Source organism: Candidatus Binataceae bacterium (assembly GCA_035508495.1).
In the GTDB taxonomy this organism is placed as follows: Bacteria; Desulfobacterota; Binatia; order Binatales; family Binataceae; genus JASHPB01.
In genome coordinates this window covers 57,672-113,145 of record DATJMX010000021.1, presented here as the reverse complement: position 1 = coordinate 113,145, position 55,474 = coordinate 57,672, and the positions used below count along the sequence as shown (strand labels likewise).

The following is a 55,474-nucleotide window of genomic DNA, read 5'->3' as shown; positions in this document are numbered from 1 at the left end:
AGGACCGAACGGCAACCCCGACCCGGTCGCGGCGGCGCGCGACATTCGCGAGACGTTTCGCCGCATGGCGATGAATGACGAAGAGACGGTCGCGCTGATCGCCGGCGGCCATACCTTTGGCAAAACGCACGGCGCGGGCGATGCGGCCCTCGTCGGCCCCGACCCGGAAGCGGCCCCGATCGAGGAGCAGGGCCTCGGATGGAAGAGCAAGTTCGGCTCGGGCAAGGGAGCAGACACGATTGGCAGCGGCCTCGAGGTCATCTGGTCCGGAACGCCAACCAAGTGGAGCAACAACTTCTTTACAAACCTGTTCGAATACGAATGGGAGCTGACGAAGAGCCCGGCAGGGGCGCATCAATGGACGCCCAAGAATGGCGCCGGCGCCGGAACGGTGCCTGACCCGCAGGATCCGTCGAAGCGGCGCTCGCCTTCGATGCTGACCACGGACCTTTCGCTGCGATTCGATCCCGCGTACGAAAAAATCTCGCGCCGCTTCTTGGAGCATCCGGATCAGTTCGCGGATGCGTTCGCGCGCGCATGGTTCAAGCTGACCCATCGCGACATGGGTCCGATCGCGCGCTACCTCGGCCCCCTCGTGCCGAAGGAGCATCTGCCGTGGCAGGATCCAATCCCCGCGATCGATCATCCGCTGGTCGCCGAGCAGGACATTGCCGCTCTGAAGACCAAGATCCTCGCTTCAGGCTTGTCGATCTCCGAGCTCGTCTCGACGGCGTGGGCGTCGGCATCGACGTTCCGCGGCTCCGATAAGCGCGGCGGCGCGAACGGCGCGCGGATCCGCCTCGCCCCACAGAGGTTCTGGGAAGTCAATCAGCCAGCCCAGCTGGAGAAGGTTCTGCAGAAGCTTGAAGCGATCCAGAAGGAGTTTAACGCTTCGCAATCCGGCGGAAAAAAAGTCTCGCTCGCCGATCTGATCGTTCTCGGCGGTGGTGCCGCGATCGAGAAGGCGGCCAAGGCCGCCGGGCACGACACCAAAGTGCCGTTCACGCCCGGGCGCATGGACGCGTCGCAGGAGCAGACCGACATCGAATCCTTCGAGCCACTCGAGCCGAAGGCCGACGGGTTCCGCAATTATCTGCGTGATAAGCAGCGCCTCTCGCCCGAGGAGTTGCTAGTGGATCGCGCGCAATTGCTGACGCTGACCGCGCCCGAGATGACCGTCCTCGTCGGCGGACTGCGCGTCCTCGGCGCGAACCTCGGCAAGTCCGTGCACGGCGTTTTCACCAACAAGCCCGAGACGCTGACCAACGATTTCTTCGTCAACCTGCTCGACATGGGTACGCAGTGGCAACCGTCGGCTCGCGATGAGGGTGCTTATGAGGGATGCGACCGGAAGAGCAACGAGCTCAAGTGGACCGCCACCCGCGTCGATCTGATTTTCGGCTCACATTCGCAGCTTCGCGCGCTCGCAGAAGTCTATGCATGCGCGGACTCGAAAGAGAAATTCGTGAACGACTTCGCTGCGGCATGGACGAAAGTGATGAACGCGGATCGCTTCGACCTCGCCTAATCTCACTGAAACTTTCAGGGGCAAGGATCGCATCGACGATCCTGCCCCTGAATCGAATTCCCGTAGCTTAGCCCGCCTGGTGAGTTTATTGGCGTTGCCAGGATTGGCCGCCGTCTATCGTGGCGTAGGATGTCCCGGTCACGGTCCTTATCACGGCATCCTTGGAATCTGCCGCTCGCACGTGCTCAAGGTCTTCGCTGGTTGGCGATGTCACGCTCTCCCAATAGTGGCCGCCGTCGCGCGTTCGCAGGATCGTTCCATGGCGCCCGACGATCCACGCGACCTTGGCCGAAATTGCGGCGCCTCGCGTGAGATCAACCGTCACGTTGCTCTGCTGAGTGATCACCTTGCCGCTGGCAGTGTGCTTGACGATGCTGCCGTGGGGACCAATGACCCAGCTTGCGTTGTTGTCGGGAGATTGAATCGTGTAGGTGGCGCCGGCGGAGTTTGCGGTTCCCGATACGTCGGCCTGCGCGAGCAGCTCGGCGGATTGTGCGCGCGCCATGCGGGACTTTGCAGTCTCAGAGTGTTGCTCTTGCGGCAGCGCGAAGGCAGCGGCAGACCTGGCCATTGGAGCCGCGGTGGATCCGAAATTATTGGCGCCGCCAGACGGAGGCGCTGGAGGCGGTGCTGGAGCTTCTGGCGCGGGCGGCGCAGCGGGAGCGGCACCGCCTGCAGCGAGGTTCGACGGCGCTTCAGCCTGGGCTGGTGGCTGCATCGGCGCCGCTGCGGGCGCACTCATCGCGAGTTGAGTCCGCTGATTCTGAATGCTGGCCGTCGGGTTGCGGATTACATAGACAACGACCAACGCCGCGACCGCGGCCAGCGCGGGCGCTCCAAACCTGAACAGGCGCACCCAGTTGAAGCCGCGATCCTCCCGCGCTGCGATGACGAGGCCGTCGTCGCTGCGCGCCATCGCCGCGAGCATCATCTGGCATCGCGCGCATTCGGCAAAATGCGCCTCCAGATGGTCGCGCTCGCGCGCGTCGATCGTGCGATCGTAAAACGCCGCGAGGGTCGATGGCTCAGGGCATCGCATCGTCGCTTCGAGTTCGGCCAGGCTCAACCTGGACCTCAGGATCGCATCGAAGGCCTCAGAAGTTCTATCAGGTTCGTGCACGTGCGCCCTCTTTCATGGAACGAACAGCGTCGCGTCTCTTGCTCGCTCCATATCATTTAGCCTCCGGGAGCAGCCGCGCGAGGTCGAGCGGCAGGTCGCCCATCGCATAATCATAACACAGGGCGATTTGCTCATGGCTGAGACCGCCCAACTCGCCTAGCGAGCGCTCGACCGCGCGTTTCAGGTCGTCGCGGATGCGCGTGAGTTTACGCGAAACGCTCGATTCATGCTCGCCGGTGAGCCGTCCGATCTCCTTGAGCGACAGGTTGTGGCGATAGTAGTAGGCCAGCCGCATCCGATCGCGCGGATCAATCGCCGCGATGGCCGCGTCGAGCGCCTCGCCAAGCATCTTCACGTACCGCGCGCGATCGGGATCATGGGGATCGCCAGCGGGCGCGGATTGCTCAGGCGCCGCGTCGAGCGGATCGTTACGTGCCGATTCGCGCAGCATGTCGACGTAGCGCTGCGCCAGTACCGCGCGCATCCAGGTCAGGATCGAGCTGCGCCCGTGAAAGTAGTCGAGCAGCGAGCGGCGCCGGCCCTCGCGCACATCGAGGCCGTAGAGCTCAGCCCAGGCCGAATCTGCAAGCTCGCGCCCGCGCGAATCGTCGCCGGCGATCGCCCGTGCGGCGGCGTACAGGCGCGGACGATGGTTTTCGATCAGATATGCCCACGCGGCATCGTTACCCGCGCGGCAGGCGATCGCGAGCATCAACTCATCGGCGCGCAGCGAATCGATAAACGATGAAACGGCGTCGGGCGCGACCGCCGCAGAGCGGATGCCGCGCTCGACGGCGCCGGCGATCGCATCCTGATCGACGTTCCATCGCGATGCGCCGCCGCGCCGGGCGAGCCTCGCTAGTGCGCGAGCGTGCGCGATGCGAAACGCTTTTGCTTCGTCGCTCACGGACGCGCGAACTGAACTAGACGCGTGTGATCGCCCACGTCGAGCTGGCCATGACAGCGGCCTGCTCTCCCGGTGGATGGACGACGGCCTCGAGGAAAGCGAGCTGGCGCGCGCGCCGCAGCACTCGCGCCGAGCCTTCGAGGGGTCCGGCGCGGAGCACGCGCAGGAAGGTAATCTTCATCTCGGCGGTGACGGCGTACTCCTCCGCCTCGAGGATCGAGCCGATCGCGGTCGAGAGCAGTTCGTCGATAAAGATCGCGAGATGACCGCCGTGAATCGTGCCGAAGGGATTCAGCGCGCTCGGCGCCTGCTGCGGCCATTCCCATCGCGAGGCGCCGGCCTCGAAGCTGAGCGGGCGCATCCCCAGCGTCAGGTTCGGCGACTGATAATCTGCAATCCGTCCTTCGCGGATGATGCGGTTCAGTTCGGTCAGGGGCGAGAGCTTACCCGAATCCGCCACGGTCAATACTCCTCGACTGCGGCGGCGCTGATACGCCGCCGCGTAAGCGATGAGAATAGACCGTCAGGCGCGCAGAATCATCCCCGCGGCCATCGAGGCCGAAATTTTCAGTCGAGCTATCCCACCCGCGTCGCTACGAGGGCGGAGGAAGTCGAGGTCTATCCTGCTGTTCCGGAGAGGTAGCTCGCAAGCATCAGCGCTCCGACGGTGATAGCGGAGCCAAGGACCACGAACACAGCCATCTTCGCCATGCTGCCCATATCTGTTCTCCTTGAAGGCCAAGGCCTTCGGGGCATTCAGGCATTATTCAGGCTTATCTGCGGAATCAGTTACGCCAATACTGAGAAGAGGTCAAGAGCGCCCGCAAGCTGATCTTTGCCGATCCGTTTTCAGCGCGGAAACCGAGGCGCCCATGCCTCCAACGGTACTCGCAGTGAATTGGCGAGATAACTTATCGAATGATACTGGCCCGCCAACGCGAGCATCTCGAGCAGTTGTTCTTCGCTCCAGCATTCAGCGAGTTGCGTCCACAAATCGTCGCCGATTGTTGCGGTTTCGTGGAGTTCATCTACCATTCTTATCAACAGGCGATCCGATTCCGACCAGCATTCCGCGTCAGGGCCGCCAAGGACTATGGCCTTCAACTGTGCGTCGTCGAAGCCTGCCGCGCGGCCGAAGACGCGGGCGTGTACGCCCCATTCATATTCGCAGCGGCATCGCGCGCATACGCGATCGATCACGATCTCGCGCTCGCGAATCGCAAGAGAGGACTCGGTGCCGAGAAAATAGTGGCCGAGCGGGTACATCGCGCCTGCGAGCGGCAGATGGCGCGTCAGCGTGCGGAAGAGCGCGATCGGATCCTTGCCCGGCGGCTGCCAGCGCGCGAGTTCGGCGGCCACAGCGGGAGCAAAAGGCGCTTCGAGCGGTGCGATCCTGGGTCGAGTGCGATTTTCTTGAGACATGGCTGAATCTCCATACTACGATTTCAGTAGTACATTGCTATCACTACGAAATTCGTAGTACAAGATGCGTCATGATTCCGAAGCCGGGACATCCAGTGCGCGGCTCGCGAACGGGTCGGCCGATCATGGCGCTGCTCGACCTGCTGGGACGGCGCTGGGCGCTCAGGATTCTGTGGGAATTGCGCCGTGGGCCGCTGACCTTTGCCGAGCTGAAGGAGCGATGCGACGCGATGTCGCCGAGCGTGCTCAATCAGCGCATCAACGAGCTGCGCGAGACGCGCATCGTGGAGCACGAACGCGGCGGCTATCGGCTAACTCCGGAAGGCAAGCGCCTGCTCGCCGCGCTCGCGCCACTGGACGAATGGGCGAAGCGCTGGTCGCGGCGGTGAACAGAATCGAGGCGCGCATCGCAGTGCGCGCGTCTTAACGGCGGGCAGGGACGCCCGCCCCACTGGATGTTTTTTTTCTGAAATAGAGGCAGCAATCGAAGTACGAAAGTCTGCTGGAGAATTCCAAGCCAGCAAATAAAGTTTTCTGAGTTCCGTAAGAAGATACAGTGCGGTGGGCGTCCCTGACCGCTGTTGAGATTCGCGAGTCGCAGGTTCGTGCCACCGATTTCTTTTTTCTCATACTCACACCGCGGCGCGATCTAGGGACCTGTACTGAATCGCTTCGCTTACGTGATGCGCCTGGATTGGGGCGCCGCCGTCGAGATCTGCGATGGTGCGCGCTACTTTCAGGATCCTGGTGTAGGCGCGGGCGCTTAGACCGAGGCGGTTGATTGCCAGCTCGAGCAGGCGCTCGCCTGCGCTTTCTACCTGGCAATGAATGCGGAGGTCGCGCGCGGTCATCTGCGCGTTGCAGAAATACGCGCTGCCGCGGAAGCGCTCGAGCTGGATGCGGCGGGCTTCATCGACGCGCGCGCGGATTGTCTGCGAGGTCTCGCCGGCGGCGCGCTCCGTCAGCTCCTTGTATCTCACCGCCGGCACTTCGATGTGAATGTCGATGCGGTCCAGGAGCGGGCCCGAGATTCGCGAGCGATAGCGCTGGATGTTGAGCGGCGAGCAGGTGCATTCGTGCTGCGGATCGGAGTAGAAGCCGCACGGGCACGGGTTCATCGCTGCGATCAGCATCACGGATGCGGGAAAGGTCAGCGTGCCCATCACGCGCGAGATCGTGATGCGTGCGTCTTCGAGCGGCTGGCGCAGAACTTCGAGCACGTTCTTGCGGAACTCCGGCAGCTCGTCGAGGAACAGCACGCCATGATGCGCGAGGCTGACTTCGCCGGGCCGCGGCACCGGTCCGCCGCCGATCAATCCCGCGTCGGAGATCGTATGATGCGGCGCGCGAAACGGCCGCGTCGCGATAATCGCGCGTCCGTCGAGCAATCCCATCACGCTGTGGACCTTGGTCGATTCGATCGCCTCATCGAAGGTCATCGCGGGCAGGATGGTCGGAATGCGCTTCGCAAGCATCGTCTTGCCCGAGCCCGGCGGACCGATCATGAGGACGTTGTGACCGCCGGCCGCGGCGACTTCGAGCGCGCGCTTGGCCTGCTCCTGGCCGCGCACCTCGCTGAAATCGACATCATAGGCAGCGCCGTTGCCGATGAGATTTGACAGATCAGATCGCGTGGGCGCGACTTCGCGCAGGCCTTCAAAGAATTCAAATGCCTCGCGCAGACTGTCGATCCCGAGGACAGCGATGCCGTTGCCGACGACCGCGGCCTCAGTCGAGTTCTCGCGTGGCAGCACGACGCCCGAGTAATGCCGCGAGCGCGCGAGCAGTGCAGTTGGCAACGCACCGCGGATTCCCTTGATACGACCGTCGAGCGCCAGCTCACCAAGCACGAGAAAAGTGCTCAGCCGTTCGCGATTGCGCAGCGTCGAATTTGCCGCGAGCATCGCAAGCGCGAGCGGCAGATCGAACGACGATCCTTCCTTGCGCAGATCGGCCGGCGCGAGATTGATCGTGACGCGGCGATTCGGCCACTCGAGGCCCGAGTTCTTGATCGCAGCCTTGACGCGATCTAGCGCCTCGCGCACCGCGCCTTCGGCGAGCCCGACCATTCTGATGCCCGGGACTCCGGCGGTAATATCGATTTCAACTTCGACCTGGAACGCGTCGACTCCGATTAACGCGCTCGATAGAACGCTCGCGTGCAAATCTGCCCCCTTTAGACTGCAAAACCGGGTTAAAAGTCTATCCCATTGGCATCGTCACCGCGAAGCGAAAATCACCCTCCAACCGTGAGGCGCTCGCCGCGCGAAACGTACTAGAATCCATTTCCGTAGTTCAAATACGGGACGGAGAGTTGCGTACTCCGCATCTTACAACCTCGGGAGTATAGGATCATGTTCTCAATCAGGCGCCTGTTTTTGATTCTTCCCCTGTTCTGCTTCCTCTATGCGCCGCCGGTTCATGCCTTTTGGGATTCGCCCAGCCTGCCCAAGTGGGGCGACTACGATGAGCATCACGCATGGCACGACGCGGGATGGTGGTGGGACAATCGCGCGGACTGGGCGCGCGCTCATCATCCGGAATGGTGGGGCGATTTCGACGAAACTCATCACTGGCAACCGGCCTGGTGGTGGTGGCAAAACCAGCATCAGGCTTGGATCGATGCGCATCATCCGGAATGGTGGGGCGATGTATATGAGGGCCAGTGGTATCCCGCGGTGTCGTGGTACGACTACTCGCCATCGTGGGTGCAACTGCATCACCCGGAATGGTGGGGCGATGTGTACCAGGGCTCGTGGTATCCCGCCGGATGGTGGTGGACGCTGCAGCATGACTGGGTTCTATCGCATCATCCAGAGTGGTGGGGCTCTGCTTATAACGGAATATGGTATCCGGCGCCGTGGTGGTGCCGATTCCATCCCGATCAATGCCAGGCGCATCCCGACTGGTGGGTAGCTGAGTACCAGGGCATGTGGTACCCGGCCGGATGGTGGTGGCAGTTCCATCCCGACCAGTGCCACCTCGATCATCCGGACTGGTGGGGCGACTTCGACAATAATCACTATTGGCGGCCGGCTGAGTGGTGGTGGGCGAACGATCCCAACTGGGCGCGCCAATATCATCCGGATTGGCAGGGCGCTTTCGACGATCATCACGTGTGGCATACCGACTCGTGGTGGATGGATAAGAATCCGACCTGGGCGCAGCAGCATTATCCACAATGGCAAGGCGCCTTCGATTCGAATCACAAATGGCGCGATGTTCACTACTGGGCGGTCAAGGATCCACAGTATGTCCAGCAGAAGCATCCGGAGTGGGTAAAGGGTCTGCGCACTACCCTGCCACAAACCTTCGGACGCCAGGATCAGACGCTGCAGCGTCAGCAGGCAGCGCGCATGAATTTGTTCGATCAGCAGCAGCACGAGTACGAACAGAATCAGCGCAAGTACGGTGCGTCCGCAGGCGCGGCCAACGCCCGCAACGAACAGGCGATGAACGAGCAGCGCAACCAGCAGATGCAGACGCAGCAGCGCGAGCAGTCACAGGAGATGCAGCGTCAGGCGCAACAGGCCGAGCGCAACCAGCAGATGCAGGCCGAACATCAACAGCAGGCGGCTCAGCAGCAGCGCGAACGTCAGCAGCAGGCGATGGTCGAGCAGCAGCGGCGGCAACCCAACTGGAATGCGCAGCGCGCCGAGCTACAACGCCAGAACCAGGCCCAGTCGGCAGCCCTCGAGCGGATGCATACCACGCAACTGCGCGCCTATAACTTCCCCACGGCGCATAGCGCGCCGCCGATGCGCGCCGCGGCCCCGCAGATGCATGGCGGCGGCGGAGCGCCACCCCACGGCGGCGGTGGCGGCAACGAGAAACATCGCTAATCAAAAAAGCGGAGCGGGATGATTCCGCTCCGCTTTTCTTTTCGAGCTGGAAATCCCTCGAGATCGGGACCGCATAGCGGCGCCGGCTGAGGGTATTTTGAGATTATCGCGATGACTAATCACAGCGCGGCGAAGCTGCGATTGGTCAGCGGCCACGGCGGTGCGGATTCGATTGCGGCGAAAACTTGCTCTGGCTCTTCAACGATCGAGTACATCCTGCCGTGACGCTCGTCCATGAAGCGGCGATCGATGCAGCTTCTCAGTAACTCTTCGCATTTGTCGTAGAAGCCGCCCGTGTTCACCATCACGATCGGGCCGCCGTAAAGTCCGAGCCGCTTCCACGCCATCGCCTCGAACAGCTCTTCGAGCGTGCCGCATCCGCCCGGCAGCGCGACCACCGCATCGACCTCGCTTATCATCAGGCGTTTGCGTTCGTGCATGTCCTCGACGAGGAGCAGTTCGCTGAGCCCGTGATGGCCCCACTCGACGTCGTACATGAAGCGCGGCAGCACGCCGATCACGCGCCCACCCTCCGCCAGCGCCGCGTCAGCCAGATGCCCCATCGAGCCATTGCTGCCACCGCCATAAACACAGGTAACCTGACGACGCGCCAGCTCGCGGCCTAAGCGCCGCGCGGCCTCATGATAAATCGGGTCACATTGCCGACTGGACGCGCAATATACGCAGACTCGCTTGATTGCCATGAGGCAGGATCGTAACCGGTCCGCCGCTCAGGTCAACTGAGCATGCGCGCAGAATGTCGATAAGGAAGAGGCAACCCGGCGCGATGCTGGAGACGGGAGGAATCGTCGCAGCGCGCGCCGGGTTGCAGAAGGCGCCGGGCTATCGCCGAGCGCGGTTGACGACCGTTACTTCATCGAATTCTGCTGAGCGCCGATCGTGATTACGTTCTTCACGCTGCGGACGCCCTTGGTCTGCTGGGCGAGTTCTTCGGCGCGCTGCGACATCTCTGCCGACGGCGCGCTGCCGCTCAGCGTGACAACCCCGGCAACGGTATCGACGTGGATATCAGCGCCGCTGATGTCCTTGTCCTCGTGAAGGGCCGTCTTCACCTTCGCGGTGATGGCGGTATCCTTCACGGCCCGCTTCGTGCCGTGATAGGCCTCCGATACGGCATTCTCCGAAGAATGACCCGCTGCGTTCATGTCGGCGCTCGCCGACGGCGGGTTGGGATTATCACTCTGCGCGAAGGCCAGCGGCGCCGCCGCGAGCGCAAAGGCAAACATCGGGACTACTAAACCAGCTTTGCGAAAGTTCATTTTGTGTACCTCCTTAGGGATAGCTAGTACACTGAGTATTTAAATACCTCGACCGAAAAACCGAAACTGGACTAAACCAGGCAAAGGAAGTCAGTCCAAACCCTGTGACTTGAACCAATGCTGGATCGCTTCGCGGCGTTCTCCCGAGCGCTCCTGGATCTTGCCGACCAGAATGTCGAGATTGCCCGAGGCCTGGGTGAGATCGTCGTCGGTAATCTGGCCCCACTTCTTCTTGATCTCGCCGCCGAGCTGCTTCAGTTTTCCCTTAAGCTGATCACTGTTCATTTGTGTCTCCTCTAAAAGGCGAGCGGCTCTCGCGCCCTCGCTCTGGGGAGAGAGTGAGCAATGGCGGGGCCATCGCATTAACCGCGTGTTTCTAAAGGATTTTCCGTCAGCTTGCGGGAATTTTTTACAAGCTTCAGGAGATCGGCGCGCCGATGAAGACGCGAATCGGCGTTATTTTCGCCGTGAACCCGACGAGGCTGCGCGCGCGGGCCGCGCCCGGCGTTTTGACGCATGAGCCGTTTCGCGCTCCTCGCCCGCTTCGTCCTGCTGACCAGCCATCGCGACGCCGCGCTTTTCGAGCGACGCCTTGAGCGCATCGTAAAGGTCGATAACCTTAGCTTTGCGCGGTTCGGGCGCCGCGGTCGCGACTTCGTGTCCCTCGGCCTTTTCCTGCGCCGCGGCGACTACTCGTTCGCGATAGTTATCGTGAAACTTGGTCGGATCAAATTGGTCCTGCTCGAGATCCTTGATCAATCGCTTGGCGAGATTCAGTTCCTGGGCCCCGATCTTGGTATCCTTGCCGCGATCGACGTCCGATGCCGATACCACTTCATCGCTGTAGTACATGGTATGCAGCATCAGGCCCTGCTCATAGGGACGGACAATTACCGAGTATTCCTTGTTGCGCATCGTATAGCGCGCGAGCGCGACGACTTGCATCTCGTCCATCGCGGCAGTGAGTAATCGATACGCACGCGCCGACTGGGGTTCGCATCCAAGATGGTAGGAATTTTCGAAATAGATAGGATCGACCTGCGCCAGCGGCACAAACTCGCTGATATCGATCATGTGATCGTCTTTCGCTTCGAGCGCCTTTAGCTCTTCGTCGGTAAAAGTGACGAATGTGTTCTTCTCTATTTCGTATCCTCGCACCAGCTCGCTGCGATCGACTATCGCGTCGTCCACCGGGCAGTAGATTTTCTGCTGGATCCGGCTTTGATCTTTGCCATGGAGCAGTTTGAAGCTGACTGACTTTGAACGGGTGGCGGTGAACAGCTTGACCGGGATGGAGACCAACCCGAATGAGATAGAGCCAGTAGCGATCGGTCGTGCTGCCATAGAGTTAACTCTCCTCGCTGCGCCTACCCGGATGCGGTCTCCTAGTTTATGGGGCACACGCAAATCGCCGCAAGTAGATGCGCCCGTTCTGCTATTTCAGGCGAAATACTACATATTGTGTAAGTGAGGGTTCGTCCCACTATTAAGGGGCCTGTGATTTTAAGTCTGCACGGGCTTTGGGAATCAGGAATCTGCCGCGTGCTGTTCGCGCAGCTCGCGTTGCGCCTGTTCCCAATCGGCTTGCTCGCTTCCATGATCGCCACCGCGTGCGATGAAAATCTCATAGGCCCGCTGGCGGATTTGTTCCTCGGTCGGTTCGAATGCCAAGATTGGCAACGCCACGTGGCCATTGCGTGACGCAGACCGGGGCGGCGGATCGAGCTGGAAAGTCCAGAACATAGGGTTTCCGTTTAGCCAGTTTAGTCGACTGCCGCGTCGCCATCCAGCCTTTACGAACGGCCGATCGATAGTGCTAGTTTGGAAACAGGGCGAAGAGAATGCCGTCGACATGCTTGAATCTCCAACTACCCCGGTAACATCGATCAGGAAAGATCTTGCGCGCTGACACCCGGATGAACGGCGACGACACACGGTTCGATCGCAGCCATGCGGCGCTGGTGATTGTCGATCTGCAGCCGGACTTCATGCCTGGCGGAAATCTGCCGGTGCGCGACGGCGATCAGATTGTCGAGCCGATTCGCAAGTTGATGGATTCCGGGATCTTCGAGGTAATCGTCGCGACGCAGGACTGGCATCCGCCGAATCACGTATCGTTTGCGGTCAATCATCCCGGGCGCAAACCAATGGATCGCATCGAGCTCTACGGACACGAACAAGTGCTGTGGCCGACACATTGCGTGCAGGGGACGCCGGGCGCCGCTCTTGATCCTCGCGTCGATTGGAATCGCGTGTCGGCAATCATCCGCAAGGCGACGGATTCGAGCACGGATTCATACAGCGGGCTACGCAACAACTGGAACCCCGCGGGCCAACGTCCTCCGACGGGATTGGCCGGCTATCTGAAGAATCGTGGTGTTGACTCGTTGTTTATCTGCGGCCTGGCGCGCGACTATTGCGTGAAATGGACGGCCGAAGATGCGCTCGATGACGGATTTCACGTCTGGGTGCTGTGGGATCTGTGCCGCGCGATCGATCCATCGTCGGACCGTGACGTCCACCACGATCTTGCGCACCGTGGCGCCCGGATCATCAACGTCGCTGAACTTCATGGCTCGAAAGCTGCCCAACTTCGATCGCCGTGATCCGGATGAACGAACCTAGAAGCCAGGCCGCCGTCGACAACCCAACATAACACCTCTATACAATCACGCCGTCATACTCGCGCAATATCCCCGACGTACGGTTCAGCGCTTGCCGCAGGTCGGGCGGCGCTCCTGCGCCAGACGGCCTGCTGACACGAAGAGGGAGAAGGCGCCAAGTGGCTGTCGCGATAGATACCTCCATTGACAGAAAGATTGGCAAGAGTCCGAGCCGCGCCGGCGTGGCGATATTCATCGTCCTGCTGCTACTGGGCATGGCCTACGCCGGCTCGCACCTGATCAGGGATCTTGAAGTCGAACCGACCACCTCGATACGTCCCTTTATCTATCTTGGTCTCGCTCTGCTCGTCGCCTTGGGGTTCGAGTTCGTAAACGGCTTTCACGATACGGCTAACGCGGTCGCGACGGTCATCTATACCAACTCGCTCGAACCGCAGGTGGCGGTAGCGTGGTCGGGATTCTGCAATTTCCTCGGAGTACTGGTTTCCTCAGGCGCCGTCGCTTACAGCATCGTCGCGCTGCTGCCGGTCGAATTGATCCTGCAAGTGGGAAGCGCCGCGGGTTTCGCGATGGTGTTTTCGTTGCTCGTGGCGGCGATACTCTGGAACCTCGGCACGTGGTACTTCGGCCTGCCCGCCTCGAGTTCACACACCCTGATCGGATCGATAATCGGCGTCGGTATCGCCAACCAGCTCACGGCCGCCAAATCGCAAACCAGCGGCGTCGATTGGGGCCAGGCGCTCAACATCGGCAAATCGCTTCTGCTTTCACCGCTGGTGGGATTCGCGGTGGCCGCGCTCATTCTTATTATCGCCAAGGCGATTATCACCGATAAGCGTCTGTACACGGCGCCGAGCGGCACCGATGCGCCACCGTTCTGGATTCGATGCCTGCTCATCCTGACTTGCACCGGCGTCAGCTTCGCGCACGGCTCCAACGACGGTCAGAAGGGCATGGGCCTCATCATGCTCATCCTGATCGGAATCGTGCCGACCGCATACGCGGTCAACCGCGCGGTGCCGGCGAGCGATACGCCGGATTTCATTGCCGTCTCGCACCAGGTTGACAACCTGCTCGACCGCTATGTCGAGAAGACGGCGACGACCGCCGATCCGCGTGACGATATCGCGGACTACCTGCGCACGCGGCAATACACGCCGAGCGTCACGCTGGCGCTTCGTCAGATCGTCAATGACATCGCCAACGAGTTGAACGAGTTCGAAGCATTGTCGAAGGTTCCGCCCGAGCGCGTGCGAAACTTCCGCAACGATATGTACCTCGTCAGCGAAGCGCTGCGCGCCATGCAGAAATCAAACCCGGTCAAGTTCAGCGACGCGGACTGGGTGATTCTCAACAATTACAAGAAGCACCTCGATGTGGCGACGAAGTTCATTCCGGGCTGGGTCAAGGTCGCCGTCGCCCTGGCGCTCGGCATGGGCACGATGGTCGGATGGCAACGAATCGTCATCACGGTCGGCGAGAAAATCGGCAAGGATCATCTCACGTACGCACAAGGTGCAGCCGCTGAGTTGACCGCCGCAGCGACCATCGCCGCCGCCGATCATTTCGGTTTGCCCGTGAGCACAACCCACGTGCTGTCATCGGGTATCGCCGGAACGATGACCGCGAATCGCTCCGGCCTGCAGATGGAGACGGTGCGCAACATCGCGCTGGCGTGGGTGCTCACGCTGCCAGCCTCGGTGATGCTCGCGGCATTGCTGTTCTGGATTTTCCGCTCGATTTTCTAATCGAGATCGCCTTCCAGTGGTTCGCACGCGCACGCTCTGACAAACTAATCAAGTTTGTCGGAGCGTGCGCGCGTGGCGAGCTGTTCGATCACGGCGCTTTGCAAATGACTGAAGGAGCGCGGCCGGTTTGTCTCACGCGATTCTCGACTTTATCTACGGCAGCCCGACCTGGTTGTGGGGCAGTATCCTGATGATGCTGCTGGTGGGTTCGGCGTGCTCGGGACTCTACATCTTTCACCGCTCGGTTCACCTCGAGTTGCGGAAGGCCCACAACGAGTTGGCGGGCTTCACTGTCGCGGTTATCAGCGTTGTGTATGCCGTCTTGCTCGCGTTCATCGCGATCGCGACCTGGCAGTCCTACATTGAGGCACAGGACCTGGTGCAGCGCGAAGCAGACTACGTCGACAGCATCTATCGCGATACCATTGGCCTGCCACCCGAGGTCGGCCGTGAGATTCGCGCCGACTTGCAGCAATACGTCGACGTGGTCGCCAATGTCGAGTGGCCGGTGCAGAAGGATGGCAAACCCTCGGAGGCCGGCGCCGAGTCGTTGCGCAAACTGCACGCCGCACTCGTTACGATGCAGCCCGCCAATCTCGGCCAATCCGTTATCCAGGCGGAGGTACTCAAGACGCTCAACGATCTGTATCGCGCCAGAGCGAGCCGCCTGTCGGCGGTCGAAGGCCATGTGCCTTACGTCATCTGGTGGATCATTTTCCTCGGTGGCGCACTGACGACGTCGTACACCTACCTGTTCGGCTTTCACAACTTCAGGATGCACCTCGTGATGACTTCGGCAGTAGTGATGGCGCTGGGACTGGTCGTGGTGCTGATCATCGCGCTGGACTGGCCGTTCCGCGGCGAAGTCAGCGTCCCGCCAAAAGCTTTCCTCGAGGTTCAGCGCTCCTGGGTGGATCTGCCGATACAGAAATGACTCGCCGTCAGGCGTGCATGTAGAGTCCGCCGCTGACGGTCAGCGCCTCGCCGGTGATGAACGACGCATCGTCGGAAGCAAGGAAGGCGATCGCCGCTGCGATGTCCGCGGGCTTGCCAAGCCGCCGCATCGGCGTGTGATCTGCCTGGCGGGCGACCGTCTCGCTCATGTTTTTCTCGACCCACTTCGTCAGTACGATTCCGGGCGCCACGGCGTTACAGCGGATTCCGTCGGGTCCGACTTCGGCCGCCACACTGCGAGTCAGCGCGAGCAATCCTGCCTTGGCCGCGGCGTATGGCGCGTCGGAACCGCCCAGCACCGCCCACGCCGCGACCGATGAGACGTTGACGATCGCGCCCGCATGCTGCCGCCGCATCGCCGGCAGCACAGCGCGAATAAGATAGAACGCTCCGGTCAGGTCGACATCGAGAATCCGGCTCCAGTCCTCGACATTGATCTTTTCGACATCGCCCAGCACGTTAATCCCGGCGTTGTTGACGAGGATATCGATGCGGCCGCGCCTGCTCACGATGTCGGCGACGGTTCGATCCACTTCCTCGCGTCGCGACACGTCGAGCGGATAGCCATCGACGCGTCCCGGAAAGCGCACCGCAAGCTCTTCGACGGTTTCGCGCGTGCGCCGCTCATGACTGTCAGTCACAACGACGATCGCGCCCTCTTCGGCGAGCCTCGTGGCAGTTGCCTTGCCGATTCCGCCGCCTGCGGCGGCAGTCACGATCGCGACACGGTCTTGCAGTCCATTCATGATTCGCACGCTCCTCGTCTTCGGCTGGTATAGGCCGGGTGCGACGAGAAGCCAAGCGCGGGAGAATGGCGGCTAAGCGGTCAGCTTATGGCGCGAGAGCGGCAGCTCGCGCACGCGCGTGCCGGTCGCGGCGAAGATCGCGTTGCAGAACGCAGGCACGAACGGAGGCACCCCCGGCTCGCCGACGCCCGCCGGTGGCGCATCGCTTTCGACGAAATACACGTTGGTGCGATAGGGCGCATCGGGCATCCGCGCCACCTTGTAGTTGTAGAAGTTGGCCTGGTCGATACGGCCGTTGGTCGCCGTGATCTCGCCGAACTTCGCGATACTGGTTCCAAAGACCGCGGCGCCCTCGAACTGCGCCTGCGCCGTGATCGGATTGGCCACCAGTCCCGCATCGACGACGGTGTCGACGCGCGGAATCCTGATCTTGCCGTCGCTCGAAACTTCGACTTCAACCACCGTGGCGACGTAGGTCAGGAAGCTGCGATGCACCGCGAAGCCGCGCGCGTGGCCCTTCTCTGGCCGATGCTTCGCCCATCCGGATTTCTCCGCGACCATCTCGATCACGCGGCGGAGCCTGCCCGTGTCGATGGGATACTGCTCGTAGCTGGCACCGTAGTTGGCGTAATCGGTGTCGCGCAGATCGAGGATTCGCGGCTTTCCGATCAGATCCAGTTGATACTCGACCGGATCGCGGCGCGCTTCGTGCGCGAGTTCATCGGCAAAAGTTTGCACTGCGAATGCATGGTAGATATTGGCGACCGAGCGCAGCCATCCGATTCGCACGTGGGCCGCGGCGGGTCCGTTCTCGACACGCAGATTCGGAATGTGAAACGGGATGTCGGTCCATCCCTGCGCCAGGTCGAAAGCTTCGCCGTATTCGGCTCCCGTCTCGAAAGTCGATGCGATCGGCGGAAACACCGAGCGCTGCAGCCACGCCTCGGGCATCCCGTCGCGGCCGAGCGCGGCCTTCAAGTGCATCGCGGCGACGGTGTGGTAGTAGTCGAACTTCGTATCGTCCTCGCGCGACCACATCACCTTGACCGGCCGCCCGACTTTCTTCGACAGGATCGCCGCTTCGGCGACGTAGTCGGGTTTCGATTTGCGCCCGAAGCCGCCGCCGAGCAGCGTAACGTGGCAGGTTACGGCGCTGGCCGGGATTCCCAGCTCGCTCGCGATGATCTTCTGCACTGCCTGCGGATTCTGCGTCGGCGCGAATACTTCGACCTTGCGGTCGCGATAGCTGGCAACGGCGTTGAGCGGCTCCATCGCGGCGTGCGCGAGATGCGGCACGTAGTAGTCCGCCTCGAACACCCTGGCGCCGTTGGCGAACGCCGCATCGACGTCGCCATGAGCACGCGCGACCCTGCCCGGCTTGCGCGCCGTGGCCTGGATTTCTTCTTTGAAAGACGCCGAATTGTACGAGGCGTTCGCGCCGTCGTCCCATTCGATCTTGAGCTTCTTGCGCCCCTGGAACGCGGACCATGTATTGTCGGCGATCACGGCGACGCCGCCGAGCGGCTGAAATTCATACGGCATCTCGAACGGCGCGATCGGGATCGTGCGATGCACTCCCGTGACTGCCAGCGCCTCTTTGTCATCGTACGACTTGATGCGCCCGCCGAGCACAGGTGGATGCTCGATCGACGCGTAAACCATCCCATCCATGCGCGCGTCGATGCCAAACGCGGCCTTGCCCGTGCATAGCTCGACGAGGTCGTAGCTCGGCACCCCGGTGCCGATGTAGCGGCGCTTGGTCGGCGGCTTGAAGATGAGTTCCTGTTCACCGGGCACCGGCAGTTTCGCCGCTGCCGACGCGAGGTCGCCATATGCGAGCCGGCGCCCGCTCGGCTGATGCACCACGGCGTGAAGCTCGGTTCCGCATTCGGCGATCGGCACGTCCCATTGCAGGGCCGCCGCACGCATCATCATGAGCCGCGCAGTCGCGCCGCATCGCCGCATCGTGTCGAAGAAGCTGCGAATCGAATGCGAGCCGTCGGTGTTCTGATCGCCGTAGCGCTCGTCGGCATCGGCCTGCTTGATCCTGACGAGCTTCCATTCGGCGTCGAGCTCGTCGGCCAGCACGAGCGGCAACGACGTGCGGATTCCGGTGCCCATCTCGGAGCGATGCGCGACGATATAAACCGTGCCGTCGGTATCGATACTGACGAAGAGGTTGGGCTCGAAGGGCGGCGCGCTCGCGGCAGGGAGGACATTTGCCGCCAGCACTGATTCGGGAGCAATCCGCACGGCAAGCACGAGCGCGCCGGCCGATGCGATGCCCTTGAGAAAGCCGCGGCGGCTCAGATTCTGCACCGCGTTCATCGCCGATCCTTGGCCGCCGCTTTGATCGCGGCGCGGATCCGCTGGTAAGTGCCGCAACGGCAGATGTTGCCCTGCATCACGCGCTCGATTTCCTCATCCGCGAGCGCATTGTTGGCGTTGAACAGCACGGCGGCCTGCATAATCTGGCCCGATTGGCAGTAACCGCACTGCGGAACGTTTTGTTCGATCCAGGCCTGCTGAACGGGATGCAACCCGTCCGCGCCGAGGCCTTCGATCGTCGTGACCTCGCGCCCGGCCGCCATGCTGACTGGCGTGACGCAGGAGCGAATCGCTTCACCATTCAGATGCACGGTGCAGGCGCCGCACATCGCAACGCCGCAGCCGAATTTCGTGCCGGTAAGTCCAAGGATGTCGCGGATATACCAGAGCAGCGGCATTGCCGGATCGCCTTCGAATTTGCGATCCACGCCGTTCACCTTGAGCTGAATCATTTGAGCCTCGACAGGAGCGACGATCCAACCCTCGCCGGGTTTCACAAATCAGTTGCTGCCGCCCACCATCCAATGATTACACTCGCGAACCGCCATTGATCGGTCAAGTAAGTTTAGATATATATCTAATTAGATAAGACGCAGAGCGATGGTCCCTTCGGCACAAACACCTGGCAGCCTCACGCTCGAGTTCTTCAAGGCGCTGGCCGACGAGAGCCGCCTCAGGATCGTCGCGATGCTGGCGGAACGCGAGCACAGCGTGCAGGAGATCGCGCGGCGGCTGAACCTGCGCGAGCCGACGATCTCGCATCATCTTGCCATCCTGCGCGAGCTCGAACTCGTCGCGGTGCGCGCCGAAGGAACCGTCAGATGGTACAGGCTCAACGACGGCGTGTTGCGCAAATTCAAGAGCGAAGTGTTTTCGCCGGAGAATCTCGCACGAATCGCGAGCACTGATACGGCCGACAGTTGGGAAGCGAAAGTGCTCGCCAATTTCCTCGACGGTGAGCGTCTCATCAAGATTCCTGACACTCGCCGCAAAAGGTGGGCGGTACTGCGCTGGATGGGCGCGAAGTTCCAGGCAGATGTCTCGTACAGCGAGGCGCAGGTGAACGCGATTATCAAGCGTCATCACGAAGATGCAGCCTTTATCCGCCGCGAGATGATCGGCGAGAAAATTTTCGCGCGCGAAAACGGCATCTACCGCCTGCGTCCGCAATCGGAGTGGAGCGAGGCGCCGCGATGACCCTCGATCGCGCCGCTATCACCGAATACACGGATTTTGCCTGTCATCTGGTCGAGATCGCCGGACGCGCGATTCTGCCGCACTTTCGCCAGGCGATCGACGTCGAGAACAAAAAGCAGGACGGCTACGACCCCGTGACCATTGCCGATCGCGCCGCCGAGCAGGCGATGCGCGATGAGATCGCGCGGGTCTATCCGGGCCACGGCGTGCTCGGCGAGGAGCATGGCGCACTCGCGAGCCGCGACGGGATGACGTGGGTGATCGATCCGATCGATGGCACGCGCGCCTTCGTGATCGGGCTCCTGCACTGGGGCGTGCTGCTCGCGCTCAACGACGGCACGCGGCCGGTCATCGGCGTGATGCATCAGCCATACGTCGGCGAAACGTTCGTGGGTTCGCCACTCGGCGCGGAGCTCAGACGCGCGGGCATCGCGCGGCCGCTCCATACACGCAAATGCGTGGAGCTGAAGGACGCCATCGTCTGCGCCACCGATCCCGCGATGTTTACCGCGCCCGGTGAGCGGGAAGCGTTTAACGCCGTCACCTCGAAAGCGCGCGCCCGGCGCTTCGGCACCGATTGCTACGCCTTCAGCCTGCTCGCCGCGGGATTCGCCGACCTCGTAATCGAAGCGGGCCTCAAGCCCTACGACATCCAGCCGCTGATCCCGATCATCGAAGCCGCCGGCGGCATCGTCACGAACTGGTCCGGCGGTACGGCCTACGACGGCGGCCAGGTGATAGCGGCGGGCGACCGCGATGCGCACGCCGCAGCGCTGTCTTTGCTAAGGTCCGCGTCGCGCTGACAAGCCAGTTAACGCATCACCAACGTCCCAATCTGAATTCGTTGGCCGCCATCGATTCTGTCATCCTTAGCGGCTTCCGCGAAGGATCTCGGAGGCCCCGAAGGGGCCGGTACCGGTAAGCGCGCGAAGCGCTTTCCTTCGTTAGATCCGGAATAGAGGCGCGCCAGGCGTCGGTCTTGACGGCGGCAGGGACGCCCGCCCCACTACATTTTTCTCAGAAGATTGAATTTTGCAGGAAGCGAAAAACAACACGGACGGCGGGGTATGGCCGCCGTCCGTGTTCAGCTTCAATTTATCGTGCGGGATGCCCGCGCTATCCGTTACGGATTGACGTTCGATTCACCGCCGACCTTCGGCTTCTTGGACGAGTCGAACTTCAGCGCCAGCGCGGCGACACCGGCTGCGATGTTCAGTCCGTTCTGGCCTTCGATGCTGATCGGCTGAAGCGCGATCGAGTTCTTGAATCCGCCGATCAGGACGTTCGCGCCCGCACCGACTCCCAACGCGGCGCTGGCCGTCGCGCCAGCATAGTGGCCGGCGAGTGCGCCCTGGCCGAGATTATTCGTGGGAGCGAGGACCGCCCAGACGATAACGCCCGAGGAGAGATAGCCGATATCGGCGCCGAACTTGGTGATACTGCCGTCATAGTACTCGGTGTATCCCGGCTGAAGGGCATACGCGCACTTCACCTGACGCGACGAGCCGAAGATAAAGCCCCATCCCGAGGCAACATGGCAGGTCAGATAGCCGGCGCGCACGGTCATCTTGTTGCCGCTCCCGCCCGACGACGAGCCGCCGCTCGCCTGCGCAAAAGCGCCCGTGGCCGTTGCCATCGCAAGTCCGATCACCGCACCACATATCGCCATTTTGCTTCGCGTCAAGTTCATGCAGAAATACCCTCCTCAGCAAGTCTCCGTTGGTTAGCGCCGTTGGTATCACATCGCCCATGTACGGGCAAATAGCGATATTAGGCTCGTTTCGCGTCATCTTACGCGCATCCGTCGAGTAGTAATAGTATCCCGGTCGGCGAGTTTTGCGCGGCTTGCGTCGCCGCGGCGGTTTCAATATGCAACCGGTTATCGGTGGATCGAAATCGGACCGGGTCCCCTAAAAGAGCATCGAAGGAGAGAGCATCAGTGGCTGAAGAAATTAAGTTCAACGATATCGAGCGCCTGAAGTCCAAGATCAGCGACCAGTTCGGCCCGTGGAGCGAAGAGGTCGAGATCAGCCAGGACATGATCAACCGCTTCGCCGACGTTACCGGCGACCATCAGTGGATTCATATCGACGTCGAGCGGGCCAAACGCGAGAGCCCCTTTGGCGGACCGGTGGCGCACGGATTCCTGACGCTGTCGCTGCTGCCGCGCCTCGCGACCAGTCCCGGATTCCAGGTCACGGGCGCCAAGGCCTTCATCAACTACGGTGCCAACAAGTTGCGCTTCGTCGCTCCGGTGCTCGCAGGATCGAAGGTGCACGCGCATTCGCGCCTGCGCGCCGTCGATGCGAAAGGCACCGGCGTCCAGGTGACGACCGAGACGACGGTGCACGTCGTGGGCAACGACAAGCCCGCCCTCATCTACGAGGGGCTGCTTCTTTATGTAGGCTGAGCAGGCCCGCGCCCATGCGTGAGAGCATCAGGCGCGGCCGAGCTGCCGAAGCGCCGCCAGGTTGTCCACGATGCCGCGTTGGTGAACCACTTTGCCGTCGCGAAGGCGCAGGAATATCGCCTCGTCGAACTCGACGCGCTTGCCCGACGGCGGTAATGGTCCCCATTGTCCAGTCTGAAAGCCGCTGATCGTGATGCGGAGGACGACCATGTCGCCCTCCGCGATCATCTCGCGAAGCTCCTCGTGATAGTCGGTGAACGTGGTGTATGCGCGCTCGACCATCCCGCGGATTCCCTCGAGCCCATGGTGTATTGCATATGGCGAGTAGTCGGCGACGTAGTCCTCGGCGTAGAACTCGGGGATTTTGTCGTAAGCGCGCCCATTCCAGAGTTGCTCGGTGATTTGACGCACCAGCTCTTTGTTCTTCTCGATGTCCATGCCGGCCTCCCTCGGTTGTGCGGCAACGCTAGACAACTCGCGCATAAGATGTCAGTTAATCGGTATCGTTAGTGCTTTTTGCATCCGTTCTTAACACGTTTCGTGGAGATAGCGATGCCGGCGATAACCATCCGTTTACAGAAGACGTCCGCCGCCGTCGCATCCGTCGCGATGCTTATGATGCTCATCGCCGGATGCTCAACAACGCCGTCCCCTATGCCTCAGCCGGCAGCGGTCGCGTCACAACCGGAGAAGCCCTGGTGCGCGTCGTCGTGTCCCGAAGGTTATCGATGCTCCGCCGTTAAAGTCGCGGGCATGCTGACAGGGCTCTGCGTTCAAGGACCGACGCAATGCACGAGCGACGCCGACTGCCTCAAGGTGTCGTCGATTCCCGGAACAAAGCCAATCCGCTACGTCTGCGACAAGCGCTCGGGCGGTTACCCCGACAAGACCGGCGGCGCGACAAGTTCAGATCGCGGCACCTGCATGCCCGATCAATCGACGGCGCTCGGCGTGCAGTGATTGCTTTCTTCGATGACTTTCGGGATGACGAGAAAGCGGCCCGTTCGCCGTTAACATCTTGTTGGCCTTCTATCGCTCCCAGAGCCGTCGCGCTCTCCCTTTACACTTCTTCGCTTTCGTGCGAATTTCGCGCACCGCGTCAATCTACGAACGGCGACGGCTCATTGATGTTTCGTCTTACGGCAAATGCCTGGCTTGAGTATCTCCAGCAACTTTCCAGTCTGCTTCGCGACCCGGTTTACTACGGCGTCGGTGTGCCGCACGGCCATGGGGAGCAGGTCCTGCTGATTCCGGGCTTCACCGCCGGCGACTGGACGCTCGGCACGATGGCGCGATGGCTCCGGCGAATTGGTTACCGCGCCCACCTTTCGGGCATCGACCTCAACGTCGGATGCCCCAAGCGCAAGGCCGAGCTGGTCGGATGGCGCGTCGCAAAGATCGCCCACGACAGCCATTCGCGGGTCGCGATTATCGGCCACAGCCTCGGCGGCGTGCTGGGCCGCGCGATCGCGTCGATCGATCCCGAGTACGTGAGCCGCGTGGTCGCGCTCGGCTCGCCGATTCGTTACGGATGGGACAGCGTGCGTGATGAAGTGCGCCCCACTCTAAATGCCGTGCAGGCGTTCTGGCAGACGATCCAGTCAGCGCCCGAGGAATGCGGCACGTTCGAATGCTCCTGCGGTATCGCGCGGCGCGTATTCGCGAAGATGCCGGGTGCGGTGCGCTTCGACTCGATCTACACGCGCACCGATGAGATCGTCTCGTGGCAGGCTTGTCTGGCTGACGACGGCCCGAATCACGAAGTGAGCGGACTCCATTCGAGCCTGATCGCGAATCCCGCGGTATATCGCCTGCTCGGCGCGATTCTGGCCGAGGCCAAGTCGAACCACGCCGCGGCTTGACGCGCGCACCGTTCCGCGCCATTCCACATCTGAGAGGTTTCACAATGGCAATTCGCGATTTTGCACCAACCCGCGACGGCCTGAAGCTGCGCTACGAGATTCGCGGCTCCGGCGAACCCGTCGCGCTCATCATGGGCTTCAGCGGCTCCGGCCGTTCCTGGGGCGAGGACTTTCTGGCCGCGATGGAAAAGCGGTTCAAGATTTTCATGATCGATAATCGCGGCACCGGCGAGAGCGACAAGCCCGACGTCGAGTGGACACTCGGCGACATGGCGGCCGACATCGCCGCGGTGCTCGATCACGCCAAGACGCCGCGCGCGCATATCTACGGCATCTCGATGGGTGGGATGATCGCGCAGGAGTTCACCCTCGCGTATCCCGATCGCGTGCGCGGCCTGGTGCTCGGATGCACCAACTGCGGCGCTTCGAAATCGATCCCGGCCGCTCCCGAAGCCATCATGGCGCTGATGCCCGATCCGAACCTCTCGCCCGAGGACCAGGCGCGCCGGGCTTTCTCCGCGGCGTGCGGCAAGAAGTTCCTCGCTTCGCCGATTGGCCAGGAAACGATCACGCGGGCGCTTGCCGAGATGGCGAGCTATCCGATCACGCCGATGCATACCTATGCGCGACAAGCGCAGGCGATCCAAAGTTTCGACAGCTTCGCGCGGCTCGGCGAGATTAAGCGCCCGACACTCGTGATTCATGGCGATGACGACGCGATAGTACCGGTCGCAAACGCCGATGTCCTGAACCGCGCAATCGCCGGCTCGCGCCAGCACATTATCGCGGACGCGGGTCACATGTTTTTCTGGGAAGCGCCCGAAGAGTCAGCAGAAGTCGCCGGCGATCTTTTCGCCGCCGTGAAATAGCCGGAGGATTACGCGATGGCATCCTACGAAACCGTCATCTACGAGAAGCTTGAAGATAAGATTTTTCGCCTCACGCTCAACCGTCCTGAGAAGCTCAACGCGCTCTCGCAGAAGCTGCTCAAGGAAGTTGATTCGGTGATGGACGAGTATGAGACCAACGCCGACGCGAGCGTGCTAATCATCCGCGGCGCGGGGCGCGCGTTCTCGGCGGGCTATGATTTGCAGGGCACGCAGCAGCCGGGCTCGGGCTTCACCGTCACGAGCGATCGCTTCGGGCTCAACAAGACGATCGAGCGCTGGCAGCGCTTATGGTCGATCAACAAGCCGACAATCGCGCAGGTTCACGGCTATTGTCTCGCGGGCGGCACCGAGTTCGTTGGCCATTGCGATATCGTGTTCGCAAGCGAGGACGCGCAATTCGGCCATCCCGCCGGGCGCTCGCTCGGCATCCTGCCGACGCTCTCGATGTGGCCGCTGCTCATGGGCCCGCGCAAGACCAAGGAATATTTCTTCACCGGCGACTACATCAACGCACAGGAAGCGCTCGAATGGCATCTTGTCAATCGCGTGTATCCGAAAGACAAGCTCGAGGCTGAGACGCTCGCGTATGCGCGCCGGGTCGCGATGGTGCCGGCTGAGCTGCTGACGCTGCATAAGGCCGCGGTAAATCGCTATGTCGAAATCCTGGGCATCCGTGCCGCAGAGCAATCGTCGGCAGACATCGACGTCATCGCGCATCAGACCGAAACGGTGAAGGCCTGGATGAAGGCCAGCCGCGAGAAGGGGCTCAAAGGCGCACTCACCGAGCGCGATCGTCCGTTCGCCAGGAAGGCCTGAGCAACTCCGATCGCGCAGATGGTGCGAATCGGGACATCGGGATTCAGCTACAAGGAATGGTGCGGCATCTTCTACCCGGAGAAACTCTCCGGGCCGAAGATGCTGCCGTTCTACGCCACGCGCTTTCCCACCGTCGAGATCAACTACACGTTTCGCGCGATGCCGAGGCGGCCGATGCTCGAGAAATGGTGCGCGGAGACGCCGGAGACTTTTCGCTTCGCGCTCAAGGCTCCCGAGCGCATCACGCATACGGCGCGGCTCAAGAACGTCGAGAATGCGACTGACTATTTCGTCGAGACGGCGAAGGTGCTCGGCGATCGCCTCGGCCCGACGCTCTTTCAGCTTCCTCCGCAATTCAAGAAAGATCTGCCGGTGCTGCGCGATTTCCTGGCGATGCTGAATCGGCGCATCGAGGCGGCATTTGAGTTTCGCAACAAGTCGTGGCTCGAAGACGACGTCTTCGCCGCGCTCGGCGAAGCCGACGCCGCGTTATGTATCGCAGAGAGCGACAAGCTCGCGACCCCGGTCGTGCGCACCGCGAAGTACAGCTACCTACGCCTGCGCAAGGAGAATTACACCGACGACGAGCTCGCCGAGTGGGCCAAGCGAATCAAAAAACTCGGCAAAGAATGCTCGCATGTGTACGTCTATCTAAAGCATGCCACCGCCGCGCCGGCATTGGTGGAGAAGCTGACAGCGCTCGTCGGGAAGTAGCTTTTTCATGCCCGGATCTTCTCAATAACCTCGCCCGCAAAGCGGGAGAGGTCGATGCCGTAGCGGAAAAATCTTACTGACCGGATCGGCAAGCTAGCGCTTCGGCGGCGCTGTCGGCGGCGCCGAGGCTGATCCCTTGGCGCGCGCAGGCTTGCCGCTCATAAAGCGGTTGCATCCGCTGCTGCCTGATACTCGAAATCGGAAGCGTTGTAATTTTTCTTCGATACACAGACCGAGCGTCGAGGCGCGCAGCGTCGCCGCAGGTTCAATCTGCCACCATTTGCATTCCTTGCAGAGGCCCCACTCGTCAGCCATAGGCGTTTGAATCTCCTTCGCACGACAGAACAGGCAAAGTGCATGCCGATTGTGCGGACGATCCACTTTGAGTCCGCGCCGCCTCGCCTCTGATCCCCTCTCCCTGACCACGGAGAGGGCTAGGGTGAGGGTATTCTGCATCTGAAATCCCTGAAGGAAAAATGATCCGGGCGACCCTCACCCGGCGCCGCGATGCGGCGTCGACCTCTCCCTGGTCAGGGGAGAGGGATTTCAAGAGCGCTGGCTCGGAGGTTGTGAGATCGAAGTCAACGGCTACGCGAACTTCAAGCCCGTTGCGATTTCGAGAGCGGCGAGCGCCTGGGCTTCGCTCACTACTTTGATTGCCGTCATGCCGAGTTGCGCTGCGGGTTTGCAGTTGATGCCGAGGTCGTCGATGTAAACGCACGCCGCGGGCGCGACAGCGAGCAGCTCGCACATCATCAGGTAAACTTTGGGATTCGGCTTGCGCACGCCGGCCTTCGAGCTTTCGATGATCGCGTCGAAGTGCTGCATGATCGCGAGCGCCTTCGAGCCGCCCTCCACCGTAGTCGCCATGCTCGAGCCGTGGCCGTGCTGCATGTTGTTCGTGATGCATCCGACCTTGAAGCGGCGCTTGCAGGCGAGCAGCGCCTCGACCATCCGCGGCCGCACTTGGCCCGACAGCAGCGGCAGGATTTCTTTGCCTCGAACTGGATAGCCGAGGGCGGTCGATTCCGCGAGGAACAGGCGATCGAATCCGTCGCGATCGATCTGGGAACTTTCGAAGAGCGCCCATGCGTTCGCGTCGGGATTGGTCGAGTTGATCGTGCGGATGAAGTTGGCGGGCAGGCCGCGCTCAGTCTCGAATCGATTGAACGCCTCAAACGGCGAGCTCGTGAACACGCCGCCAAAATCCCAGATTACTGCCTCGACACTCACTTCGATTCGCGCTCCTGTCGCTCGTTTATAGGGCCATCATCACGGCGCCGCCGATCACGATCAGCGCCCCGCCCAGCATCGTGCCGCGCGCCGGCAGCTGATGAAAGACTGCGGCCGCGATCACCTGCGATACGACAAAGAACACCACGATGTAAACGCCCATCAGGCGCCCGAAATCGAGGGTGCCGAGGTTGACGATGATCCCATATGCCGCAAGCGCCAAGCCTCCAGCCAGAATCCAGAAGCGCAAGCCATGGAGGCCCATTCGGATGAGCGCGTCGCCACCGGCCTCAAGCACCGCCGCGCCCACAAGAATCGCAAGAGTCAGAACAATTCGCATCTCCTCACCATCACCAGGTCATTGGTCCGGCGATTCTAAGTAACCCGCCGAAGCCAAGCTATTGGGTTCGTGCAATCTGCATCGAAAGCGCCGACTGACTGCGACGAGGCTTTCCGTTCTTGCACTCGCGCAACGCATGGCGTACGTCGCAAATAGAAAGGGATTAGTTTGGCAGATCAGGTTTTGCGCGCTCCCGTCGCGGCGACACCCGTCAACGAGGTTGCGCCCGCCGGCAAATGGCTGGTCGCAGCGTCAGTGATGATCGGCACCTTCCTGTCGGTGATGGACGCGACGGTGGTCAACGTCGCGATGCCGCACATGATGGGGTCCTTCGGCCAGGACTTGCTCACAATCACCTGGGTATCGACCTCCTACAGCATCGCCGAGATCATCATGATCACGATGTCGGCGTGGTGGACGACCGTACTCGGCCGCAAGCGGCTGTTTATCTTCTCGATGGTGCTGTTCACTATCGGTTCCGTACTCGCCGGTACATCGAAAACCTTCACGCAGATGATCTTCTATCGCGTGCTGCAGGGCATCGGCGGCGGCAGCCTGATGCCCTGCTCGCAGGCGATCGCGCGCGAGACGTTTCCGCCGGCCGAGCAGGGCATGGCGATGGCGATCTTCAGCATGGGCGTGGTGCTCGCGCCCGCAACCGGTCCCGTCCTCGGCGGATGGCTGGTGGACAATTACGGATGGCAGTGGGTGTTCTACATCAACGTGCCGTTCTGCATCATCGGCCTCCTGATGGTGAGCGCGTTCGTCCACGACCCACCGTATCTGAAGCGCGGCGTGACGAAGATCGATTGGACCGGGATCGGGCTTCTAACCGTCGGTCTGACCACGATGCAGATCGTGCTCGAGCGCGGCGAGGAAGTGGACTGGTTCGCCAACAACTGGATCGTGATCGGATCAATCATCGCGGCGCTGACGATGGTCGGGCTGGTCGCGTGGGAGATGCTCGCCGACGAGCCGGTCATCAACTTTCGATTGTTCCGCAACGTGCCGCTGAGCGTCGGGTCGGGACTCGGGATGGTGGTGGGCTTTGCGCTGTTCGGATCGAGCTTTCTGCTCCCCCAATTCACGGAAACCCTGCTCGGCTATCCCGCGTATCAGGCCGGCATGGTGCTGATGCCGCGCGCGGTCACGATGATGCTCGCGATGCCGATCGTGGGCCGGCTCTACAATCTCGTCAGCCCGCGCATCTTGATCGCCGTCGGGATCGTCGCGCTGATCGCAGGATACTACCAACTCAGCCACTTCACGCTTTATGTCGGCTTCTGGAGTTTCATGCCGATACTGATCCTCACCGGAATCGGCATGGGCGCATCGATGGTGACGATGAGCACGGTCTCACTGAGCACGATACCGCGCTCATTGATGACGGGCGCGTCGAGCCTTTACACGCTCTCGCGGCGCATCGCAGGTAATATTGCCTATGCGATGCTGGCGACGTTGCTGGCGCGCCGCTCGCAGGAGCATCACTCGGACCTGGTCGATGTCGTACGGCGCACTAACCCGACCTTCCGCACGACTGACGCGCAATTCCAAAGTTTCCTCGGCAATCACGGTATCGCGTCGACGCCCGGCCGCCGCGCCGACCTGGTGATGATGAATAATATCGTCAGCCGGCAATCGACGATGATGGCCTACAACGATTGCTTCTGGCTGATGGTACTGATGCTCGCGGTGATCATGCCATTTCTCTACCTGCTCCCAAAAGAAGGCACGCCCAGCGTTCCCGAGGCGCACGCGGAGTAGCGGCTCTTCGTAAACACTATTCAGCGCCAGTGGAATCGGAATGACCAACGAACGCCGGGACATCAAACTTCCCTTCCCGTGCGGGAAGGGAAAGAGGATTAGGTTTTCTTTTTGCTGGATCGAAGAAACCAGACAACGACCTAACCCCTAACCCCTTCCCGCACGGGAAGGGGAATCAGAATCAAAACGCAATTCATATCACTGAACGCAAGAATGGTCGTTCGCCGTTGCATTGTTCATTTGGCGCGCTCGGCAGGCTAGAGTCGGATAATTGCTGAGCGGCGTGATGCAGGTTATGGATGCACGCGATAACTGACCCCGCGCTTATCGCGGAGTGGATGACGGCGTGGGGTTATTATGGAATCTTCGCCTTCGTTTTCGTCGGCAATCTCGGCATCCCCGTTCCCGAAGAAACAGTGATGCTGGCCGCGGGCTTTCTGGCCGGACGCGACATCCTCGACATCCGCTATGTGTACGCAGTCGTGTTCGTGAGCGCCGTTATCGGCGATTGCACGGGCTTCCTCATCGGTCGCACCGCGGGGCAAGCCGTCGTGCAGCGCCTCGCCGATCGTTTCAAGTTCCTGCACGGACGCTACGAGCGGCTGCAGGTCTTCTTCCAGGTTCACGGCAGCAAGGCCGTGTTCATGGCGCGCTTCATCGCGGGCGTGCGCTTCATGGCGGGCCCCATGGCCGGCGCGTGCAAGATGCCCTTTCTGCAGTTCCTCGGCTGGAACATCCTGGGTGCGATGGTATGGTGCTCGGTGATCGTCACCGTGGGTTACCTGCTTGGCGATGAGCTATACCTACTCGTGGCGCGCACCCATCAGGCAACGCGCTGGATCGCGGTGGGCGCCGCAGTCCTATTGGGCCTGGTTATTCTGGCATGGTGGCGCGAGCGCCATCATACGGTTCCCGGCCCTGAAGCGTAACGCACTCGCGCTCATCGCGGTCGCGGCTCTCATGCTCGCGGCATGTGATCGGACTCCGCAGATTCCGTCGCTCCATTATCTGCCGGGATTCGTTCCCGGCTCTGAAAATATCTTCGAGCCGAAAACCATCGCAGTGATACCTACCCACGGCCTCGACGCATCAGACAAGATAGTCGCAGGCGGCGTATATGATCAGAACGGCAACCTGATCGAGTCGGTCGTCGTCGGCGGCATCGAAAAATCAATCACGGCGGGACTTGAGCGATCGCTCGCGGACGCCGGGCTCCATCCCGTAGCGGCGAACGATCATGACGCCGACTTCGTATTAAGCTCGCACCTGATGTCCGCGGCGATAACGAAGCAGTTCGGCGCGGAGCAAACCGTGCACGGCCAATATTTCACGATGGACGCGGCCGTGACGATCGCATTCGAGTTGCGAGATCGCGCGGGCAAAGCCGTGTTCAGCAAGACGATCACAGGCAGTGAGCACGAGCCGCCCAAGCCCGTCGGCCACGAAGTGTTTTTCCCGCTCGAAACCGATCCTGTCGAAGCACTCTCCGTCGCGATGTCCCGCACGATCGGCGGCCTCGTCGTCGATCCAGCCCTCGGCGCGCTGATGCCCGCGCGTTCAAGGCCCCGGCAGTCGCCCGCGCCGTAGATTGCGCTGACGCACCAAGGCGGACTAGCGTCGCCTCATAAACCTTGGAGGATTTTTCGATGGCGCTTCTACCCTATGTCGATGAAAGCAAGGCTCCGGAGAAGACGCGCGAGATATTGCGTCGCGGCAACGTCACGCTCAACGTCGCGCGGATGATCGCCAACTCCGACGCGGCATTCTATCCATTCTCGATGCTCGGCAACTCACTGCTCACGCGCTCAAAGCTGAACGGCAAGCTGCGCGAGCTCGCGATCCTGCGCACCGCGAAAGTCAGCCACAGCGTCTATGAATGGACGCAGCACGTCCCGATCGCCAAGAGCACCGGATGCACCGACGAACAGATCGCGGCAATCGAAAGCTGGGAAGGTGCAAAGTGCTTCAACGACGTCGAACGCCTGGTGCTGAAGTTCACCGACGAGGTAGCGCGCAATGTCAAAGGCAAGCGCGAAACCCTTGATGCGTTGAAAAAGCACATGGGCACCGCAGAAATCGTCGAGCTGATCCTGTCGATCGGCTTCTGGGGCATGGTCGCCCGCGTCCTCGAAACCGCCGAAGTAGATCTCGAAGACTTCGCCGGCAAGGTCGATCTGCTGAAGGCATCATTTACGCAGCGATGAGAGCTTCATGCCGGTGAGGTGCCGGCGGGCGGGATTTTGTCGCTCGCCGATCGCCAGATCCAGTAGGAGTAGGCGAATACCCCGATTAGGAGCGACAACGGGATCAGCAAAGCTTCGTAGACATTCCAGGGCGATGGCAGGGCGCCGCTTATCATCAATGCAAGACCCGCGATGATGAACATCCATCCTCCCGCACGATGGGTTTTGTCCCACGCGGTTTTGCTCGACATGGTCCACGGCGTGCGGATGCCGACGAACCAGTTGGGCCGCACTTTGCCGAGCACATTACCCACCAGGATCATCATCACGCCCACTATCATCGGGACCACAACGCCGATCGCGATTGGGCAACCATGATAGGTCAGCAGCATCACGGTATAGAGAGCACCGATGGTTGCGATTAGTCCGATTCGCAGCGTGCCGAATGCTGCCGCAAACAACTCGTAGTTTCTACGGCCCGGGTCGATACGCGGGATCCAACGCATTGCAGCGTAGATCACAAGCGCGATGAGCGGCTCCATGAACAGCGCTTCGAACTTACCGCCATACGCGTCGACTTGTCCTGCGGCGTTCCAATGCACCGGCAGTTGCGCTGGCACGTTGGGCCAGGTGAGCGCCCCCCGCCACCAACATCGCGGCGATGATTATCAACTGCGGAAACTCAACGCGCCATTCGGTTTTCATCGTGGCTCCCCTTTGGAGGCTCTACGCCCGCGACGGCCGGGCGAGGGCGGGCGCTCCGCTCCTGCGGGCTTTGGCGTCAGCCGTGATTTTCTTTTCGAGCTGAAATCCACCAGCGTGCTGAGCGCGTCTTCGAAAGCGGAGGTGCTCAGGCTGTAAACGATCCGGTTGGCGTAGCGCTCGATAACGACGAGGCCCGCATGCTTGAGCACGTTGAAATGACCGGAGAGCGTCGATTTCGCCAGCGGAAAATGGTCGGCGATTTCGCCCGCGGTCATGTCACGCTCGCGCAGCAGCGCGAGGATCTTGCGTCGCGTCGGATCGGCCAGCGCCTGAAATGTCTCCGAGATTCCCATTTCGCTATTTCGCTAATCACCGAAATAGCACTAGGCGCGTCATTCTGTCAAATGCGATGACCATCAGCCATGATCCGCCCGCGACGCGGCGGATGACGCTTCTGGGTGAGCGAATCAGTGCGCGGGATTCAGCGGCGTCAGTTGATAGATTGCCATCGCGCGGCTTTCGCCTAGCGGCTCGATCTTGAATGATTGCTGCAGCGCGTCGAGCTCGTGCTTCAGCGTATCGGCATAGGCTGCCGATTCCGGCGCCGCCAGCACGAGCAAAACTGGGGCGCCTCGGCTCGCGCTCGTCAGCGAGTCGAGGACCGGTTGTGACACGTTGTCATTGGCGAACAGGATCGCCGGCGCCGCTCCATTCCATCCGGACGCCTGTTTCTCGTAGAGCCGGCGCAAGTGATAGTCGGTGAAGCGCTCGCCCGGGTCGAGCGCATTCATCCCGATGAATCGGCGCGATTTGCCAGGCAGATACAGCTCCATGAACTGGAGCGAGATATTCGTGACAATCGTCGCATCAGGCGGCACCGACTGATTGAGCGTCTCGAGTGCCGGCACCATCTCCGATTCCGCCGGATTCGCCGCGAGTCGGCTACCTCCTTCAGTGAGCAATGAGATAACGAGGAGCAGATCGAGCAACAGGATTCCCACTGCGCCCGCAGTTGAGGCCGCATTGCGCCGCGAATTTCCGAACGCAGCCCGCATCCATCGATTGCCCGCGGTGATTCCGTACCCCGCGCCAAGGAAGATCACGAACGCACCGGGCAGGATAAACGCGACATCGGTGAACATATAAACCGCATAGATCGCGAACAGCGCACCCAAGTACCCGAGGCCGAAGAGCACGACGCGCCGCGCCATGCGGCTCTCGCGCTCGCGAATCACGAATGCGATCCCGATGGCACCGAAAGCCGCCGCCGCGAATGGGTATATGAAGAAGCGCAGGTCGCCGCGATCGCCCAGCATTCCATCGAGGCCGAGCAGCGACGTCACGTACACCGGAATATTGCCGTGCGGATTTCGCGGCAGCGTTGGCCCGAACAGATACGCCGGGCTGAACGTGCGCCCCGCCGTGCCATAAACCTCCGGCACCCACCATCCATAGCCGCTCGCGAACACGCTCCCGAGATGAGCGCTGTTCGATGCCGCCTGGATTCCGATTGGAACTATGAATCCCGCACCGAACGCGATCAGCGCAACGAACGCCGCCAGCAGCCCCCGTTTCGGCGGCACCAGCAAGAGCCCAAGCGCGAGCCCGGCGAGCATCGTCCCGTTCGTCGGACGAATCATCACCGTGAATCCCGCGAGCAGGCCGAATAGCAGCCAGGTCGCGAGCGATCGAGCAGAAATTGAGTTGTCCTCCTGCGTCGATGCGTGCGCGAGCGCCAATGCAGCGAGGATCGTAACCGCAAGCGTCGGGACGTCGCTCAACACGAGCGTCGAGTACGTCAGAAACACAGGAGAGAGGCAGAGCACCAGCGCGGCGGCCGTCGCGCTCGCGCGGCCGAAGAGTTTGAACGCGAGCACATACAGCCCCACGATCGCGACGACGCCCATCGACATCGTGGCGAGAAAGAGCCGCGAGACTTCGTGGCCGACCATTGGAAACGCCGCCGCCAGAATGAGCGGGTATCCTTCGGGATAGCGAGATGGGTAAGAATAGCCCCCGAAATGGAGTACCGGTCCCATCCCGCGATCGAGATTGACCGCCTGTGCGGCGTATTCCAGGCCGTCCGGCCACGGCATCAGCTCGACGCCGCGTCGAGCGCCGCTGCGCGCCATAAGCAGGATCGCAAACGCTGCAATCGCCGCGACGATCGCGGCATCGATTCCGCGCAAACGCGTGGCGTCGCCGGACGTCCGCTCGTGGAGCGGTCGCGATGACGCGGAAGCGGGAGCCGCGCGGCTCACAGGTATCGTCTCCGCGCGCGACCGGAATTCCAATCGCGCTGCTGGTCGCGCTCGCCGTGCCGCGCATCGTCCGCATGCTTTATCCCGAGATATGGGTCGAAGACGACTTCTATGCGGAGAGCGCGTGGCTCGTGAGCCAGGGGATGCGCCCGTATCTGGATTTCGTTCATCCTCATCTGCCGCTTCTGGAGTGGGTCGCCGCAGGCTACCTCAAGTTGTTCGGCGCAAGCCATATCTCAATTGAGATCCTGAACGAGGCCGCGATCTACGTCACCAGCGTCCTGACCTTCGTACTCGCGCAGCGCGTCGCGTCCCGGCCGACGGCGATCCTCGCGGCAACGATGTACGCGTTCAGCTCGCTGACATTTCGCTATCATCTATATGAGCGCGAATGCTTCGTCGCGCCGCTCGCGGTCTGGGGCGCGCTTGTCGCACTCGACGACGACATCGACGAGATGCGCCAAGCGCTCATGCTAGCCGCGATTTTCCTCGCTGCGTGTGCGATCAAGCTCACGGCCGCGATTCCATTTGGCGTGATTCTCGTCTTCATCGCCACAGTCCGCCGGCGCCTCGTCGGCGCAATCGTCTCAGGAGTCGGGTTCATCGCGGCACTCGCGATCTTGTCCGCCCTGCTCTACTGGCGCTACGGTTTCGCGTTCATCTTCCAGGTTTACGCCTTTCATTTTCTGAAGGGCCGCGACACAACGGGCAGCGTCGCATGGTTCCCAACGATGATCTTCGACGTGCTGGCGCCGTTCTTCATCCTCGGATGCGCCCGCGTCATCGCCGAGCGTCTCTACACGCGCGCGCTCGCGATCGTGCTCGCGATAGTCGCGGCTGCTTACCTGTTCTTCGGCGTCCTGAGTCCGACGGCGTGGGGGCACAACTACCTGGAACCGCTGCCGTTTATCGCGATCATCGCCAGCCTCGGCCTCAAGCTGATGCTCGATTCGGTGCGGCAACTCGTCACGGCCGAGGAGGTTACGCGCTCGCGCTTAGCATGGGTAATCGGCGGCGGGCTACTGATCGCGATCTGTCTTTTTTGGCTGACTCCCATCCAAAACGAAAACTGGCTGCATGGCAGCGCCTATGGCTTCGGCTTCATCCCGCGCGAGGAGATCGATCGCCTGGGAGACGCGGTGCGCAAGGCGTCTGGACCCGACGACGACGTGATCGCGCCGTCCTTCGTATGCTTTCAGGCAAATCGCCGCGAGCTGATAAGGTTCCCAGAGACCTACGGCGTTTATCGCGAAGGGCTGGCGGCGCTTCAGAGCGAAGGCTTCGCCGCGGCGCGCCAGCAACTCGGCCGCGCCGACTTTTTTCATCTCATCGAATCGACCATGCATTACTGGACCGACGAGATGAAAGCGGCGATCGAATCCGGCAAGGTCAACGTCGTCGTCAACGATTCTCCGGTGCAGCTCCTGCCACTGGTGCTGGTTCCCGATGAACTCCTGGTCAAGAATGGCTTTCAACCAGTAACCGAAACCGAGCACTTCATAGTCTGGCAACGTGCCACCTCTGGTAACCATAAGTGAACAGTTCTACAATGTGTCAACTTTTGGTTCCGAGCGGGAAAGAGGGGCATGGTTCGCTCGCCGTCATATCGGAAACTGCTACTGGCTGGGGCCCTTGCCTGCTTCGCGATGGGCGTCGGAGGCTGCGCGCTTAACGGAGGTTCGCCTTCTCGCGCATCGCCTCAGACCGCCGCCGTCTATCCGCCTGGAACCGCAATTCCGCCCTTATCAGCGAGCCGATATCGCAGCGATGCCCCGAAAACCTACTCCTCAGAACTGCCGGCGGTCGCGGCTGATCCGATTGGCTCAGCGCACCCTGACGACTCGGGAAGTGTGACGCAGGTGGCGTTCGCCTGCGTTGGAACCGCTCCCAAGGATCTCTCGGTGCAGCCGGGATTCACGGAATTTGGCCTCGCCGCATGGGATTCTGGCAAGGCGATCGAAAATCTAAAGCAATCCGATTTCTCTGTGACTGCCGACGGAAAAACGATTCCAATCGCGATGTTCAACGGCTCCAGCCCCGCCTATTCGATCGTAATACTAGTCGACACCTCCGGTAGCATGACGCCGAAGATACCCTGGGTGCGAGAAGGCATCGCACATTTCATAGCGAAATTGCCTTTGCAGGATGACATCGCGTTATTTGCGTATTCAGCTCACGCATATTTGCTGCAGCCGTTCACTCGTAATCATGCACTGATGCAACAAAGGCTTGCGCTGCTGCATGCTTACGGTCAAACGGCGACCTTCGACACGATCATGCAAGCGATCGGAGTCCTCAATAAGGAAAGCTCCAATCCGAAACGCGCGATTGTTCTGATCACTGACGGCATGGATAACGCCAGCCGGTCGAATGCTGCCGAAGCTGGCGCCGCGCTCAAGAAAAATGATGTATCGTTTTTCGGGATCGGCATCGGAGATCCTTCGCCATCAGCCGGACCTTCGTTTTCAATTGGCCCATTCGCGCTACCGTCATATCGCGACGCAGACCGCGTTGACGCCAAATCCCTGCAATCGCTTGCAGATGCGTCGGGTGGAAAGTCCTTTGTGGTGAACACCGCCGGGACCGACTCTGCCACCGATGATTTCTCGTCAGCTCTTGATCAGGCGACCATGTCGCTCGGAACTTCGTATTCGATAGGAGTAATTCAACCGACGCCGATCCATCCTGAAGATCCTGTTCGCTTCGCGATCAAAGACCATCCTGACGCGAAAATCGTCACGTGCGAGGCCGCGCGGCCCACGTCGCCGTCCGTCGCATCGGCTGCGCAATAATGGCTCGAATCACATTGTCGATAGCTCTCTGCGTGATGCTCGCGGCATGCAGCGGCGGCGCGGCGAGTATCCTGCCTGAGCATGCGCAGCAGGTGCTCTCGGGCACGCCGGCGTCGTCATCAACGCCCGCACCTGTCGTCGAAACGGCGCCCGATACTTCGGCGCCGGAATGGCTCACGCGGGTGAATCAGTTCCGCACGATGGCTGGGCTCGATCCGATCACCGCCAATAACAAAATGTCGGACGACGACACCGCGCACGCTCGCTACCTGGTCAAGAATTATTCCGCCGGCAAAAGCCCGAGCCTCGAGATGCACAGCGAGAGCCGCGGCAACCAGTGGTACACGGCGGAGGGCTACGCGGCGGCGCGCACCAGCGACATCATCCCGCCGGGCGGAATCGAACTGACGGACAGGCAGGCAATCGACCTCTGGATCGCGGGGCCGTTCCATCGTTTTCCGATTCTGAATCCGAAACTGACCGAGGCCGGCTTCGGCAGCTTCGATGAAGACGGCGTGTCCGCGATCGCGATGCAGTTGCGCAAGCCCAACGCTCTCGAAGATCCCAACGCGCCGTCGCCGACGCATCGATCGATGATCCGCGAAGAATCGAGCACTGACACCGAGACTGACACGACGAATCAACGAGTGGTGCAGTTCCCGCCGCCGAACTCGACCTTCCCGCTGGCCGCGTTCAGCAGCACCGAGTTGCCGAATCCGCTCGCCTCATGCCCCGGCTATGTGACCCCCACCGGATTTCCGATCACGCTTCAGCTCGGAGGCACAGCGTCGGTCAAGCTCGACTCCGCATCGGTCACGTCCGACGGACAACCAATCGAGTCGTGCGCATTCGACAGCGCGAGCTATCGCGCCAGTGACGAAGCGCAAACCTACACCGGACGCGCCGTTCTGACCTCATTCGGTGCAGTCGTGCTGATCCCGAAAGAGCGCCTACATTCCGGCAAGACCTACAACGTCGCCATCGTCGCAAACGGCAAGCCCTACAACTGGACGTTTGCGATCGGTAACCATGGACAGCGCCAATAGATTGAAAAGACTCGCCTTGGTTGCGATCGCGATTGGCCTCGCAGGATGCGCGATTCAATCGCAACCGCCCGCATCGCCGCCGACGCAGGCGGCCGCGCCTCCTCCGCTCAAGCTCTGCGCGTTGCTCGACGCGCCACCCAAGGAAATCGCCGCGAAGCCCGGCTATGCGCAGTATACAGTCACGGTGATCGACGACGACGGCCAGGCGGTCGACGGCCTCAAGCAATCAGACTTCCTCGTATCGGCCAACGGTCCGACCCTGCCGGTAGAATACTTCCGCGACGACAAAGACGCGATGCCTGCGTCCATTGCAATTATCGTCGACACATCCGGAAGCATGCGCTCCAAAGTAGCTTCCACTGGCAACAGCAAACTCCAAACCGTGACCGACGCCCTCAGGGCTGCGTCCGCGAACCTAAGCGCTTGCGACGAAATTGCGTTGCTCGTATTTGCTCCGACCGGGGATCTGATTTCAAACACCAAAGTTATCGTCGCGGAGCCTCTGTCCACGAATCACCAGGCTTCTATGAACAGGCTTGATTCGATGACCCCGTACGGCCGGACGCCCTTGTATGACTCGAACCGCGAGCAAAGAACGCGTGTATGTCCACACCTGCAAAGAATTGCTATCCACGAATTGACGATCACATCGCGAGGTGAAGGCGCGCGAGGATTTGCGGGCCGTGATGGATCAGAATTCGCGACAGCGCGAAGATGAGGCCGAAAAAGGCGCCGAAGATTCCGCCGTTGACGCGAATCCAGTCCAGATGTGTGCGCGTTTTTGATTCGATCTGGAACCTGATCTGCTCATCGGACAACCGCGCGAGGTTTTCGCGCACCATGTGCGAGATCTGACCGCGACTTGAATCAACGGCGCGGCGCACGATCTCGTCGATCATCCGGCGCGCCATCTGATGCGCGTAGCTCTCGGGATCGTGGAGCTGACGACCGAACTCGTGGATTGCGTCCTCGACCGATTCGATAAGCTCCGGATCGTTCTGCAGCTCGGGGAGGCGCCGGCGCAGGTTGGCCGCGATTCGCGCGGGCAGCGACTGCGCACCGAGCCGGTTCATCAGCGCATAGATGCGCGTGAAGGTCTTGGGAAGAGCCTTGCGCAGCGCGATCTCGAGTTGCGCACGCCGCTCAGGTGACTCGAGATACTCGATGATACGCTCGATGATCCGCTCTAGACCCGCCTGCCCCAGGATGTCCGCGAGCTTGACCTCTTCGAGATAAGTGCCGAGGCGGGTGACGAGATTCATCTCGCTCAGGCGCTGGCCGATCATCTGCGGGGTCAGCCATTCGTTCTCGATCGTCGCCGCGATTCCATCAACGAGCTTTTGCCGATTGCGCGGCAGCACTCCCGAGTTGGGCAGATACCATCGGCGCTCGAAGATCATCTTGAGCGCGATGTAATCGCACAGTCCGCCGATGAGCGCCGCCTCCGCGATCGAGACCGCGACCTCGGCCGACTGACGGTAGCGCGTGAAGACGAGTATCGCGCCGCTCGCGAGGTAGATGACGAACGAAAAGGCGAGCGTCAGGTCGCCCTTGTGCGACAGCATGAACTCGCTGAAGCCGCCCTCGGCGACAGCGCGCGCGGATGCGATCGGTTCCGATACCTGCTCTGGATGCGATGTGCTCATGATTTTAGGCGGGCGCACTAGGCCCTTGATCGAGGATACACCGCCCCGATCGTGAGATAACTGCCGCTGGAATCATGCAGGCGGGCTCGCTATACAGCGGATGCTTGATTTCGCCAAGTTTCGTAGAATTGGAACAGCATGCGCTGGACTACCGCTAAAATTCGACAGTCGTTTCTTGATTTCTTCAAAGAGCGCGGACACGAGATCGTGCCGTCGGCGTCGCTGGTGCCCAAGGGCGATCCCACCCTGCTCTTCACCAACGCCGGGATGGTGCCGTTCAAGGACTATTTCCTCGGCGTGCGCACGCCGCCGCACGCGCGCGTCGTCGATTGCCAGAAGTGCCTGCGCATCTCGGGCAAGCACAACGACCTCGAGGCCGTCGGCCGCGACACCTACCATCACACGATGTTCGAGATGCTCGGCAACTGGTCGTTCGGCGACTACTACAAGAAGGAAGCCATCCACTGGCATTGGGAGCTGATCACCAAGGTCTGGGGCGTCGATCCCAACCTGCTGTGGGCCACGGTCTATAAAGACGACGACGAAGCCGAAGAGGTCTGGAAGACCGTCGAGGATCTTCCGCCCGGACGAATCCTGCGTTTTGGCGAGAAAGATAACTTCTGGGAGATGGGCGAGACCGGGCCATGCGGTCCATGCTCAGAAATTCATATCGATCGCGGCGCAGCAGCGTGCGACGAAAGTCCGCATCCGGGAACCAAATGCGCGGTCAACGTCGATGGATGCCCGCGCTTCATCGAGCTCGGCAACCTGGTCTTCATCCAATACAACCGCGGCGCTTCGGGCGAGCTCAGCCCTCTCGCCAAGAAGCACGTCGATACCGGCTCGGGCCTCGAGCGGATCGCGTCGGTGATGCAGAGCATTGAGAAGGGCAAGCTGCTCGGCAACTACGACATCGATCTGTTCCAGGTCATCATCGAGAAGATCGAACAAGCGGCGCGCAAGTTCGGCAGCGAGGCGCGCTACGGCCAGAATCCCGAGAGTGACATTTCGTTTCGCGCGATCGCCGACCATGCGCGCACGATGACCTTCCTGATTGCCGACGGCGTGACGCCGGGCAACACGGATCGTGAATACGTGCTGCGCCGAATCATCCGGCGCGCCGCGCGCCATGGGCGCTACCTTGGAATCCATCAACCGTTTCTTGCGATCGCCGAGGAAGGTGTAGTCGAGGCGATGGGCGAGGCGTATCCGGAGATTGTCCGCGATTCGAAAAAGATCGCGGATGCGATCACGCAGGAAGAGACGCGCTTCGGCGAGACGCTCGATCGCGGCCTCGAGCTTATCGATTCGGAGTTGAAGCGCCTCAAGCAGAAGAATGGGCACACGCTGCCCGGCGAAATCGCGTTCAAGCTTTACGACACGTATGGTTTTCCGCTCGACCTCACGGAGGACGTGCTGCGCAATCACGGCGTCGATGTCGACACCGCGGGCTTCGAGCGCCTGATGCAGGAGCAGAAGGAACGCGGGCGCGCGGCGCGCAAGGACGAAGCGGCGGCACCTGACTTAATCCTGAGCGCGGGAACGTCGTCGAAATTCATCGGGCACCATCGCTACGAAGCGGATTCCGAAATTCTCGCCGCGGGCGGCAAGGATGGCGACACCGTCGCGATCATCGTCGCGGAAACGCCCTTCTATCCCGAAGGCGGCGGCCAGGTCGGCGATCGCGGCGTGATCGAAACCGATTCGGGCGCGCTCCTCGAAATCACCGACACCCGCAAGTCCGAAGGCTCTATCGTTCATCTGGGTAAATTGCTGCGCGGTGAGCGCGGCGACTTCGCGCCCGGCAAGCGCGTAACGCTCAAGATCGATCGCATGCGGCGCGACGCTTCGATGCTGAATCATTCCGCGACGCACATCCTGCATTACGCGCTGCGCGACGTGCTCGGCACGCATGTGCATCAGGCGGGTTCGGCGGTTTCACCGGAGCGGCTGCGCTTCGACTTTCATAACCAGGGACCGGTCGGCGGCGACGCGCTCGCGACGATCGAAGAAGAGATCAATGTGCGCGTGCGTGAGAACGCCGAGGTCACGACCGAGGAGATGCCCTACGACGCGGCGATCAAAGCCGGCGCACTCGCATTCTTCGGCGACAAGTACGGCGACGTCGTGCGCGTCGTGCGGATGGGTGATTTCTCGGTCGAGCTATGCGGCGGCACTCATGTAAATCGCACTGGCGATGTCGGATTCTTCAAGCTCGAGGCGGAGTCCGGCGTCGCGGCTGGAGTGCGGCGCATCGAGGCCGTCACCGGACAGGGCGCGCTCGAAGCGGTGCGCACGCAGCAGAAAATTTTAGATGAGATCGCAAAGAGCCTCGGGGCCAAGGACTCCGCCGCGGTCGATCGCCTCGAGAAACTGCTCGCCCGCGAAAAGGAACTCGAAAAGAAGCTGCGCGCGCTCGAACAGAAGCTGGTCGGCGGCGCGTCGGCCTCGGGAACGGCCGAGACTGTCCGCGACGTGAAAGGCGTGAAGCTCGTCACGCAGAAGCTCGAGGGCGTCGAAGCGCGCACGCTGCGCGAGATCGCCGACAAGCTGCGCCAGAAGCACGGCTCGGCGGTAGTCGCATTGGGCTCTGACCTAGGCGAAGGCAAAGTGGCGCTGCTGGTGGCGGTGACGCCCGATCTCGCATCGCGAGCGAAGGCCGGCGACATCGTAAAGCAGATCGCGCCGATCGTCGGCGGCACCGGCGGCGGCCGCCCCGACATGGCGCAAGCCGGCGGCAAAGACTCCTCGAAGCTCGACGAGGCACTGGCGAAGGTAGCAGACCTGATTCAGTAGGCGCGCGCGAACGATGCTGACCTATTCCGCATTGCCCGATACTCCCTTGCAGACAGCCGGCGAGATCAGCGCGGACTTTCTCCAGGCGGGCGCGCGAACCTATCGTGAGGCCGCGGCGATCGTTTACCGGCTTCCCTATGGGCGAACATCGTCGCGCACCGACCTGAGCGCGGTTCTGCGCGAAGGCCGAGGCACCTGCAGCAGCAAGCACGCGCTGCTCAGGCAGCTCGCATCTGAGCAAGGCGTCGCAATTAAGTTGATGATTGGCATCTATCTGATGAACGAGCGAAACACGCCGGGAGTCGGTGCGGTGCTCTCAAGATGTCGTCTCAAGGAAATCCCTGAGGCGCATTGTTATATCGTCTATGATGACGAACGAATCGATGTGACGCGCGCGGTCACGACGTCGGTCGAGCCCATCGCCTCCTTCTTGCACGAGGAGGAGATTTCGCCCCCACAAATCGGTGATTACAAAATCGCGATGCATCGGGACTTTCTGCGCCGATGGCTTCCCGGTGCGAAGCTCCCCGCCGAGTGGAATTTCGCTCGGCTCTGGAGCGCGCGCGAGGAATGCATCGCCGCGCTCGCGTCTTAGGGATTCTTTTCGGAAGATGGTTCGCTTCGACGAACGGCGACCGTCCGGGAACATCACTCCGCTAACTCTCTGTCGTCCAAAATCGTGAGCTGCCATCCGACCGTCATCCTGAGCGGCCGCCGAGTCCGGACATCGCTGGTTGCGATCAAGTCCGTCATCCCGAAAGTCTGTGAAGGTTTCAAATGTTTCTGGTGCGCGATTTTTGCGTCGTCCCTGACCGGAGGCTGCCGTAGTCGAAGGATCCCGGAGGTTCCGCGAAGTAGGGACCGCTTCCAGAAAGCAGTCACTTGACACTCATTTAACCATTCGGTTAAGTTAACTTATCGCTCATCGCCTTTGCAGGCTGTTCCGGAGAATCATCATGAAGCTCTATGAATTCCCGCCTACGCGATCGATTCGGGTGCGATGGACTCTACAGGAACTGGGCGTTCCCTTCGAGGCTGTCACGGTCAACATGCTGGCCGGCGAGCATAAGTGTCCCGAGTACTTAAAGGTGAATCCGGCTGGGAAGCTGCCGGCGCTCGTCGATGGCGACCTGGTGCTGACGGAATCGGTCGCAATCGTTCTGTATCTTGCGGAGAAGTTCGCCGACAAAGGTTTCATCCCGCGCGATCTCGCGGGGCGCGCCGAGGTCAATCGATGGATTCTTTTCGCCGCCACCGAGCTCGAGCAGCCGCTCTGGCGAATCGCGCGCCATACGAGCCTTTATCCCGAAAACAAGCGGATTCCCGCTGAAGTCGAGCTCGCGCGCGAGGATTTCAAATCGATGGCGGCGGTGCTCGACGAGCATATGAAGGGACGGCAATTCGTCATCGGAAATAGCGCAACCGTCGCCGACTTCATCATGGCCTACACCCTCGATTGGGCGAATGAGATTCAACTGCTCGACGGATTCCCGCGCCTCAGGGAATACATGGAGCGGATGTACACGCGACCGCGCGCTGCGATGCGAATCTCGAAGGCCTTCGAGAGCCTCGGCGTGACGCCCGCGTAATCTATCTCAGCACCTTCCCACTGGTAGAGGGCAAGGCGATCACTATTTGTCGTACTCGTCGTGGCGGCGCCACCACGGTGCGGTTTCGTTGCGGCCCTTGGGTGCTCGATCGAGCCATTGATACATCCCCCACAGGCCGTCGAGTCCGCGCGCATAGGTGGAGTAGCAGTGATAGACGGCGCCATCGTCAACGGCGAACGCGCTCATCCCCGGCCGCTCGCGCGAGTAGGTGGCAACGTCGGTTCCGGTCGTCGCCGCCATCTGCGCAACCGGTCCCTGCTCGCCATGCATCTGTAATTGGCCCGCGCGTTTATAGTTGTATTCGAAGCCGCCCGCGCGCTGCTGCGCCTCGGAGAACCAGACATTGAAGTCGGCGTTGAAGTCGCTCGCAAACGATGAAGCCCACGGAAACTTCCATCCCATCCTGCGCTTGTACGCCTGCAGCTTCGCAAGCGGCGCGCGCGACACCGCCCACAGCATCACGTCGTGGTTGGCGAGATGCGCGACGATGCCGTTGAAGCCGTCGGCGATCGCTGAACATGACGGGCATCCTGCCGTGTAATCGGGTCCAAACATGAAATGATAGATGAGAAGCTGCGAGCGCCCGCGAAAGAGGTCGGCAAGCGAAGCACCGCCTTCGTCGGTATCGAATCGATACGCTTTATGGATTTCTACCCACGGCAGCTCCTGGCACCGCCGCGCCAGCTCGTCGCCGCGCCGCGTATGCTCTTTCTCAGCCGCGAGCAGATCGAGCCGCGCCGCGAGCCATTCCTCGCGCGTACCGGTTTTGTGCTTGCTCATCGCCGTTCACTCCTTGTCAAACCTTCGCTTCACTGCTCAGGCCGTGCAAGGAGTCTAGCGAGAGGCGCAACATGGGAGCCACACCCCTCATTCGGATCGCGCAGGAATACGGTCAGGTTGCGATCGATTCCGGCCGGTTGCGCAGAACGTTGAATACCGTATTCGGCGCGCGCAGGCGTTCGTCGTTTTCGTAAAGCTTGCGAACCTCGGCGAAGGTGGCGTCGCCGCCCATGGTCAGTGCTGCAACATTATCCAGAAACGTCTTTGATTCTTCAGTCAGGTTGCCGTCAGGCCCCGTCATCATGCCCCAGGCGTCCCACGGCAGGAGTTCCATTTTGTTGAGCGCGGCGAGGTCGCGCACAAGATCGCCGGCGATGAACCATAGACCGCGCAGATTCGGCACGTGTGTCAGGCCGAAACATTCGGGATCGATTTTGCCGGCGCGGCACATCTGCCACGCGTCGCCCGCGATTATGAACTGATCGCGCGGTACGTCGAGCGTGTTGAAGCCGACTTTGAAGGCCTTGCGCTGGACCGCATCCAACTGCGCATCGACCAGGATCCATCGCTTGCCTGCCGCGCTCCAGTATTCGGCAACCCAATGGTCTTCGAACCTGCCCGGTGTGAAGTACGCGCCGAAGCCGCATCGCGCCCGCGCTGGAACGCCCTGCTCGCGCAGGATCGCGACGAGCATCAGGGTGAAATGCCTGCACACGCAGGGCAGGCGATGGCCGATGTGACGCGCATTTGTGAGCTGATCGCCAGAGATCGCGCCGATCCTCTCGAGCATCGGCGCGATTCCGCGCAGGTTGCCATCGTCGTATTCACTCTCAGTCAACTTGCGCTCGTAGAGAAACGGCGCGATGTCGCGATGAATCAGGACACCTTGCACGATCTCGCAGAGCTTGCCGACGTCGCGCGGCAGCGACCCTAGGCCCGCCGCGCCGGCAGTCATGGGACCGTGATACTTGTAATATTCCTGCGGTGTTTCCATGACCAAACTCCTTCATGCGAGGGCATCGCAGATGCGCGCGAGATAGCTCTCCAGGTTCGCCAGCGAATCCTCCCAGTCAAAGGGCGAGAGCTTGGATGCGATGTCTGCTTCAAGTTGTCGATGCGCTGACATTTCGTCGATCGCAGCGCATGCCTCGGCGATCGCGGCGGCCTCGCTCGCCGCGGCGCCGATCGCCGGACGGCTCAAATCAAGCACCGACCAGAACCAACTCTGCTCGCGGCTCCAGATGCCAAACGTGTTGCCGAGGTAATTGATCTTGCGCATGAGCGTCGCTCCTTCAGGCCGTCGCGAGATATTCGGCGAGGCGATCGAAACTGCTGTTCCATCCGCTGTTGTGCATATCGCGCGCCGTCATCGATTCGAAGACTTCCTGTCTGAACGTGAGACGGGTTCGGTCGCCACCGAGGTCTTCGAAGGACACGGTGATGAGCGTCTCAGGCCGCGTTGCGTTCCCATTCGCGTCGGCCCACGCGTAGGTGTAGACGAGCCGCTCGCCCTCGACGATCTCGTGATGGACCCCCTGTGCCCAATGATCGGTGCCGTCGGGCGAGCGCATGTAAAAGCGAAAGGAGCCGCCGATCCGAGCGTCCATCTTGATGACCTCGCCCTTGAAGCCCTGCGGCCCGAACCATTGCGCGATGCGCTCAGGCTCCGTCCATGCCTTGTAGACGAGGCTGCGCGGCGCATTGAAGACGCGCGAGATGACAAGCACGCGATCATCAGTGATCACTGAGCTACTTTCTGCGGGCATGCTTCTTCTCCTTGGCTTGAATTTCACGCAGATAGTCGCCCAGGCGATCGAGACTCTGCTCCCAGAAACGGCGATATTCCTCGATCCAGTCGGAGGCCTCTTTGAGCGGGCCGGCCTCGAGACGGCACGGACGCCACTGCGCCTCGCGGCCGCGGGCAACGAGTCCCGCGCGCTCAAGAACGCGCAGATGCTTGGAGATGGCGGGCATGCTCATCTCGAAAGGCTCGGCCAACTCGGTAACGGAGGTCTCACCGAGTGCGAGGCGAGCCAGGATCGCGCGCCGAGTGGGATCGGAGAGCGCGGCAAAGGTGAGGTCGAGGCGTTCTGGTGACATCTGCTTTTACTGAACCATTGAGTTAAATAACTATAGGGTTAAATATCGTGAGATGGCGGCCGAGTCAAGCACTTCCAGCGAAGCGTCTGGAAAACAAATGAACTACGAAGGCACTAAGGGCACGAAGCGAAGCGGCTACGCCGCTTCGAAGGATTTACTTAGTGCCCTTCGTGTCTTTGTGGTCGGATTGGCGTGATTGCACCGGGGGTCGGCCATGAATGGATCTCGGGCAGGATTTCGCGGCCGACGATCTCTATCGCGCGCATGATGCGCTCGTGCGGGATCGCACCGTATTGGAAAAAGAAGAGCACCTGGTCCGCGCCCATCTCGCGATAGATCCGCGCGATGCGCAAGGCCTCGTCGGCACCGCCGATCGCGACCAGATCGTTCTCCTTCAGGAACTCGAAGTAGTCGCCCGTGATCTGCTCGGGATCGTAGCGTGCCGCGTTCGACAGATATTTGTAGCTCTGCTCCGCCGCCGCGGCGCGCGCGACCGACGAGACCAGCTCGAAGCCGCGGCGCACGTACCACAGGACGGCATCGCGCGCGATCTTCTCCGCCTCGGCGGGATCGTCGGCGACGAGCCCCATGATATTCATCGAGACCTGGTTGTTGATCGCGAGCCCGACCGGGCATGCCTGCGCGATGCCGTCGCGATAAATCTGAATCCGATTCTGCACTTCGGGCAGCTCGACGCCGAGCGTGAAGCACAGCACGCCGAGTCCTTTCGACGCGGCGAGCGCGAACGTATCGGGATTGGTCGCGGCGACCCACAGCGGGGGATGCGGTTTCTGGATCGGCTTCGGAATCACCGACTGTGGCGGATCGACCATCCAGTAGTTGCCGCGATAGCCAAACGGATCCTCGCGCCACATCCGCGGGATCATCTCGATCGCCTCGGCCCATCGCGGGCGAGTGTCCGCGGGCGCGACATGAAAGCCCAGCAGCTCATTCATCGTGGTAGCGCGACCCGTGCCGAGCTCGACGCGCCCGTTCGACATGATATCGAGCACGGCGATCCGCTCTGCCACGCGCACCGGATGATTGAACGGCAGCACGACGACGCCGTGACCGATGCGAATCTGACGCGTGCGCTGGCTGACGCAGGCGAGAAAAACCTCGGGCGCCGAGCAGTACGAAAACTCGTTCAGGAAGTGATGCTCAACCGTCCAGACCGAGTCGTAGCCGAGACTGTCGGCGAGCTCGATCTGGGCCATCGTCTCCCAGAAGATTCGGTATTCGTGATCGGGAGTGTGCGGCTTGATCGATTCGATCTCGTAGATCAAACCCGCTTTCATTTTTCCGCGCTCCAGAGCCGCAGAAACTCACGTGCCTGGCGGCGAAAAGATCGTTTGATGTCGAAGCGCGGTCCGTGCAGGTACCAGAGCAGCTCGAGGCCGACCAGACCGCTGAAGCACTGCGTGGCGGCCCAATCCAAATCGAGATTCGCGTCGAGCGCGCCGATCTTCTTGCCCCGCTCGACGAGCTCGCGCCAACTAGCGAGCTGCTGGCGATTTATGCGGCGTATCGTACGCAACACGCGCGGACCGATTTTGTGCGATTCGAGGGCGATGATCAGCGTGAGGCGCGAGACCCAGGGATTCTTCTCATTGACCTCCGAACACAGGTCGAAGACGCGCAGGAATTGCTCGCGATAGCCTGGCAGATCGCTGGCGGGCGCGGGCGCGGCGAAGACCTCGCCCCATTCGCTCATCACGCGGTCCAAAACGGCAAGGAAGAAATCCTCCTTATCGGAGAAATGCCAGTACAGCGCGCCCTTGGTCACGCCCGCCGCCCGCGCGATTCGGGCGAGCGAGGTGCCGCGGTAGCCATAAGACGCAAATAAATCCATCGCGGCGTCGATCAACACCAGATCGAGCGTGCCGCGCCGACGCGTCGGCGGCGCAGGAGTGCGAGCCGCCTGCTTCCTTGCCTTGGGCACCATTGAACGAACGGTATGCTGAGGCAGAACAGGGCACAAGGTCAAGGGCGCGCCTATACGCACGCCCTTTTCCGCAACGCATCAGGCCACGAACCTGGTGGTTCGCGACACTTCGTGGATCCGGTCTCGCGGGAGATTTAGTTCTGATCGGAAGGTTCGCCGCTTGGGCCCTTCATGTTTCGCTCAAGGCACCATCGGTCGATCACCTCGGCGTTAAACCGCCAGTCGGTTCCAATCCGGAATCCCGGCAGTTCTCCCCGCCGCAGAAGTTTATATATGGTGGAGGGATGCACCCTGAGGTATTCAGACAGCTCCTTCACCGTCATCACTCGCGGCAGGTTGTATTTGCTCTCGGTAGCCATTTTTTCTCCAGTTCTTGGCTCTGTTATTCGGCCAAAACCAGACGGGCGACGCTCGCAGTCCTCCCTCGTTCCGCCGCTCGTCGCTACTTATCGCTCGCTTTTAACACCATAACACTTCTCAAAAATGGTCATTCGCGTCAAGAGGTGCCTATTGCCGTGACGCCGAAATTTTTCGTGCAGTGCTATCGTTCTAATTAGGAAATAATTGCACACGGCGGTCAAGTAGCGACCGCTTGCTTATCGGGAGTTGATAGTTTCACAAGTCAGAGATACGGAGATACGAGGATGAATCGCAAAACAAATCTACTTATATCCGTCAGCCTATTATTGGCTCTCTCATACTTCATCGTAACCGCGCCTCGCGCACACGCTGAAGCGGGATTCACTTTAACTAGCACTGCGTTTACCTCAGGCAGTGCTATTCCCACCGATAACAGTTGCAGCGGCGCAAACACCTCTCCGTCTCTCACATGGAGCGGAACCCCTGCGGGAACCAAATCGTTCGCGCTGATCGTTCAAGATCCCGACGCACCGCATGGAACTTTTACACACTGGATCGCATTCGACATTCCAGCGGCGGCTTCGTCGATGCCCGCTGCCGTGCCTCATACGGACGAACTAGTGGGAGGGGGTGAGCAGGGGATGAACTCCGCCGCGAAGATCGGCTACATGGGACCGTGTCCGCCGCCGGGCAAAGTTCATCACTACCATTTCGAACTCTACGCGCTTAACTCCACGATCAATCTGCCCAAGGGCGCGAGCCTCCGAGCGGTTCAAGCTGCGATGCAAGCGCATGTCATCGGGAAGGCCGAGCTAATCGGAACTTTCAGCAAGTAATCCGAGAAATACCGATTATGAAAATTTTTCTCAGGATCGTTGGCGCCGTCGTCGTGCTCGCAGTGATCTCCTTGGCGGGATGGCGCTACTACGTGGCCCATCGCGCGCGCGCGGCCGGCATTGTCTCGCAGGACATCACCCACAACGGTGACATATGGACGGCGAACATCCAGGCTCGTGTACCCGCGCCGATCGACGCCGTATATAGCGCGATGTCCGACGTGCAGAATCTGCATTCAAGCCAGATCAAGGCGGTGCGCGTCGTTTCCCAGAGCGGCAACACCAAGATCGTCGATATGGATCTCAACGGTCCCGCCGACCAGGTCATTACCGCTCGATTGCAATTCGATTACGATCCCGCGCAACATCGGATCTCTTATCACACCATCGACAGTCCCATGCTCAACACTGACGCCCACTACTCGCTCGATGACGAGGGCTCGTCCACGCTCATCACGCTTAACGAGACAACCAAGTTCTCGCAGCAGCTCCCGGTTCCCGATGGCGTCATCAAAGACGTGATCAGCCAGGTCTTCGTCGCGCAGCTCGAGGGTCTCAAGCAGGCACTGCATATTCAGACCGCCAACCAATCCGACAAGGGCGACGAAGAATTCTGAGCGCCCCGCGATGGCCGAGGTTGATGAGCATTTTCGCCGCGGTGTCGAGCTCTTCAACAGTGGCGAGTTCTTCGAGGCCCACGAGGAAATGGAAGAGGCGATGAATCTGCTCGAAGACGACACCAGCGACTGGGATTTTTATCTCGGCCTGTTGCGCGCCGCGGTCGCCAATCACAAGCTGACGCAAAATGAAGTGCAAAGCGCGATTCTGCATCTACGCGCCGCGCTCAAATTCCTTGCGCCGTATAGCGATCGGCATCGCGGGATGCGGCTGCGCGAATTCCGCGGCGCGCTCACGGCGCAGCTCGCGAAGCTGGAATCGAAAACCTGGTCGAGCGCTGCGGCGCCGCCTCGGATCGAATTCGAGACTCCATGACGAAACTCAACGCCGAATTTGCGCTCTCGGCGCCCTCGCTAAACGGATGCCCGCGATGGGATCGCGTCGAAGTCGCGATCGCGGGCCGCTCCAACGTCGGCAAGAGTTCGCTGCTCAACGCGCTCGCAGGCGAGAAGCATCTTGCGCGCACCTCGAAAACGCCCGGCCGCACGCGCCTGCTCAACTTTTTCACGATCGGCGAAGCGCTCGCGCTCTGCGATCTACCGGGCTACGGATATGCCAAGATGCCGCATGACGAGGCGGCCAAAATCGCCCACATGATGCAGGAGTATCTCACCGGGCGCACCAACCTCGCGGCGATCATGTTGCTGGTGGATTCGCGGCGCGTTCCCGGCGAGCAGGAGCTCGATATCGCCGCTATGGCTGCGGAGCATGGGCAGAGGCTAATAATCGCGGCGACCAAATCCGACAAGATTCGGCGCTCGGCACGCGCGGCGGTGATTCGCAGTTTCGCGCCGCTCAAGTTCAAGCCGATTCTCTGCTCGGCTTTCGACGGTGAGGGGATCGAGGAGCTGCGCGCGGAAATTCTCGCGCTGGCAGATTCGCCGCGCCGCTCCGGCCGCGCGGCCTCGCGATGAGCACGGCGACTCCGCAAGTCAGCGTCATTATCCCGACTTACAATCGGCACGCGATGCTGCGCGAGGCGATCGCTTCGGTGCTCGCGCAACCCGACGTTGACTTCGAGTTGATTATAGTCGACGACGGCTCGACTGATGGAACCTCGCGCCTGCTCGGCGAGCTGACTAAACGCGACCCTCGGTTGATTGCGACGCATACTGAGCATCGAGGGCCTGCCGCGGCGCGCAATCGCGGCGTCGAGCTCGCGCGAGCGTCGTGGATCGCGTTTCTCGACTCGGACGATCTGTGGGTGCCGACCAAGCTCGCGCGCCAGCTCGACTTCATGCGGCGCAATCCTGCCTATCAGATCGCACAATGCCAGGAGATCTGGATCCGCGGCGGCCGCCGGGTGAATCCCGGCGCGCGGCACGTGAAACAGGCCGGCGACATTTTCATTCGGTCGCTGCGGACCTGTCTCATCAGCCCATCCGCGGTCATCATATCTGCGAAGTTGTTTCGTCGGTTCGATGGATTCGACGATTCGATGAACGCCGCCGAAGATTACGACCTGTGGTTGCGAATTCTTATCGACCACGAAATCGGTCTGCTCGATGAACCCCTCGTTACACGCCGCGCTGGTCATCACGATCAACTCTCGCTGATGTCGGCTATCGACAGATTCAGAATCCTGGCCTTGATGAAACTGCTTGCCTGTGAACGGCTTCCAATCGAGAAGCGAATCGCAGCCGGCGACGTGCTCGTCGAGAAATGCCGCATCTATGGGAACGGACTGCGCCATCGGGGACGCATCGGTCTCGCGGAGTTCTACGACCGGATCGCATCACAAGCATCCCAGACGTGGGGCTCGCAGCCCGACGACAATTTGCGAAGCGCGCTCCGCGAGATACGCGTGGTTGTCTCGCAAAACGACGCGGATCGAGTTGCTCATGTCGACCAATGAAGAAATCCTGGAGCTCGCCAAGGACCGTCGCCTGCCCGAGACTCATCTAAAGCGCTGGTTGGCGCTCGACGACGCGTCGCGAGACGCGATTCTCGAGACCGCGCGCACGCTCAAGCTTCGCACCGGCCAACTGGTCGTGACGATCGAAGAACTGGACGAGATATCGGTGCGTGAGCAGACCACGCCGGCCGAAATCCTCGCGCGCGATTCGTTGCGGCGGATCATAGAAAACGCCGGCTCCGCGCCGGGGCGCGCCCGCGCTTTTGTCGATAAGCTCAATGCCGTCCGATTCCCTATGCTGCGCCAAACCTCCGACGATCTTGCCGCTGCAGTCGCCGCCCTTAAACTGCCTCGCGGCGTGTCGGTGGTCTTGCCCAAGGCGCTCAGCTCTGATGAGCTAGCCGTCGCCTTGAAATTCCGAACGATGGCGGAACTGGAGCGGATGCTCGCGGTGCTCGACGCGTCCCGGCCCGCGCTTGGGCGTATCCTCGACAAACTGGGCGGCAAATGAAGTTTGATCTCGACGAAATCATGATCGACCTGGAGTCGCGCGGCTCGGCGCTCGCCGAGCGCGTCGCCGCGGCTTGCGGCGATGCGACGCCGATTCGTTATGTCGAGGACGCGCGCGCTGCCGCCCTGCCCCGCGCGTCCGATCGCGATCCGTTCGGCGCCGCCAAGCGCCGGATGCTGATCATGCGGCGGCGCAGCCCGTTCCTGATGGCCTGCCCTGCCGGCTCGTCGAAGTTTGCCTGCTGCGGCTACCTGGTCCTGACGCTCGCCTCGAACTGTCCGATGGATTGCAGCTACTGCTTTCTGCAAGAGTACGTCGCCGACAATCCGGCCTTCCAGCTTTTCAGCAATTACAGTGACGCGTTCGACGAGCTCGATCGCATGCTGTACGCGTCGCCCGCGCGCAGCTTCCGCGTCGGCACGGGGGAGCTGGCCGACTCGCTCGCATTTGATTCGATCACGGCGATCAGCCGCGACTTGATCGAATTCTTCGCGGCGCGGCCGCGCCTGACGCTCGAATTCAAATCCAAGACCGCTGAGATCGACAACCTGTTAACGATCGACCCGCGCGGCCGCGTGATGGTGTCGTGGACGCTTTCGCCTGACGCGGTTTTTCGCAGCTCGGAGCATCGCACCGCCGCACCGAGCGAGCGAATCGCGGCGGCGCGGCGCGTGCTCGACGCCGGCTACCGCGTCGCGTTTCATTTCGATCCGATAATCGCGTACGAGGCCGCGGAGCGCGACTATTCGACTCTGATCGATGAACTCCTCGACACAATTCCCCCGGCGCGCATCTCGTTCGTGAGCATGGGCGGACTGCGGATGACGCCGAGCCTGCGCGCGGCGGCTCGCCGGCGGCATCCGAGCGATCCGATGTTGTGCGGCGAGGATGTGCTTGCGCCCGATGGTCGCCTGCGCGCTTTCACTCCGCTCAGGCTGCGTCTTTATCGCGCACTGGCCGACAAGTTCAAAGCTGCTGGCGCTGAAGTGCCCGCCTATCTCTGCATGGAACCCGCGAGCGTTCACCAGCGAGTATTCGGCACTGCTCCCGCAAGGCCGTCGGTGCTTGGCGAACAGCTCGCGCGCGGCGCGGAGGCAAACTCGCAATGACGCCGCGCCAGGGCGACAGCGCACGACGCGCAAAACAAAACGGCCGCGCAAATCCAGCGTCCAATGGACGCGTATCGTCGGCGCAGCATGCGAGCGAGCGCGCGATCGGCGTATTCGATTCCGGAATCGGCGGCCTCACCGTTTTGAAGGCGCTCGTCGATGCGCTCCCCGGCGAGGATTTCATCTATCTCGGCGACACGGCGCGCCTGCCCTACGGCACGAAGACCGCTGAAGTGATTCGGCGCTACTCGAAAGAGAACACCGAGTTCCTGCTCGCCAAGGGAATCAAGATGCTCGTGATTGCATGCAACACGTCGAGCGCCGTCGCGCTCGAAACGATCGCGAGCCAGACCATCGTACCCGTCGTCGGAGTCATCGAACCCGGTGCGAGGGCGGCGGTAAAAGCCTCGCGCAGCGGCAAGATCGGCGTTATCGGCACTGAGGCGACGATCGCCTCGGGCGCGTACACGCGCGCGATCCAGGACCTCAAGCCCTCGGCCGAGATTTATACGCGCGCGTGTCCCCTCCTGGTGCCG

At 61.3% G+C, this 55,474-nt stretch carries 63 protein-coding genes and 1 pseudogene (2 of these 64 only partly in view); 33 read left to right on the top strand and 31 right to left on the bottom strand.

What is annotated here, in order from left to right:
• Nucleotides 1-1,528, top strand: the 3' portion of a protein-coding gene (katG, locus tag VMA09_06830; GenBank protein HUA33301.1) for a catalase/peroxidase HPI. 650 nt of this gene lie to the left of the window's left edge; only the last 1,528 of its 2,178 coding nucleotides appear in the window; its start codon lies off the left edge, out of view; the stop codon is at nt 1,526-1,528.
• 85 nt (nt 1,529-1,613) lie between these two features.
• Here katG and VMA09_06825 read toward each other — a convergent pair whose 3' ends face one another.
• From VMA09_06825 to VMA09_06810, 4 genes are all read right to left on the bottom strand, one after another.
• Entirely contained in the window at nt 1,614-2,594 is a 981-nt protein-coding gene (locus VMA09_06825) for a YCF48-related protein (GenBank protein HUA33300.1), read from the bottom strand.
• A gap of 106 nt (nt 2,595-2,700) precedes the next feature.
• Nucleotides 2,701-3,555 (bottom strand): sigma-70 family RNA polymerase sigma factor, encoded by an 855-nt coding sequence (locus VMA09_06820; GenBank protein HUA33299.1) that lies wholly within the window; start codon nt 3,553-3,555, stop codon nt 2,701-2,703.
• A gap of 16 nt (nt 3,556-3,571) precedes the next feature.
• Complete coding sequence (locus VMA09_06815) at nt 3,572-4,015, bottom strand: PaaI family thioesterase (protein ID HUA33298.1); 444 nt, start codon at nt 4,013-4,015, stop codon at nt 3,572-3,574.
• A 389-nt stretch (nt 4,016-4,404) separates the two neighbouring features.
• Entirely contained in the window at nt 4,405-4,977 is a 573-nt protein-coding gene (locus VMA09_06810) for a hypothetical protein (protein HUA33297.1), read from the bottom strand.
• Between the two features lie 71 nt (nt 4,978-5,048).
• Between VMA09_06810 and VMA09_06805 the strand changes: the two genes are divergently transcribed.
• A complete protein-coding gene (locus VMA09_06805; protein HUA33296.1) occupies nt 5,049-5,366 on the top strand; it encodes a helix-turn-helix domain-containing protein in 318 nt (105 codons plus the stop codon).
• 243 nt (nt 5,367-5,609) lie between these two features.
• On the opposite strand, the gene VMA09_06800 is transcribed toward VMA09_06805, so the two are convergent.
• Nucleotides 5,610-7,142 carry a YifB family Mg chelatase-like AAA ATPase gene (locus tag VMA09_06800; protein ID HUA33295.1) on the bottom strand — a complete coding sequence of 511 codons (1,533 nt, stop codon included), beginning with the start codon at nt 7,140-7,142 and terminating at the stop codon, nt 5,610-5,612.
• A 189-nt stretch (nt 7,143-7,331) separates the two neighbouring features.
• Here VMA09_06800 and VMA09_06795 point away from each other — a divergent pair, with 189 nt between their 5' ends.
• On the top strand, nt 7,332-8,819 hold the full coding sequence (locus VMA09_06795; protein HUA33294.1) for a hypothetical protein: 1,488 nt from the start codon (nt 7,332-7,334) through the stop codon (nt 8,817-8,819).
• A 119-nt stretch (nt 8,820-8,938) separates the two neighbouring features.
• On the opposite strand, the gene VMA09_06790 is transcribed toward VMA09_06795, so the two are convergent.
• From VMA09_06790 to VMA09_06770, 5 genes are all read right to left on the bottom strand, one after another.
• Nucleotides 8,939-9,523, bottom strand: coding sequence for a TIGR00730 family Rossman fold protein (locus tag VMA09_06790; GenBank protein ID HUA33293.1), 585 nt, complete (start codon nt 9,521-9,523; stop codon nt 8,939-8,941).
• A 165-nt stretch (nt 9,524-9,688) separates the two neighbouring features.
• Nucleotides 9,689-10,099, bottom strand: a complete 411-nt coding sequence (locus tag VMA09_06785; GenBank protein ID HUA33292.1) for a BON domain-containing protein — start codon at nt 10,097-10,099, stop codon at nt 9,689-9,691.
• 90 nt (nt 10,100-10,189) lie between these two features.
• Complete coding sequence (locus VMA09_06780) at nt 10,190-10,384, bottom strand: CsbD family protein (protein HUA33291.1); 195 nt, start codon at nt 10,382-10,384, stop codon at nt 10,190-10,192.
• Nucleotides 10,385-10,555: 171 nt separating this feature from the next.
• Nucleotides 10,556-11,443: a Ku protein gene (locus VMA09_06775; GenBank protein ID HUA33290.1), complete on the bottom strand. Its 888-nt coding sequence runs from the start codon at nt 11,441-11,443 to the stop codon at nt 10,556-10,558.
• A 183-nt stretch (nt 11,444-11,626) separates the two neighbouring features.
• Nucleotides 11,627-11,842: a DUF2934 domain-containing protein gene (locus VMA09_06770; protein ID HUA33289.1), complete on the bottom strand. Its 216-nt coding sequence runs from the start codon at nt 11,840-11,842 to the stop codon at nt 11,627-11,629.
• Between the two features lie 173 nt (nt 11,843-12,015).
• On the opposite strand from VMA09_06770, the gene pncA reads away from it, so the two are divergent.
• The 3 genes from pncA (at nt 12,016) to VMA09_06755 (ending at nt 15,405) form a co-directional block, all read left to right on the top strand.
• The gene (gene pncA / locus VMA09_06765; protein ID HUA33288.1) at nt 12,016-12,705 is read left to right on the top strand and encodes a bifunctional nicotinamidase/pyrazinamidase; all 690 of its coding nucleotides are present in this window, start codon (nt 12,016-12,018) and stop codon (nt 12,703-12,705) included.
• A 176-nt stretch (nt 12,706-12,881) separates the two neighbouring features.
• Nucleotides 12,882-14,471, top strand: a complete 1,590-nt coding sequence (locus VMA09_06760; GenBank protein ID HUA33287.1) for an inorganic phosphate transporter — start codon at nt 12,882-12,884, stop codon at nt 14,469-14,471.
• Between the two features lie 127 nt (nt 14,472-14,598).
• On the top strand, nt 14,599-15,405 hold the full coding sequence (locus VMA09_06755) for a DUF4239 domain-containing protein (protein HUA33286.1): 807 nt from the start codon (nt 14,599-14,601) through the stop codon (nt 15,403-15,405).
• Nucleotides 15,406-15,412: 7 nt separating this feature from the next.
• Here the strand turns inward: VMA09_06755 and VMA09_06750 are convergent, their stop codons facing one another.
• The 3 genes from VMA09_06750 to VMA09_06740 all read right to left on the bottom strand — a co-directional run bounded on the left by VMA09_06750 (nt 15,413) and on the right by VMA09_06740 (nt 18,951).
• Nucleotides 15,413-16,171: an SDR family oxidoreductase gene (locus VMA09_06750; GenBank protein ID HUA33285.1), complete on the bottom strand. Its 759-nt coding sequence runs from the start codon at nt 16,169-16,171 to the stop codon at nt 15,413-15,415.
• Nucleotides 16,172-16,243: 72 nt separating this feature from the next.
• Nucleotides 16,244-18,499 carry a molybdopterin cofactor-binding domain-containing protein gene (locus tag VMA09_06745; protein ID HUA33284.1) on the bottom strand — a complete coding sequence of 752 codons (2,256 nt, stop codon included), beginning with the start codon at nt 18,497-18,499 and terminating at the stop codon, nt 16,244-16,246.
• Complete coding sequence (locus VMA09_06740; GenBank protein HUA33283.1) at nt 18,496-18,951, bottom strand: (2Fe-2S)-binding protein; 456 nt, start codon at nt 18,949-18,951, stop codon at nt 18,496-18,498. The genes VMA09_06745 and VMA09_06740 overlap by 4 nt, the downstream gene beginning before the upstream one ends.
• A 148-nt stretch (nt 18,952-19,099) precedes the next feature.
• Between VMA09_06740 and VMA09_06735 the strand changes: the two genes are divergently transcribed.
• Entirely contained in the window at nt 19,100-19,696 is a 597-nt protein-coding gene (locus VMA09_06735; GenBank protein HUA33282.1) for a metalloregulator ArsR/SmtB family transcription factor, read from the top strand.
• Nucleotides 19,693-20,499: a histidinol-phosphatase gene (gene hisN, locus VMA09_06730; GenBank protein HUA33281.1), complete on the top strand. Its 807-nt coding sequence runs from the start codon at nt 19,693-19,695 to the stop codon at nt 20,497-20,499. The genes VMA09_06735 and hisN overlap by 4 nt, the downstream gene beginning before the upstream one ends.
• A 320-nt stretch (nt 20,500-20,819) precedes the next feature.
• On the opposite strand, the gene VMA09_06725 is transcribed toward hisN, so the two are convergent.
• Nucleotides 20,820-21,332 (bottom strand): DUF992 domain-containing protein, encoded by a 513-nt coding sequence (locus VMA09_06725; GenBank protein HUA33280.1) that lies wholly within the window; start codon nt 21,330-21,332, stop codon nt 20,820-20,822.
• Between the two features lie 303 nt (nt 21,333-21,635).
• On the opposite strand from VMA09_06725, the gene VMA09_06720 reads away from it, so the two are divergent.
• Nucleotides 21,636-22,106, top strand: coding sequence for a MaoC family dehydratase (locus tag VMA09_06720; protein HUA33279.1), 471 nt, complete (start codon nt 21,636-21,638; stop codon nt 22,104-22,106).
• A gap of 27 nt (nt 22,107-22,133) precedes the next feature.
• Here the strand turns inward: VMA09_06720 and VMA09_06715 are convergent, their stop codons facing one another.
• On the bottom strand, nt 22,134-22,544 hold the full coding sequence (locus VMA09_06715; protein HUA33278.1) for an ester cyclase: 411 nt from the start codon (nt 22,542-22,544) through the stop codon (nt 22,134-22,136).
• Between the two features lie 114 nt (nt 22,545-22,658).
• Between VMA09_06715 and VMA09_06710 the strand changes: the two genes are divergently transcribed.
• From VMA09_06710 to VMA09_06690, 5 genes are all read left to right on the top strand, one after another.
• Nucleotides 22,659-23,066 (top strand): hypothetical protein, encoded by a 408-nt coding sequence (locus tag VMA09_06710; GenBank protein ID HUA33277.1) that lies wholly within the window; start codon nt 22,659-22,661, stop codon nt 23,064-23,066.
• A gap of 167 nt (nt 23,067-23,233) precedes the next feature.
• On the top strand, nt 23,234-23,968 hold the full coding sequence (locus VMA09_06705) for an alpha/beta fold hydrolase (GenBank protein HUA33276.1): 735 nt from the start codon (nt 23,234-23,236) through the stop codon (nt 23,966-23,968).
• A 44-nt stretch (nt 23,969-24,012) separates the two neighbouring features.
• Entirely contained in the window at nt 24,013-24,837 is an 825-nt protein-coding gene (locus VMA09_06700; protein ID HUA33275.1) for an alpha/beta hydrolase, read from the top strand.
• Nucleotides 24,838-24,852: 15 nt separating this feature from the next.
• Nucleotides 24,853-25,674 (top strand): enoyl-CoA hydratase-related protein, encoded by an 822-nt coding sequence (locus VMA09_06695; protein ID HUA33274.1) that lies wholly within the window; start codon nt 24,853-24,855, stop codon nt 25,672-25,674.
• 18 nt (nt 25,675-25,692) lie between these two features.
• Entirely contained in the window at nt 25,693-26,388 is a 696-nt protein-coding gene (locus tag VMA09_06690) for a DUF72 domain-containing protein (protein HUA33273.1), read from the top strand.
• 93 nt (nt 26,389-26,481) lie between these two features.
• Here the strand turns inward: VMA09_06690 and VMA09_06685 are convergent, their stop codons facing one another.
• From VMA09_06685 to VMA09_06675, 3 genes are all read right to left on the bottom strand, one after another.
• Nucleotides 26,482-26,703 carry a hypothetical protein gene (locus tag VMA09_06685; GenBank protein HUA33272.1) on the bottom strand — a complete coding sequence of 74 codons (222 nt, stop codon included), beginning with the start codon at nt 26,701-26,703 and terminating at the stop codon, nt 26,482-26,484.
• Between the two features lie 273 nt (nt 26,704-26,976).
• A complete protein-coding gene (locus tag VMA09_06680) occupies nt 26,977-27,621 on the bottom strand; it encodes an HAD-IA family hydrolase (protein ID HUA33271.1) in 645 nt (214 codons plus the stop codon).
• A gap of 25 nt (nt 27,622-27,646) precedes the next feature.
• Complete coding sequence (locus VMA09_06675) at nt 27,647-27,961, bottom strand: hypothetical protein (GenBank protein ID HUA33270.1); 315 nt, start codon at nt 27,959-27,961, stop codon at nt 27,647-27,649.
• A 168-nt stretch (nt 27,962-28,129) separates the two neighbouring features.
• On the opposite strand from VMA09_06675, the gene VMA09_06670 reads away from it, so the two are divergent.
• The 4 genes from VMA09_06670 to VMA09_06655 all read left to right on the top strand — a co-directional run bounded on the left by VMA09_06670 (nt 28,130) and on the right by VMA09_06655 (nt 31,929).
• The gene (locus VMA09_06670) at nt 28,130-29,725 is read left to right on the top strand and encodes a DHA2 family efflux MFS transporter permease subunit (protein HUA33269.1); all 1,596 of its coding nucleotides are present in this window, start codon (nt 28,130-28,132) and stop codon (nt 29,723-29,725) included.
• Between the two features lie 299 nt (nt 29,726-30,024).
• Entirely contained in the window at nt 30,025-30,654 is a 630-nt protein-coding gene (locus VMA09_06665) for a DedA family protein (GenBank protein ID HUA33268.1), read from the top strand.
• 31 nt (nt 30,655-30,685) lie between these two features.
• Nucleotides 30,686-31,312, top strand: coding sequence for a hypothetical protein (locus VMA09_06660; protein ID HUA33267.1), 627 nt, complete (start codon nt 30,686-30,688; stop codon nt 31,310-31,312).
• A 59-nt stretch (nt 31,313-31,371) separates the two neighbouring features.
• On the top strand, nt 31,372-31,929 hold the full coding sequence (locus VMA09_06655; protein ID HUA33266.1) for a carboxymuconolactone decarboxylase family protein: 558 nt from the start codon (nt 31,372-31,374) through the stop codon (nt 31,927-31,929).
• A 5-nt stretch (nt 31,930-31,934) separates the two neighbouring features.
• Here VMA09_06655 and VMA09_06650 read toward each other — a convergent pair whose 3' ends face one another.
• From VMA09_06650 to VMA09_06635, 4 genes and pseudogenes are all read right to left on the bottom strand, one after another.
• Nucleotides 31,935-32,231 carry an SdpI family protein gene (locus VMA09_06650; protein ID HUA33265.1) on the bottom strand — a complete coding sequence of 99 codons (297 nt, stop codon included), beginning with the start codon at nt 32,229-32,231 and terminating at the stop codon, nt 31,935-31,937.
• Between the two features lie 213 nt (nt 32,232-32,444).
• Nucleotides 32,445-32,546 (bottom strand): annotated as a pseudogene (locus VMA09_06645) (DUF1648 domain-containing protein).
• A gap of 63 nt (nt 32,547-32,609) precedes the next feature.
• Nucleotides 32,610-32,966 (bottom strand): autorepressor SdpR family transcription factor, encoded by a 357-nt coding sequence (locus VMA09_06640; GenBank protein ID HUA33264.1) that lies wholly within the window; start codon nt 32,964-32,966, stop codon nt 32,610-32,612.
• 114 nt (nt 32,967-33,080) lie between these two features.
• Complete coding sequence (locus VMA09_06635; protein HUA33263.1) at nt 33,081-34,802, bottom strand: glycosyltransferase family 39 protein; 1,722 nt, start codon at nt 34,800-34,802, stop codon at nt 33,081-33,083.
• Between the two features lie 41 nt (nt 34,803-34,843).
• Here VMA09_06635 and VMA09_06630 point away from each other — a divergent pair, with 41 nt between their 5' ends.
• The 4 genes from VMA09_06630 to VMA09_06615 all read left to right on the top strand — a co-directional run bounded on the left by VMA09_06630 (nt 34,844) and on the right by VMA09_06615 (nt 39,430).
• Nucleotides 34,844-36,412, top strand: coding sequence for a glycosyltransferase family 39 protein (locus VMA09_06630; GenBank protein HUA33262.1), 1,569 nt, complete (start codon nt 34,844-34,846; stop codon nt 36,410-36,412).
• A gap of 363 nt (nt 36,413-36,775) precedes the next feature.
• Nucleotides 36,776-37,666: a VWA domain-containing protein gene (locus VMA09_06625; GenBank protein ID HUA33261.1), complete on the top strand. Its 891-nt coding sequence runs from the start codon at nt 36,776-36,778 to the stop codon at nt 37,664-37,666.
• Entirely contained in the window at nt 37,666-38,712 is a 1,047-nt protein-coding gene (locus VMA09_06620) for a CAP domain-containing protein (protein HUA33260.1), read from the top strand. The genes VMA09_06625 and VMA09_06620 overlap by 1 nt, the downstream gene beginning before the upstream one ends.
• A gap of 121 nt (nt 38,713-38,833) precedes the next feature.
• Nucleotides 38,834-39,430 (top strand): VWA domain-containing protein, encoded by a 597-nt coding sequence (locus VMA09_06615; GenBank protein HUA33259.1) that lies wholly within the window; start codon nt 38,834-38,836, stop codon nt 39,428-39,430.
• On the opposite strand, the gene VMA09_06610 is transcribed toward VMA09_06615, so the two are convergent.
• Nucleotides 39,357-40,358, bottom strand: coding sequence for a DUF445 family protein (locus VMA09_06610; GenBank protein ID HUA33258.1), 1,002 nt, complete (start codon nt 40,356-40,358; stop codon nt 39,357-39,359). The two genes, VMA09_06615 and VMA09_06610, sit on opposite strands and share 74 nt — an antisense overlap.
• A 138-nt stretch (nt 40,359-40,496) precedes the next feature.
• On the opposite strand from VMA09_06610, the gene alaS reads away from it, so the two are divergent.
• The 3 genes from alaS (at nt 40,497) to VMA09_06595 (ending at nt 44,743) form a co-directional block, all read left to right on the top strand.
• The gene (gene alaS, locus VMA09_06605; protein HUA33257.1) at nt 40,497-43,154 is read left to right on the top strand and encodes an alanine--tRNA ligase; all 2,658 of its coding nucleotides are present in this window, start codon (nt 40,497-40,499) and stop codon (nt 43,152-43,154) included.
• Between the two features lie 13 nt (nt 43,155-43,167).
• Entirely contained in the window at nt 43,168-43,749 is a 582-nt protein-coding gene (locus tag VMA09_06600; GenBank protein HUA33256.1) for a hypothetical protein, read from the top strand.
• 361 nt (nt 43,750-44,110) lie between these two features.
• Entirely contained in the window at nt 44,111-44,743 is a 633-nt protein-coding gene (locus VMA09_06595; protein HUA33255.1) for a glutathione S-transferase family protein, read from the top strand.
• 42 nt (nt 44,744-44,785) lie between these two features.
• Here the strand turns inward: VMA09_06595 and VMA09_06590 are convergent, their stop codons facing one another.
• From VMA09_06590 to VMA09_06555, 8 genes are all read right to left on the bottom strand, one after another.
• A complete protein-coding gene (locus VMA09_06590) occupies nt 44,786-45,544 on the bottom strand; it encodes a DUF899 domain-containing protein (GenBank protein ID HUA33254.1) in 759 nt (252 codons plus the stop codon).
• Nucleotides 45,545-45,656: 112 nt separating this feature from the next.
• On the bottom strand, nt 45,657-46,538 hold the full coding sequence (locus VMA09_06585) for a transglutaminase-like domain-containing protein (GenBank protein ID HUA33253.1): 882 nt from the start codon (nt 46,536-46,538) through the stop codon (nt 45,657-45,659).
• Nucleotides 46,539-46,550: 12 nt separating this feature from the next.
• The gene (locus tag VMA09_06580) at nt 46,551-46,823 is read right to left on the bottom strand and encodes a hypothetical protein (protein HUA33252.1); all 273 of its coding nucleotides are present in this window, start codon (nt 46,821-46,823) and stop codon (nt 46,551-46,553) included.
• Nucleotides 46,824-46,836: 13 nt separating this feature from the next.
• The gene (locus VMA09_06575; protein HUA33251.1) at nt 46,837-47,310 is read right to left on the bottom strand and encodes an SRPBCC domain-containing protein; all 474 of its coding nucleotides are present in this window, start codon (nt 47,308-47,310) and stop codon (nt 46,837-46,839) included.
• On the bottom strand, nt 47,294-47,644 hold the full coding sequence (locus VMA09_06570) for a metalloregulator ArsR/SmtB family transcription factor (protein ID HUA33250.1): 351 nt from the start codon (nt 47,642-47,644) through the stop codon (nt 47,294-47,296). Before VMA09_06570 ends, VMA09_06575 begins: the two co-directional genes overlap by 17 nt.
• Before the next feature lie 158 nt (nt 47,645-47,802).
• The gene (locus VMA09_06565) at nt 47,803-48,942 is read right to left on the bottom strand and encodes an LLM class flavin-dependent oxidoreductase (protein ID HUA33249.1); all 1,140 of its coding nucleotides are present in this window, start codon (nt 48,940-48,942) and stop codon (nt 47,803-47,805) included.
• Nucleotides 48,939-49,589, bottom strand: coding sequence for a TetR/AcrR family transcriptional regulator (locus VMA09_06560; GenBank protein HUA33248.1), 651 nt, complete (start codon nt 49,587-49,589; stop codon nt 48,939-48,941). Before VMA09_06560 ends, VMA09_06565 begins: the two co-directional genes overlap by 4 nt.
• A gap of 134 nt (nt 49,590-49,723) precedes the next feature.
• Nucleotides 49,724-49,948, bottom strand: a complete 225-nt coding sequence (locus tag VMA09_06555; protein ID HUA33247.1) for a helix-turn-helix domain-containing protein — start codon at nt 49,946-49,948, stop codon at nt 49,724-49,726.
• A 285-nt stretch (nt 49,949-50,233) separates the two neighbouring features.
• On the opposite strand from VMA09_06555, the gene VMA09_06550 reads away from it, so the two are divergent.
• The 8 genes in view from VMA09_06550 to murI are tightly spaced (at most 58 nt apart) and all read left to right on the top strand, a layout consistent with a single transcriptional unit that may run on beyond the window.
• Nucleotides 50,234-50,785, top strand: a complete 552-nt coding sequence (locus VMA09_06550) for a YbhB/YbcL family Raf kinase inhibitor-like protein (protein HUA33246.1) — start codon at nt 50,234-50,236, stop codon at nt 50,783-50,785.
• A 17-nt stretch (nt 50,786-50,802) separates the two neighbouring features.
• Nucleotides 50,803-51,402 carry an SRPBCC family protein gene (locus tag VMA09_06545; GenBank protein ID HUA33245.1) on the top strand — a complete coding sequence of 200 codons (600 nt, stop codon included), beginning with the start codon at nt 50,803-50,805 and terminating at the stop codon, nt 51,400-51,402.
• A gap of 10 nt (nt 51,403-51,412) precedes the next feature.
• Nucleotides 51,413-51,778, top strand: a complete 366-nt coding sequence (locus tag VMA09_06540; protein HUA33244.1) for a DUF309 domain-containing protein — start codon at nt 51,413-51,415, stop codon at nt 51,776-51,778.
• A complete protein-coding gene (yihA, locus tag VMA09_06535) occupies nt 51,775-52,377 on the top strand; it encodes a ribosome biogenesis GTP-binding protein YihA/YsxC (GenBank protein HUA33243.1) in 603 nt (200 codons plus the stop codon). The genes VMA09_06540 and yihA overlap by 4 nt, the downstream gene beginning before the upstream one ends.
• On the top strand, nt 52,374-53,318 hold the full coding sequence (locus VMA09_06530) for a glycosyltransferase family 2 protein (protein HUA33242.1): 945 nt from the start codon (nt 52,374-52,376) through the stop codon (nt 53,316-53,318). The genes yihA and VMA09_06530 overlap by 4 nt, the downstream gene beginning before the upstream one ends.
• A gap of 58 nt (nt 53,319-53,376) precedes the next feature.
• The gene (locus VMA09_06525; GenBank protein HUA33241.1) at nt 53,377-53,829 is read left to right on the top strand and encodes a hypothetical protein; all 453 of its coding nucleotides are present in this window, start codon (nt 53,377-53,379) and stop codon (nt 53,827-53,829) included.
• A complete protein-coding gene (locus VMA09_06520) occupies nt 53,826-54,938 on the top strand; it encodes a hypothetical protein (GenBank protein HUA33240.1) in 1,113 nt (370 codons plus the stop codon). Before VMA09_06525 ends, VMA09_06520 begins: the two co-directional genes overlap by 4 nt.
• Nucleotides 54,935-55,474 carry the 5' portion of a glutamate racemase gene (murI, locus tag VMA09_06515; GenBank protein HUA33239.1) on the top strand. 351 nt of this gene lie beyond the right edge of the window, so the window shows 540 of its 891 coding nt (coding positions 1-540); its start codon is at nt 54,935-54,937; its stop codon lies beyond the right edge, outside the window. The genes VMA09_06520 and murI overlap by 4 nt, the downstream gene beginning before the upstream one ends.

Excerpts from the sequence above, each read along its gene's own strand:
- VMA09_06810 (HUA33297.1), bottom strand. The coding sequence starts at position 4,977 with ATGTCTCAAGAAAATCGCACTCGACCCAGGATCGCACCGCTCGAAGCG.
- VMA09_06805 (HUA33296.1), top strand. The coding sequence starts at position 5,049 with ATGATTCCGAAGCCGGGACATCCAGTGCGCGGCTCGCGAACGGGTCGG.
- VMA09_06795 (HUA33294.1), top strand. The coding sequence starts at position 7,332 with ATGTTCTCAATCAGGCGCCTGTTTTTGATTCTTCCCCTGTTCTGCTTC.
- VMA09_06790 (HUA33293.1), bottom strand. The coding sequence starts at position 9,523 with ATGGCAATCAAGCGAGTCTGCGTATATTGCGCGTCCAGTCGGCAATGT.
- VMA09_06785 (HUA33292.1), bottom strand. The coding sequence starts at position 10,099 with ATGAACTTTCGCAAAGCTGGTTTAGTAGTCCCGATGTTTGCCTTTGCG.
- VMA09_06780 (HUA33291.1), bottom strand. The coding sequence starts at position 10,384 with ATGAACAGTGATCAGCTTAAGGGAAAACTGAAGCAGCTCGGCGGCGAG.
- VMA09_06775 (HUA33290.1), bottom strand. The coding sequence starts at position 11,443 with ATGGCAGCACGACCGATCGCTACTGGCTCTATCTCATTCGGGTTGGTC.
- VMA09_06770 (HUA33289.1), bottom strand. The coding sequence starts at position 11,842 with ATGTTCTGGACTTTCCAGCTCGATCCGCCGCCCCGGTCTGCGTCACGC.
- pncA (HUA33288.1), top strand. The coding sequence starts at position 12,016 with ATGAACGGCGACGACACACGGTTCGATCGCAGCCATGCGGCGCTGGTG.
- VMA09_06750 (HUA33285.1), bottom strand. The coding sequence starts at position 16,171 with ATGAATGGACTGCAAGACCGTGTCGCGATCGTGACTGCCGCCGCAGGC.
- VMA09_06745 (HUA33284.1), bottom strand. The coding sequence starts at position 18,499 with ATGAACGCGGTGCAGAATCTGAGCCGCCGCGGCTTTCTCAAGGGCATC.
- VMA09_06740 (HUA33283.1), bottom strand. The coding sequence starts at position 18,951 with ATGATTCAGCTCAAGGTGAACGGCGTGGATCGCAAATTCGAAGGCGAT.
- VMA09_06735 (HUA33282.1), top strand. The coding sequence starts at position 19,100 with ATGGTCCCTTCGGCACAAACACCTGGCAGCCTCACGCTCGAGTTCTTC.
- hisN (HUA33281.1), top strand. The coding sequence starts at position 19,693 with ATGACCCTCGATCGCGCCGCTATCACCGAATACACGGATTTTGCCTGT.
- VMA09_06725 (HUA33280.1), bottom strand. The coding sequence starts at position 21,332 with ATGGCAACGGCCACGGGCGCTTTTGCGCAGGCGAGCGGCGGCTCGTCG.
- VMA09_06715 (HUA33278.1), bottom strand. The coding sequence starts at position 22,544 with ATGGACATCGAGAAGAACAAAGAGCTGGTGCGTCAAATCACCGAGCAA.
- VMA09_06710 (HUA33277.1), top strand. The coding sequence starts at position 22,659 with ATGCCGGCGATAACCATCCGTTTACAGAAGACGTCCGCCGCCGTCGCA.
- VMA09_06705 (HUA33276.1), top strand. The coding sequence starts at position 23,234 with ATGTTTCGTCTTACGGCAAATGCCTGGCTTGAGTATCTCCAGCAACTT.
- VMA09_06700 (HUA33275.1), top strand. The coding sequence starts at position 24,013 with ATGGCAATTCGCGATTTTGCACCAACCCGCGACGGCCTGAAGCTGCGC.
- VMA09_06695 (HUA33274.1), top strand. The coding sequence starts at position 24,853 with ATGGCATCCTACGAAACCGTCATCTACGAGAAGCTTGAAGATAAGATT.
- VMA09_06690 (HUA33273.1), top strand. The coding sequence starts at position 25,693 with ATGGTGCGAATCGGGACATCGGGATTCAGCTACAAGGAATGGTGCGGC.
- VMA09_06685 (HUA33272.1), bottom strand. The coding sequence starts at position 26,703 with ATGGCTGACGAGTGGGGCCTCTGCAAGGAATGCAAATGGTGGCAGATT.
- VMA09_06675 (HUA33270.1), bottom strand. The coding sequence starts at position 27,961 with ATGCGAATTGTTCTGACTCTTGCGATTCTTGTGGGCGCGGCGGTGCTT.
- VMA09_06665 (HUA33268.1), top strand. The coding sequence starts at position 30,025 with ATGCACGCGATAACTGACCCCGCGCTTATCGCGGAGTGGATGACGGCG.
- VMA09_06660 (HUA33267.1), top strand. The coding sequence starts at position 30,686 with ATGCTCGCGGCATGTGATCGGACTCCGCAGATTCCGTCGCTCCATTAT.
- VMA09_06655 (HUA33266.1), top strand. The coding sequence starts at position 31,372 with ATGGCGCTTCTACCCTATGTCGATGAAAGCAAGGCTCCGGAGAAGACG.
- VMA09_06650 (HUA33265.1), bottom strand. The coding sequence starts at position 32,231 with ATGATCCTGGTGGGTAATGTGCTCGGCAAAGTGCGGCCCAACTGGTTC.
- VMA09_06640 (HUA33264.1), bottom strand. The coding sequence starts at position 32,966 with ATGGGAATCTCGGAGACATTTCAGGCGCTGGCCGATCCGACGCGACGC.
- VMA09_06630 (HUA33262.1), top strand. The coding sequence starts at position 34,844 with ATGACGCGGAAGCGGGAGCCGCGCGGCTCACAGGTATCGTCTCCGCGC.
- VMA09_06620 (HUA33260.1), top strand. The coding sequence starts at position 37,666 with ATGGCTCGAATCACATTGTCGATAGCTCTCTGCGTGATGCTCGCGGCA.
- VMA09_06610 (HUA33258.1), bottom strand. The coding sequence starts at position 40,358 with ATGAGCACATCGCATCCAGAGCAGGTATCGGAACCGATCGCATCCGCG.
- alaS (HUA33257.1), top strand. The coding sequence starts at position 40,497 with ATGCGCTGGACTACCGCTAAAATTCGACAGTCGTTTCTTGATTTCTTC.
- VMA09_06600 (HUA33256.1), top strand. The coding sequence starts at position 43,168 with ATGCTGACCTATTCCGCATTGCCCGATACTCCCTTGCAGACAGCCGGC.
- VMA09_06595 (HUA33255.1), top strand. The coding sequence starts at position 44,111 with ATGAAGCTCTATGAATTCCCGCCTACGCGATCGATTCGGGTGCGATGG.
- VMA09_06590 (HUA33254.1), bottom strand. The coding sequence starts at position 45,544 with ATGAGCAAGCACAAAACCGGTACGCGCGAGGAATGGCTCGCGGCGCGG.
- VMA09_06585 (HUA33253.1), bottom strand. The coding sequence starts at position 46,538 with ATGGAAACACCGCAGGAATATTACAAGTATCACGGTCCCATGACTGCC.
- VMA09_06580 (HUA33252.1), bottom strand. The coding sequence starts at position 46,823 with ATGCGCAAGATCAATTACCTCGGCAACACGTTTGGCATCTGGAGCCGC.
- VMA09_06575 (HUA33251.1), bottom strand. The coding sequence starts at position 47,310 with ATGCCCGCAGAAAGTAGCTCAGTGATCACTGATGATCGCGTGCTTGTC.
- VMA09_06570 (HUA33250.1), bottom strand. The coding sequence starts at position 47,644 with ATGTCACCAGAACGCCTCGACCTCACCTTTGCCGCGCTCTCCGATCCC.
- VMA09_06565 (HUA33249.1), bottom strand. The coding sequence starts at position 48,942 with ATGAAAGCGGGTTTGATCTACGAGATCGAATCGATCAAGCCGCACACT.
- VMA09_06560 (HUA33248.1), bottom strand. The coding sequence starts at position 49,589 with ATGGTGCCCAAGGCAAGGAAGCAGGCGGCTCGCACTCCTGCGCCGCCG.
- VMA09_06555 (HUA33247.1), bottom strand. The coding sequence starts at position 49,948 with ATGGCTACCGAGAGCAAATACAACCTGCCGCGAGTGATGACGGTGAAG.
- VMA09_06550 (HUA33246.1), top strand. The coding sequence starts at position 50,234 with ATGAATCGCAAAACAAATCTACTTATATCCGTCAGCCTATTATTGGCT.
- VMA09_06545 (HUA33245.1), top strand. The coding sequence starts at position 50,803 with ATGAAAATTTTTCTCAGGATCGTTGGCGCCGTCGTCGTGCTCGCAGTG.
- VMA09_06540 (HUA33244.1), top strand. The coding sequence starts at position 51,413 with ATGGCCGAGGTTGATGAGCATTTTCGCCGCGGTGTCGAGCTCTTCAAC.
- yihA (HUA33243.1), top strand. The coding sequence starts at position 51,775 with ATGACGAAACTCAACGCCGAATTTGCGCTCTCGGCGCCCTCGCTAAAC.
- VMA09_06530 (HUA33242.1), top strand. The coding sequence starts at position 52,374 with ATGAGCACGGCGACTCCGCAAGTCAGCGTCATTATCCCGACTTACAAT.
- VMA09_06520 (HUA33240.1), top strand. The coding sequence starts at position 53,826 with ATGAAGTTTGATCTCGACGAAATCATGATCGACCTGGAGTCGCGCGGC.